51 protein-coding genes (2 of these 51 cut by a window edge) are annotated in these 57,671 nt (G+C 44.3%); 21 read left to right on the top strand and 30 right to left on the bottom strand.

Annotation, left to right across the window (positions count from 1 at the left end; genetic code table 11):
* Positions 1 to 548 carry the final stretch of a S41 family peptidase gene (locus ACX0G7_RS06090; protein WP_458922543.1) on the top strand. The gene continues 2,710 nt to the left of window position 1, outside the view, so 548 of the gene's 3,258 nt are visible here — the last part of the coding sequence; its start codon lies off the left edge, out of view; the stop codon is at positions 546 to 548.
* Between the two features lie 69 nt (positions 549 to 617).
* Positions 618 to 791, top strand: coding sequence for a hypothetical protein (locus ACX0G7_RS06095; RefSeq protein WP_458922544.1), 174 nt, complete (start codon positions 618 to 620; stop codon positions 789 to 791).
* A gap of 51 nt (positions 792 to 842) precedes the next feature.
* Here ACX0G7_RS06095 and ACX0G7_RS06100 read toward each other — a convergent pair whose 3' ends face one another.
* A complete protein-coding gene (locus ACX0G7_RS06100) occupies positions 843 to 1,334 on the bottom strand; it encodes a hypothetical protein (protein WP_458922545.1) in 492 nt (163 codons plus the stop codon).
* A gap of 139 nt (positions 1,335 to 1,473) precedes the next feature.
* Between ACX0G7_RS06100 and ACX0G7_RS06105 the strand changes: the two genes are divergently transcribed.
* Positions 1,474 to 2,571 carry a hypothetical protein gene (locus tag ACX0G7_RS06105; protein ID WP_458922546.1) on the top strand — a complete coding sequence of 366 codons (1,098 nt, stop codon included), beginning with the start codon at positions 1,474 to 1,476 and terminating at the stop codon, positions 2,569 to 2,571.
* A 12-nt stretch (positions 2,572 to 2,583) separates the two neighbouring features.
* Here the strand turns inward: ACX0G7_RS06105 and ACX0G7_RS06110 are convergent, their stop codons facing one another.
* Positions 2,584 to 5,469, bottom strand: a complete 2,886-nt coding sequence (locus tag ACX0G7_RS06110; protein WP_458922547.1) for a leucine--tRNA ligase — start codon at positions 5,467 to 5,469, stop codon at positions 2,584 to 2,586.
* Positions 5,470 to 5,634: 165 nt separating this feature from the next.
* Here ACX0G7_RS06110 and ACX0G7_RS06115 point away from each other — a divergent pair, with 165 nt between their 5' ends.
* From ACX0G7_RS06115 to ACX0G7_RS06135, 5 genes are all read left to right on the top strand, one after another.
* On the top strand, positions 5,635 to 6,519 hold the full coding sequence (locus ACX0G7_RS06115) for a cell division protein FtsX (protein ID WP_458922548.1): 885 nt from the start codon (positions 5,635 to 5,637) through the stop codon (positions 6,517 to 6,519).
* 53 nt (positions 6,520 to 6,572) lie between these two features.
* A complete protein-coding gene (locus tag ACX0G7_RS06120; protein WP_458922549.1) occupies positions 6,573 to 6,827 on the top strand; it encodes a DUF3098 domain-containing protein in 255 nt (84 codons plus the stop codon).
* A 107-nt stretch (positions 6,828 to 6,934) separates the two neighbouring features.
* Positions 6,935 to 7,720, top strand: a complete 786-nt coding sequence (locus ACX0G7_RS06125; protein WP_458922550.1) for an undecaprenyl-diphosphate phosphatase — start codon at positions 6,935 to 6,937, stop codon at positions 7,718 to 7,720.
* Between the two features lie 106 nt (positions 7,721 to 7,826).
* The gene (locus ACX0G7_RS06130; protein ID WP_458922551.1) at positions 7,827 to 9,143 is read left to right on the top strand and encodes an MFS transporter; all 1,317 of its coding nucleotides are present in this window, start codon (positions 7,827 to 7,829) and stop codon (positions 9,141 to 9,143) included.
* A gap of 6 nt (positions 9,144 to 9,149) precedes the next feature.
* Positions 9,150 to 10,061: an MBL fold metallo-hydrolase gene (locus ACX0G7_RS06135; protein WP_458922552.1), complete on the top strand. Its 912-nt coding sequence runs from the start codon at positions 9,150 to 9,152 to the stop codon at positions 10,059 to 10,061.
* A 70-nt stretch (positions 10,062 to 10,131) separates the two neighbouring features.
* On the opposite strand, the gene ACX0G7_RS06140 is transcribed toward ACX0G7_RS06135, so the two are convergent.
* Together ACX0G7_RS06140 and ACX0G7_RS06145 are read right to left on the bottom strand one after the other, a co-directional pair.
* Entirely contained in the window at positions 10,132 to 10,929 is a 798-nt protein-coding gene (locus ACX0G7_RS06140; RefSeq protein WP_458922553.1) for a DUF3108 domain-containing protein, read from the bottom strand.
* A gap of 59 nt (positions 10,930 to 10,988) precedes the next feature.
* A complete protein-coding gene (locus tag ACX0G7_RS06145) occupies positions 10,989 to 12,038 on the bottom strand; it encodes a lysylphosphatidylglycerol synthase domain-containing protein (protein WP_458922554.1) in 1,050 nt (349 codons plus the stop codon).
* A gap of 38 nt (positions 12,039 to 12,076) precedes the next feature.
* Here ACX0G7_RS06145 and ruvC point away from each other — a divergent pair, with 38 nt between their 5' ends.
* A complete protein-coding gene (gene ruvC / locus ACX0G7_RS06150) occupies positions 12,077 to 12,643 on the top strand; it encodes a crossover junction endodeoxyribonuclease RuvC (protein WP_458922555.1) in 567 nt (188 codons plus the stop codon).
* A gap of 59 nt (positions 12,644 to 12,702) precedes the next feature.
* On the opposite strand, the gene ACX0G7_RS06155 is transcribed toward ruvC, so the two are convergent.
* From ACX0G7_RS06155 to rsmA, 4 genes are all read right to left on the bottom strand, one after another.
* A complete protein-coding gene (locus ACX0G7_RS06155) occupies positions 12,703 to 13,110 on the bottom strand; it encodes an HIT family protein (protein ID WP_458922556.1) in 408 nt (135 codons plus the stop codon).
* A gap of 54 nt (positions 13,111 to 13,164) precedes the next feature.
* A complete protein-coding gene (gene greA / locus ACX0G7_RS06160) occupies positions 13,165 to 13,638 on the bottom strand; it encodes a transcription elongation factor GreA (RefSeq protein ID WP_458922557.1) in 474 nt (157 codons plus the stop codon).
* A 228-nt stretch (positions 13,639 to 13,866) separates the two neighbouring features.
* A complete protein-coding gene (locus ACX0G7_RS06165) occupies positions 13,867 to 14,793 on the bottom strand; it encodes an NAD(P)-dependent oxidoreductase (RefSeq protein WP_458922558.1) in 927 nt (308 codons plus the stop codon).
* A 3-nt stretch (positions 14,794 to 14,796) separates the two neighbouring features.
* Positions 14,797 to 15,549, bottom strand: a complete 753-nt coding sequence (rsmA, locus tag ACX0G7_RS06170; RefSeq protein WP_458922559.1) for a 16S rRNA (adenine(1518)-N(6)/adenine(1519)-N(6))-dimethyltransferase RsmA — start codon at positions 15,547 to 15,549, stop codon at positions 14,797 to 14,799.
* A gap of 98 nt (positions 15,550 to 15,647) precedes the next feature.
* Between rsmA and pdxA the strand changes: the two genes are divergently transcribed.
* Positions 15,648 to 16,745: a 4-hydroxythreonine-4-phosphate dehydrogenase PdxA gene (pdxA, locus tag ACX0G7_RS06175; RefSeq protein WP_458922560.1), complete on the top strand. Its 1,098-nt coding sequence runs from the start codon at positions 15,648 to 15,650 to the stop codon at positions 16,743 to 16,745.
* Between the two features lie 23 nt (positions 16,746 to 16,768).
* On the opposite strand, the gene ACX0G7_RS06180 is transcribed toward pdxA, so the two are convergent.
* Entirely contained in the window at positions 16,769 to 17,491 is a 723-nt protein-coding gene (locus ACX0G7_RS06180; protein WP_458922561.1) for a LolA family protein, read from the bottom strand.
* Positions 17,492 to 17,672: 181 nt separating this feature from the next.
* Positions 17,673 to 18,635, bottom strand: coding sequence for a hydroxypyruvate isomerase family protein (locus tag ACX0G7_RS06185; protein WP_458922562.1), 963 nt, complete (start codon positions 18,633 to 18,635; stop codon positions 17,673 to 17,675).
* Between the two features lie 133 nt (positions 18,636 to 18,768).
* Here ACX0G7_RS06185 and ACX0G7_RS06190 point away from each other — a divergent pair, with 133 nt between their 5' ends.
* Both ACX0G7_RS06190 and ACX0G7_RS06195 read left to right on the top strand, forming a co-directional pair.
* The gene (locus ACX0G7_RS06190) at positions 18,769 to 19,728 is read left to right on the top strand and encodes a formylglycine-generating enzyme family protein (RefSeq protein ID WP_458922563.1); all 960 of its coding nucleotides are present in this window, start codon (positions 18,769 to 18,771) and stop codon (positions 19,726 to 19,728) included.
* Positions 19,729 to 19,774: 46 nt separating this feature from the next.
* Positions 19,775 to 21,109, top strand: a complete 1,335-nt coding sequence (locus tag ACX0G7_RS06195) for a Gfo/Idh/MocA family protein (RefSeq protein ID WP_458922564.1) — start codon at positions 19,775 to 19,777, stop codon at positions 21,107 to 21,109.
* A gap of 110 nt (positions 21,110 to 21,219) precedes the next feature.
* Here ACX0G7_RS06195 and ACX0G7_RS06200 read toward each other — a convergent pair whose 3' ends face one another.
* Both ACX0G7_RS06200 and ACX0G7_RS06205 read right to left on the bottom strand, forming a co-directional pair.
* Complete coding sequence (locus ACX0G7_RS06200; RefSeq protein ID WP_458922565.1) at positions 21,220 to 22,059, bottom strand: ABC transporter permease; 840 nt, start codon at positions 22,057 to 22,059, stop codon at positions 21,220 to 21,222.
* The gene (locus tag ACX0G7_RS06205; RefSeq protein WP_458922566.1) at positions 22,037 to 22,972 is read right to left on the bottom strand and encodes an ABC transporter ATP-binding protein; all 936 of its coding nucleotides are present in this window, start codon (positions 22,970 to 22,972) and stop codon (positions 22,037 to 22,039) included. The genes ACX0G7_RS06200 and ACX0G7_RS06205 overlap by 23 nt, the downstream gene beginning before the upstream one ends.
* Before the next feature lie 427 nt (positions 22,973 to 23,399).
* Between ACX0G7_RS06205 and ACX0G7_RS06210 the strand changes: the two genes are divergently transcribed.
* Positions 23,400 to 24,863 (top strand): Ig-like domain-containing protein, encoded by a 1,464-nt coding sequence (locus tag ACX0G7_RS06210; protein WP_458922567.1) that lies wholly within the window; start codon positions 23,400 to 23,402, stop codon positions 24,861 to 24,863.
* A gap of 80 nt (positions 24,864 to 24,943) precedes the next feature.
* On the opposite strand, the gene ACX0G7_RS06215 is transcribed toward ACX0G7_RS06210, so the two are convergent.
* From ACX0G7_RS06215 to ACX0G7_RS06240, 6 genes are all read right to left on the bottom strand, one after another.
* On the bottom strand, positions 24,944 to 25,237 hold the full coding sequence (locus ACX0G7_RS06215) for a winged helix-turn-helix domain-containing protein (RefSeq protein WP_458922568.1): 294 nt from the start codon (positions 25,235 to 25,237) through the stop codon (positions 24,944 to 24,946).
* A 10-nt stretch (positions 25,238 to 25,247) separates the two neighbouring features.
* Entirely contained in the window at positions 25,248 to 25,847 is a 600-nt protein-coding gene (locus tag ACX0G7_RS06220; RefSeq protein WP_458922569.1) for a hypothetical protein, read from the bottom strand.
* Positions 25,848 to 25,858: 11 nt separating this feature from the next.
* Positions 25,859 to 26,461 carry a hypothetical protein gene (locus tag ACX0G7_RS06225; RefSeq protein ID WP_458922570.1) on the bottom strand — a complete coding sequence of 201 codons (603 nt, stop codon included), beginning with the start codon at positions 26,459 to 26,461 and terminating at the stop codon, positions 25,859 to 25,861.
* Positions 26,462 to 26,559: 98 nt separating this feature from the next.
* A complete protein-coding gene (locus ACX0G7_RS06230) occupies positions 26,560 to 27,204 on the bottom strand; it encodes a hypothetical protein (RefSeq protein WP_458922571.1) in 645 nt (214 codons plus the stop codon).
* Between the two features lie 43 nt (positions 27,205 to 27,247).
* A complete protein-coding gene (locus ACX0G7_RS06235; RefSeq protein WP_458922572.1) occupies positions 27,248 to 27,538 on the bottom strand; it encodes a 2TM domain-containing protein in 291 nt (96 codons plus the stop codon).
* Positions 27,539 to 27,583: 45 nt separating this feature from the next.
* Positions 27,584 to 29,845, bottom strand: coding sequence for a TonB-dependent receptor (locus tag ACX0G7_RS06240; RefSeq protein ID WP_458922573.1), 2,262 nt, complete (start codon positions 29,843 to 29,845; stop codon positions 27,584 to 27,586).
* Positions 29,846 to 30,220: 375 nt separating this feature from the next.
* Here ACX0G7_RS06240 and ACX0G7_RS06245 point away from each other — a divergent pair, with 375 nt between their 5' ends.
* Together ACX0G7_RS06245 and ACX0G7_RS06250 are read left to right on the top strand one after the other, a co-directional pair.
* Positions 30,221 to 32,674: a M14 family zinc carboxypeptidase gene (locus tag ACX0G7_RS06245; protein ID WP_458922574.1), complete on the top strand. Its 2,454-nt coding sequence runs from the start codon at positions 30,221 to 30,223 to the stop codon at positions 32,672 to 32,674.
* Positions 32,675 to 32,723: 49 nt separating this feature from the next.
* Entirely contained in the window at positions 32,724 to 35,075 is a 2,352-nt protein-coding gene (locus ACX0G7_RS06250) for a T9SS type A sorting domain-containing protein (protein ID WP_458922575.1), read from the top strand.
* 310 nt (positions 35,076 to 35,385) lie between these two features.
* On the opposite strand, the gene ACX0G7_RS06255 is transcribed toward ACX0G7_RS06250, so the two are convergent.
* The 8 genes from ACX0G7_RS06255 to ACX0G7_RS06290 all read right to left on the bottom strand — a co-directional run bounded on the left by ACX0G7_RS06255 (position 35,386) and on the right by ACX0G7_RS06290 (position 44,919).
* A complete protein-coding gene (locus ACX0G7_RS06255) occupies positions 35,386 to 35,973 on the bottom strand; it encodes a hypothetical protein (RefSeq protein WP_458922576.1) in 588 nt (195 codons plus the stop codon).
* 333 nt (positions 35,974 to 36,306) lie between these two features.
* Entirely contained in the window at positions 36,307 to 37,887 is a 1,581-nt protein-coding gene (gene atpA / locus ACX0G7_RS06260) for a F0F1 ATP synthase subunit alpha (RefSeq protein ID WP_458922577.1), read from the bottom strand.
* Between the two features lie 53 nt (positions 37,888 to 37,940).
* Positions 37,941 to 38,504 carry an ATP synthase F1 subunit delta gene (atpH, locus tag ACX0G7_RS06265; protein ID WP_458922578.1) on the bottom strand — a complete coding sequence of 188 codons (564 nt, stop codon included), beginning with the start codon at positions 38,502 to 38,504 and terminating at the stop codon, positions 37,941 to 37,943.
* 134 nt (positions 38,505 to 38,638) lie between these two features.
* A complete protein-coding gene (gene atpF, locus ACX0G7_RS06270; protein WP_458922579.1) occupies positions 38,639 to 39,133 on the bottom strand; it encodes a F0F1 ATP synthase subunit B in 495 nt (164 codons plus the stop codon).
* 120 nt (positions 39,134 to 39,253) lie between these two features.
* Positions 39,254 to 39,502: an ATP synthase F0 subunit C gene (gene atpE / locus ACX0G7_RS06275; protein ID WP_458922580.1), complete on the bottom strand. Its 249-nt coding sequence runs from the start codon at positions 39,500 to 39,502 to the stop codon at positions 39,254 to 39,256.
* A gap of 70 nt (positions 39,503 to 39,572) precedes the next feature.
* Complete coding sequence (gene atpB, locus ACX0G7_RS06280) at positions 39,573 to 40,739, bottom strand: F0F1 ATP synthase subunit A (protein ID WP_458922581.1); 1,167 nt, start codon at positions 40,737 to 40,739, stop codon at positions 39,573 to 39,575.
* Between the two features lie 79 nt (positions 40,740 to 40,818).
* Positions 40,819 to 42,615 (bottom strand): ABC transporter ATP-binding protein, encoded by a 1,797-nt coding sequence (locus ACX0G7_RS06285; protein WP_458922582.1) that lies wholly within the window; start codon positions 42,613 to 42,615, stop codon positions 40,819 to 40,821.
* A 57-nt stretch (positions 42,616 to 42,672) separates the two neighbouring features.
* Positions 42,673 to 44,919: a hypothetical protein gene (locus tag ACX0G7_RS06290; protein WP_458922583.1), complete on the bottom strand. Its 2,247-nt coding sequence runs from the start codon at positions 44,917 to 44,919 to the stop codon at positions 42,673 to 42,675.
* A 201-nt stretch (positions 44,920 to 45,120) separates the two neighbouring features.
* On the opposite strand from ACX0G7_RS06290, the gene ACX0G7_RS06295 reads away from it, so the two are divergent.
* The 3 genes from ACX0G7_RS06295 to ACX0G7_RS06305 all read left to right on the top strand — a co-directional run bounded on the left by ACX0G7_RS06295 (position 45,121) and on the right by ACX0G7_RS06305 (position 48,162).
* Positions 45,121 to 45,801: a response regulator gene (locus ACX0G7_RS06295; RefSeq protein ID WP_458922584.1), complete on the top strand. Its 681-nt coding sequence runs from the start codon at positions 45,121 to 45,123 to the stop codon at positions 45,799 to 45,801.
* 15 nt (positions 45,802 to 45,816) lie between these two features.
* Positions 45,817 to 46,887, top strand: coding sequence for a sensor histidine kinase (locus ACX0G7_RS06300; RefSeq protein ID WP_458922585.1), 1,071 nt, complete (start codon positions 45,817 to 45,819; stop codon positions 46,885 to 46,887).
* Positions 46,888 to 46,989: 102 nt separating this feature from the next.
* A complete protein-coding gene (locus tag ACX0G7_RS06305) occupies positions 46,990 to 48,162 on the top strand; it encodes a choice-of-anchor E domain-containing protein (protein WP_458922586.1) in 1,173 nt (390 codons plus the stop codon).
* 52 nt (positions 48,163 to 48,214) lie between these two features.
* Here ACX0G7_RS06305 and ACX0G7_RS06310 read toward each other — a convergent pair whose 3' ends face one another.
* From ACX0G7_RS06310 to ACX0G7_RS06325, 4 genes are all read right to left on the bottom strand, one after another.
* Positions 48,215 to 49,537 carry a DUF5690 family protein gene (locus ACX0G7_RS06310; protein WP_458922719.1) on the bottom strand — a complete coding sequence of 441 codons (1,323 nt, stop codon included), beginning with the start codon at positions 49,535 to 49,537 and terminating at the stop codon, positions 48,215 to 48,217.
* A complete protein-coding gene (locus ACX0G7_RS06315; protein WP_458922587.1) occupies positions 49,534 to 50,100 on the bottom strand; it encodes a phosphohydrolase in 567 nt (188 codons plus the stop codon). Before ACX0G7_RS06315 ends, ACX0G7_RS06310 begins: the two co-directional genes overlap by 4 nt.
* 410 nt (positions 50,101 to 50,510) lie before the next feature.
* Positions 50,511 to 51,878 carry a hypothetical protein gene (locus ACX0G7_RS06320; protein ID WP_458922588.1) on the bottom strand — a complete coding sequence of 456 codons (1,368 nt, stop codon included), beginning with the start codon at positions 51,876 to 51,878 and terminating at the stop codon, positions 50,511 to 50,513.
* Between the two features lie 110 nt (positions 51,879 to 51,988).
* On the bottom strand, positions 51,989 to 54,790 hold the full coding sequence (locus ACX0G7_RS06325) for a TonB-dependent receptor domain-containing protein (protein ID WP_458922589.1): 2,802 nt from the start codon (positions 54,788 to 54,790) through the stop codon (positions 51,989 to 51,991).
* A 225-nt stretch (positions 54,791 to 55,015) separates the two neighbouring features.
* On the opposite strand from ACX0G7_RS06325, the gene ACX0G7_RS06330 reads away from it, so the two are divergent.
* From ACX0G7_RS06330 to rfbA, 3 genes are all read left to right on the top strand, one after another.
* Positions 55,016 to 55,663, top strand: coding sequence for a DUF47 domain-containing protein (locus ACX0G7_RS06330; protein WP_458922590.1), 648 nt, complete (start codon positions 55,016 to 55,018; stop codon positions 55,661 to 55,663).
* A gap of 48 nt (positions 55,664 to 55,711) precedes the next feature.
* A complete protein-coding gene (locus ACX0G7_RS06335) occupies positions 55,712 to 56,731 on the top strand; it encodes an inorganic phosphate transporter (protein WP_458922591.1) in 1,020 nt (339 codons plus the stop codon).
* Between the two features lie 84 nt (positions 56,732 to 56,815).
* Positions 56,816 to 57,671 carry the 5' portion of a glucose-1-phosphate thymidylyltransferase RfbA gene (gene rfbA / locus ACX0G7_RS06340; RefSeq protein ID WP_458922592.1) on the top strand. It continues 2 nt past the right edge of the window, so 856 of the gene's 858 nt are visible here — the first part of the coding sequence; it begins with the start codon at positions 56,816 to 56,818; its stop codon straddles the right edge of the window (only 1 of its three bases is visible, at position 57,671).

Genomic DNA, 57,671 nt, shown 5'->3' on the forward strand with positions numbered 1-57,671 from the left:
ATGATGGAAGTTTCAGAACGGTTTATGAAGATGTGCTTGGTAAAAATGCTGACAAGGAAGCGCTGATAGTTGACACCAGGTTTAATGGTGGGGGCTGGCTGCATGATGACCTGGTTACTTTCCTGGGTGGTAAACCCTATCTTGATTTTTCACCTCAGGGTGCAAAACCTACTTCAGGTGAACCAAGAAATAAATGGGCCAAACCTTCTTCCGTGGTAATGAGCGAAAGCAATTATTCGGATGCATTTCTTTTCCCTTATGCATACAAAAGTCTGGGTCTGGGCAAACTGATCGGTATGCCGGTGCCCGGCACTGGTACCGCAGTTTGGTGGGAAACCCAGATAGATCCGACATTGGTATTCGGTATACCAATGGTGGCAACAATCGGTAAAGAGAACAGGCCAACTGAAAATCTGCAACTGGAACCAGATATCAGAGTGCCGAATGATTATAAGGCGATCTTATCCGGCAAGGACCAGCAATTAGAGAGAGCTGTGCAGGAGATGCTGAATGAAATCAAAAACAAACCTGTCAAGAAAGCATTCTAGTGCCAGGGCAATCGTTATGGGCATCGATATACGCAAAATCACAGTGATCTCTAATAAAAAAGTACAATCATGATTGGCACGGATGAAAGAACAAACATCATGGTCACTGGTAAAAGTACAATCATGATTGGCACGGATGAAAGAACAAACATCATGGTCACTGATAAAAGTACAATCATGATTGGCACTCATAAAAGAACAAACATCATGGTCACAGGTAAAAGAGCAATCACCCTGATCTGAAAAGTTGAACCTTAAAAAGAAAAGCCGGTATCTGATTGCCGGCTTTTCTTTTTAAACCACCGCGGATGGTATCATTTCGAAAGACGGTATTTCAATCTCATCAATCATTTTTTCCTCCAGCATGTTCGCATAGGTTTCGAAATAAATGATCACATCCTCCCTTTGATTTCGTTTTAGCCATCGAAATCCACCGGGAAGATTATTAAGCACAGCACGGTCCTCCAGGTATTCAAGATTATGTATATCAGTATTAGTGAGTCCCAGGGAACGTAATTCCGTGATCAGCAGTCCAAGTGGAATACCGGTAACGCTGCAGGACTCTTCGACAATCTCTGTCCATTCCCCATAACCGGTATGGGCATAAGTCTGGATCTCTTCCTTGGTTAACCTTGTCACCACCTGCAAGAGGTGCCCACAATTACATGCACCGTGGTGACCCCATGCGTAAAAAGCCCCCTTCCGAAGATTGTCGGCAGCAGTTCTAAGGCCAGCGATGAGCAGGCCGGTATTTGATTCCTTGTTGGATGATAATTGATTTGTCATACTCGTAATTTGCTGAAAATATGAATGTACCTACCCGCTTTTCTTAACAAACAAACAGGCATATTGTTAAAAAGCGGGAACAATGTAATATTAATTTGCTGCGACCGTTTTTAAACGGTTGAACCTTAAAACATTTGATTTGAAATTATTCGCTTGCCTCGCAACTATTATTTTCAGCATATTATCTGTAAACATGGCTTTGGGGCAGACGATCACGGGTGCCTGGAAGGGGAAAATAGGTTCAATGAGGACAGAACTCAAGCTTATCAAAAAAGGCGACAGCCTGATGGGAACCTCGTATTATTATTCCAGCAGAAACAATTACAGGCGTTATTCGATCAAAGGTTATTTTGATCCGGAAACCAACAGCGTGATCTGGTGGGATGATGCCTTGCTCGAAGAAAAAGGCAGCGGCGCCGGATTCAGCCATAAGGAGCCTTTTTTGTCCGTAGCTGATTTCAACTGCCCCGGTGAAAACAAGATGTTGCTGGAAGGAACATCGAGCGATAAAGACGATATGGACGAACGCACCGGACCTGTGAATATGCAGAAAACAAGCACATCCGATTTCCCGGATGAGTGGGATTATGTATTGGAAAATTATTTCGTAGGGGCCAATCACCCCGATGTACTGGACAGTGTGGCGGGAATTGCGTTTGTGCAGCCACCCGTTCCTGAAGGTTTCGAGGCAACATTATCCGCACCGGTAGCCCGTTCCAATCCTTCTTTTAAGGCTGCCCGGGAACCTGAAACATCATCTGTTCAAAAAAACGCACCTGCCGTACAGGCGCCTAAATCTATTGAGCCTCCGGCAGAACCTGCGACTGGGCCGGCAAAAACCCCGGACGCGACTGCAAACAAAAAGCCGGTACAAACTATCGAACAAAAATTTGCCGGGAGAACAAACAAGTTACAAACTGTTATACCCGTAACCGCGGAACAAATCGAACTAAGGTTCTACGACAATGCACAGGTGGACGGTGATTCTATTGCTTTGTTTTTAAATGGCCGTATGTTATTTAAAAACATCAGGCTTACCGAACAGGCTTACACAATCAAACTGAGTGCGAGCGAGCTTGGTGATGATAACGAATTGGTGATGGTGGCAGAAAACCTCGGATCGATCCCACCGAATACTTCCTTTATGGTGGCCATTGTCGGTGACAAACGCTACGAAGCACGACTGTATGCAAACGAAAACAGCTCTGCACTGATACGTTTTGTAAAACAACAATAGCCGGTACCTCGTTTAGACGACCACGTTGATCATCTTGTTTTTAACGTAGATAATCTTTTTATGGCTCTTGCCTTCAAGCCACTTATTGACGATATCGTTTTTAAGAACAATTTCTTCAACATCATTTTGTGAGGCGTCAAGAGCAATATTGATATTTGTCCTGACCTTGCCATTGATCGACACCGGGTACTCTTTCGCCGACTCAACTACATGTTTCGGATCAAATACCGGGAATGATGCATCAAGTATATTCTTGTTTCCTAACAGCTGCCACAGCTCCTCGCTGATATGAGGTGCATAGGGCGTGAGCAGGATCAGGAGCTTTTCAAGTATCTCTTTTTTATGACTCTTGAGTTCGTGTAGTTCATTCACACAGACCATGAATGCACTAACAGCAGTATTGAAGGAAAATCGCTCTGTATCTTCTTCGATCTTCTTAATTGTACGGTGCAGGACCTTCAACTCCGCTGGTGTTGGCGCCTCATTCTTCCAGATCTGGCCTTTTGTTTCATCATAAAACAGTCGCCATAATTTTTTAAGAAAGCGGTGTACCCCTTCAATACCCTTCGTATCCCACGGTTTACTCATTTCGACCGGGCCAAGAAACATTTCATACATACGGAAAGTGTCCGCACCATACCTGGTTACCAGGTCGTCCGGGTTAACCGTGTTAAACTTCGACTTAGACATCTTCTCCACTTCTACGCCACAGATATATTTTCCATTTTCAAGGATGAAATAAGCATCTGCATAATTGTGCCGGGTTTTCCTGGCGGCGTTGATATTTAATTCTACTCCGTCAACTGCATTAACATCTACATGTATGGGGCTGATGGAAATAACATCTGTTTCCGAAACAGCAGATATATCTACATCCTGTCTTTTAAGTTCAGCCACCAGTTCTTCCACGGAAAGCTCTTCGCCGGTGAAACGGTCAGCAATGCCTTTGCTGAGATAGACTTCGCGATCCAGGACCGGAGTGTTGGTTTCATGAAGGGTAATGTTAAGTCTGTACAGGAAGCGGCTGCTGCCCTGTATCATTCCCTGGTTCACCAGCTTCTTAAATGGCTCATCATGACCGATATGACCCAGGTCATAGAGAACCTTCGTCCACATCCGGCTATAAAGCAGGTGGCCCACAGCATGTTCCGTACCTCCGATATAAATATCCACCTGGCCCCAGTAGTCCGTTGCCGAACGGCTTGCAAACGCTGATTCGTTATGGGGATCCATATACCTTAAGAAATACCAGGAAGATCCTGCATACCCCGGCATTGTATTGGTTTCGAGATTTTTAGCCGTCCATTCCGGTAAGTTTGCCAGCGGTCCCTCACCTTCCGGGCCGGCTGAGTATTTTTCAACTTTTGGCAACTCAAGCGGCAATTCTGATTCATCAAGCGGATATGCAATACCATTGATCCATTTAATGGGAAAAGGCTCACCCCAGTAACGCTGACGGCTAAACGCAGCGTCCCGCATCCTGTAATTGACTTTTCGCTGACCAATGCCTTTTTCTTCAATTTTTTCCAGCACTACGTTGATGGCATCGCGCATCACCATCCCATCCAGAAAATAACTGTTATGAAGAATCGCGTCCTTGGTAGGATTTGCTTCAAGCCCGTTGTATGCCTCACCGATAATGTTTGTGACGGGTATATCGTAATGATGAGCGAATTTATGATCGCGCTCATCCCCGCAGGGAACTGCCATTATCGCACCGGTACCATAACCGGCAAGTACATATTCAGAGATCCAGACAGGTATCGGCTGGTTATTAAACGGATTCAGAACATAAGCTCCAGTGAAGCAACCCGAGATCTTTTTCTCAGCCATCCTTTCCCTTTCGCTTCGGCTTTTTACATAATCAAGATATTCCTGGACTGCATCCAGTTGTTCCGGCATAGTGAGCATATCCACCATTTCGTGTTCAGGTGCAATCACCATAAAATCTACCCCGAAGATGGTATCTGGCCTCGTCGTATATACTTTCAAAAAGGCTCCCTGTAAACCCTGCACCTGGAAATCAATTTCAGCACCATAACTTTTGCCGATCCAGTTGGTCTGCATTTCCTTCATGGCATCGCTGAATTCGACCGTTTCAAGTCCCTGCAACAAACGGTCTGCATATTCAGTGATCCGGAGATACCATTGTCTCAGTTTTTTCTTGACCACCGGGTAGCCGCCGCGTTCACTGACTCCGTTTACAACTTCATCATTCGCAAGCACTGTGCCCAATGCTTCACACCAGTTTACTTCTCCATATCCGCAATAGGCAAGGCGGTAATTCATTAATATATCCTGCTGCTCTGATTCATCCAAACGCTTCCAATCGTCCTTCCCGAACCGGATGCTGCTATCACCCGGGCAGGGATGCGCAGCATTACCTTCCTGTGCGAAGGTCTCAATCAATGATTCTATTGATTCAGCTCTCCTGGTATTGCGGTTATAAAAAGACTTGAACAGTTGGAGGAAGATCCACTGCGTCCATTTATAATAGCCGGGTTCACTGGTATTGACCTGTCTCTCCCAATCAAACGAAAACCCCATCTTATCCAGCTGCCTGCGGAAATTTTCAATATTTTTTGCAGTACTTTCTGCCGGGTGCACACCATGCTCTATCGCATATTGCTCTGCCGGCAACCCGAATGCATCATAACCCATCGGGTGCAAAACATTAAAGCCCCTCGTTCTTTTGTACCTGGAGAAAATGTCGCTTGCGATATAACCCAGGGGATGCCCCACGTGCAGACCGGCCCCACTCGGATAGGGAAACATGTCAAGTACGTAAAACTTCGGTTTCGCCGGCTGTCCCGGCGATGGGTTGAGAACCCTGTAAGCATTATCAGTCTTCCACTTATCCTGCCATTTCTGTTCTATACTTCTGAAGTTATATTCCATGTATCAGTGCTGATGCGTTGTTAAAAAGTTAAAAACCTTTTTTTTGTTGAAATTTTTGTAGCCTTCCTGCCGTTAAGGAGGGGGCAAATTTATGCAAAGTGGCGTTAAAACCGTTAATTTTGCGCCAGCCCGAAATTACTAACCAATATTATTAAAGATTTCTCTATGGCTCAATTCGGAAAGGCATCCGCCAAGCGTTCCAAGCCGTCGTATTTTATGGCGATCCTGGGCGTTACTATTGTTTTGTTTTTTGTTGGCATATTTGGATGGTTATTTCTGAATGCTCAGATGTATGTAAAGAAACTTAAGGAAGACGTCACTCTCCAGGTTTATCTCCGCAAAACAGCCAGCCAGCCCGATATTGACTCGCTCAGGGCATATATCTCTGCCAAACCTTATACCAAAACCGTCGAATATATCGATAAAGAAAAAGCAAAGGAAAAATGGCTCGCTTCAAACGATGAAAAAAGTGAAAATTTTGATGCCCTGGTAACGGACAACCCGCTCCCCGCCTCTATCGACTTCAATCTCAACAATAACTACGTTCATAAGGACACGATTGCAAACATAAAGGCTGACCTCGAGCAAAAAACGCTGATCGTTGAAAGCGTTAATTATCCATCGGCCCTGGTAGAGAAGATGGGTCCGTCCATGCGATGGATCCTGATTGGCCTTGTGGTGCTTGCCTGCATTTTCTCGCTGTTCTCTATAATACTGATAGATAATACCATTAAGCTGGCGATGTACAGTAACCGGTTTTTGATAAAGACCATGCAGATGGTGGGCGCGACCCGCAGTTTTATCTCACGCCCGCTGAACACCAGGGCAGTGATCAACGGATCAATAGCTGCCCTGATAGCCATTGCCATGATTTATGGGTTGATCATTCTTTTTGAGAGTTTTGTACCGGATCTGAAGGATCTACGCAACAACAGCAGCCTCCTGCTTGTATTTTTGCTCCTTTTTATACTTGGCATCGGTATTACGATGTTCAGCACACACCGAAGCGTGGTGAAATACCTGAGGATGAAGCTGGATGACCTTTACTGATAGCGAAGGGTCGGGATCAATTTTTTGCTATATTGCAGCCTCAATTTCAGATTATGATCGAAAAAAAGCAGCCCGCAAATGTCACCAATGACAATTTGTTCGGCAGGGAGAATTACATCTGGATAATCGCCGGGATTGTTAGTATAGCATTGGGATTAGTCCTGATGGCCGGTGGAAAAAGTGAGGATCCGAATGTATTTGATCCTAAAGAAGTTTATAGTAAAACGAGGATTACCATTGCGCCCATACTTATCTTACTTGGTCTTGCACTGGAAATTTTCGCGATTTTCAGAAAACCCAAAAATTAAGCTTACATAGAACGATAGTTGCCGGTTACAAAATTTGACTAATATCAGATTTTTGAACCGGTTTTTTATTACCCCCCGTTTAGTTACCCAAAAGCAACTTTCATCACATGGATATTTTACAAGCTGTTATCATTGCCATCGTAGAAGGTCTCACAGAATTTTTACCTGTTTCTTCCACCGGTCATATGATCATCGCGAGCAGTCTTATGGGAATCGAGAAAGAGGAGTTTACCAAGCTCTTTACTGTTGCCATACAGTTGGGTGCGATCATGGCTGTAGTGCTGCTATACTGGCGTAAGTTTTTTGAATTCACAAAATGGAAATTTTATCTCAAACTTATTGTCGCTGTTATCCCTGCAATCATCCTGGGTCTGCTTTTTTCTGATAAGATCGATGCATTGCTCGAAAGTCCGACCACTGTTGGCATCACGCTGATCCTTGGCGGAATAGTGCTGCTGTTTATTGACAGATTTTTTCAGAAAGCCATTGTTGACGAGGAGTCGGAGATCACCTTCGGGAAATCGTTCATCATCGGCATGTGGCAATGTATTGCGATGGTGCCTGGTGTCAGCCGGAGTGCGGCAACCATTATCGGGGGGATGCAGCAGGGACTGACCCGTAAGCTTGCCGCCGAGTTTTCCTTTTTTGTTGCTGTTCCAACGATGGCTGCGGCTACCGGTTACAAACTTTTGAAGGGTTATGAATCGTTTACCAGTGAACATGTCAAACTTCTTGCTATTGGCAACGTGGTGGCGTTCATAGTGGCCATCATTGCCATCCGGTTTTTTATCGGCTTTCTTCAAAAATATGGCTTCCGGATGTTTGGCTGGTACCGCATTGTTGCCGGTATCATTTTGCTTATACTGATCTGGAGAGGTATAATCGTTGAGTAGCTGTAGCATTACTTCGCGAAAGGCGGTTGCACATCCAGCTGAATACTGCAGCTAAACGCTGTTCGATGAATAAGGAAATACCCGATATTTGGCTTTAATCACATACATGCAAACTGCTTCCAAGAAAGTTATCAATGGCTGGGCAATGTACGATTGGGCTAACTCAGTCTACAACCTGGTAATTACCACCACCTTTTTCCCGATATACTTTGCTGCTGCAACCAGGGATCATTTCGGAACTGAAAAGATTCCCTTTATGAATCGCCAGTATGTAAACTCGGCTTTATATGATTACGCGCTTGCAGGCGCCTATCTTATCATTGCACTATTGTATCCGATACTGACCTCCATCAGCGATACAAGGGGGAACAAAAAGCAATTCATGCAGTTTTTCTGCTACCTGGGTGCTATCTCGTGTTGCTGTTTATATTTTTTCGATGGCTCGAACGTAGAATTCGGGGTGCTGATCTTCATACTTGCTGCCATAGGCTATTCGGGCAGCCTGGTTTTTTATAACTCTTACCTGCCGGAAATCGCAGCAGAAGAGGATCGTGACCGCATCAGTGCCCGCGGTTATTCACTTGGCTATGTGGGCAGTGTCTTATTGCAGATCGTTGGATTTGCGCTGGTACTAAGTTTGCCTTCGGCGGCACTTGCAACGCGGATTACATTCCTGCTGGTAGGAGTCTGGTGGATAGGTTTTGCACAGTTTGCTTTCCGGGTGCTGCCGGTTCAACAGATATACAACGACAAGGTCAAAGGAAACATATTCAAGGACGGCTTCAAAGAGATAAGGAAAGTGTATCTGCAGGTAAAACAAATGCCTGTGTTGAAGCGGTTTCTCAGGGGTTTTTTTTTCTACAGTATGGGTGTGCAAACAGTTATGCTCGCGGCCACGCTGTTCGGCAGCAAAGTGCTCGGCCTTAGTGATACAAAACTCATCGTCACGGTTGTGATTATTCAGCTCGTTGCAATTCTCGGGGCCTGGAGCATGTCGCGATTGTCGGGCATTTACGGAAATTTCCGGGTGCTCATCGGGGTTATATTCTTCTGGATTTTTGTTTGCCTCGCTGCCTACTATGCCGCTTCTCTCAAAGAACAGGGCCAGGATCCTGAATATTATTTTTATGGGCTTGCTATTTGTGTTGGGCTGGTTATGGGAGGCATTCAGTCACTCAGCAGATCAACTTTCGCAAAACTGATGCCTGAGACAAAGGACACCGCTTCATTCTTTTGTTATTACGATTTTACTGAAAAGCTTGCGATCGCTGTCGGCATTCTCAGCTTCGGATTAATCGAAGAACTTACCCATGCAAATGGGGGGATGAAAAATTCGATTTTATCCCTGATCGTATTTTTTGTGATAGGACTTATTTTCCTTTATTCTGCACTGAGGAAGCAAAACCAATTAAAGTTATCCTGACTTCACATGCAACTATATACCATCGATACCGGGTATTTCAAGCTTGATGGAGGTGCCATGTTTGGAGTGGTACCCAAATCCATCTGGAACCGTCTTCAGCCGGCAGATGAAAAAAATCTTTGCACCTGGGCGATGCGATGCCTGTTGATTGAGGATAATAACCGGCTGATCCTGGTCGACACCGGTATCGGGAATAAGCAGGATGAAAAGTTTTTTTCTCATTATTATCTCCATGGTGAAGCCACACTCGAAAAAAGCCTGGCCAGACATGGCTTTCACCCGGGAGACATTACTGATGTGTTCCTGACCCACATGCATTTTGACCATGTCGGCGGAAGTATTGTAAGGATAGGAGATAAACTCCTCCCTGCTTTTCCAAACGCGGTTTACTGGAGCAACCAGAAACATTGGGACCATGCCATCAAACCCAATGCACGCGAAAAGGCAAGTTTCCTGGCAGAGAACATCATACCTATACAGCAAAGTGGGCAACTGAAGTTCATCGATTATCCAGCTGTAAATAGCGGGACCGCCAGGGGCGGCCAGGCGGAGAGCGGTGCACACCCCGCAGGAACATATCAAACGGAATTATTGAAGTTTACGGAAAACATTTCGATCAGAACGGTCTATGGACATACAGAAAGCATGATGTTGCCACAAATTAATTATGATAACCGGACCGTAGTTTATATGGCCGACCTACTGCCCGGGATGTGTCACCTGCCGTTACCGTATATTATGGCCTATGACATCGAACCCCTGAAAACCCTCAGTGAAAAAGAACTTTTCCTTAAGGAGGCGGCAGAAAAGAATTATGTCCTGTTCTTTGAACACGATACAAAGTTTGAATGCTGCACGGTACATCAAACTGAAAAGGGAATCAGGGAAAAAGAAATTTTCCGCCTGGAAGATCTTTGAGAATTGCAATTGAGTAATGCAGGTTCCTGGTTGACTGATGACGGCTTATGCTGAGAACGGCTACTCACCTCTAACGTACACTGATAAGCGAACTGAGCGGATGGCGACGGCCATTGAATCCAATCATGTCTACCTTAACGCTTCCGACTGAGATCGGACTCTCTATCCTTACAGGTACGTGGTTCGGATCATCACTAACCCAGACCGTCATTTTTTCGCCGCCTTCGAAGATGGTCCCTTTAACCAGGAGAGGCTTAAATTTTATAGCCCGAAACTTTCCATATTTGGTCTTAACTGTTTCTTTCCCCATGTAGCGGATATACATGTTGAATATTTCCTTATCAAGAAACATCTGGAATGGGATCTTATCCCCGGGCTTATATTTATTGAAATCTATATTTCTTGCATACATAATTGAACTCAGTACGTCCTGGATACATGCCGGTATCTTGAAAACACCGGAATTGGTTATAGCCGTGTTAGTGCTTTTGTTAAACGTTACTTCTTCATATTTTTTATAGCCGCCTTCATCAATATTGCGGATAAATTTATAAGGCTGAAGCGTTGCAGTGTCTATATAGGTTTCATAGCGGTCCCTCACCCGGAAAAATTTATCGTAGAAGGGATAGGTCTTTCCTTCACCCACAACATGGTAAACTGGTTTCCTGTTTAAGATCTCAACAGTGGTTTTGAAAGTTGCTTCGCCAGCACCAATATTGGCGGCTGATAAGCTATAAAATACCTTGAATGTTATTGTTTCACCGACACCAAATGCTGTGTTCCGAAGTTCACAAAAACCATTTTGCGCCGCGAGCGGAAAAGTGAGTATTGAAAGAAAAACAAAAGAAACCGTTTTTAATAAATTCATTAACGACAATATTCTGTAAAAAAATTGAAAGTTCGTATACAAATAGGATGAACTGATTATTATGGGTTTGTATTGTTTTGGCCAGACTGATAATTAGTGATTTTGATCCCTAAAATTAACAAACTACCTATCAGTGCCGGGATAACCAGGTTAATCAGCCAGATAGTCAGGGAGGTTGCCAGTATCCCGACCACATTACTGCTAAAAAACTGTACCAATTCTATGCTTGCCTTTGCACGAATACCCAGATCAGTAAGAAAGGCGACAGTTGGCGCGATTGCGAGTACGATAAACATCACACTGATAACCCAGAGACACTCCCACCAGTTAACGTTTACTTCAAATACATCAAACAACAGATAATACTGCATAACAAAAACAATATACCGCAAGAATGATAATAACAGTATACGTGCAAGCATTGTAGTATTAAACTCATCTAAAACTTTAACATATCGCACATACTTTTCAATAAACGAAATCCTTTCAAGTCCCCTCACCAGCCACTCCAGCCTGAAATAAAATACGGTCAGCATTATCCCGCATGCTATCGAAACATATAGTACGAGTTGTAACCAGAACAATACAGAACCGGGATCAGGTAATTGGTCACGAATATGTTCTTTCAGAAATATCAAACCGCCAACCCCGGCAACTATCGTTATGAGCAGTTGTGCCATACTGCAAACGATGGTCAGCGAGATGGCCTGGAGCCGTCTGCCCTCCGGGATATATAATATCCTTCCGAAATATTCCCCGATACGGTTTGGAGTAAAGAATGCCATGGTGGTGCCCGTGAACACGGCTTTGAATGAACGGACAAAAGAGATATGGCTGAGACTCCGCAGCGACAGTTGCCATTTCCTGGCTTCTATGCCCCAATTGAAAAACATCAGCATAACTACCAGGCACATTTTAACGAGCCCATCACTTCTCAATGATGCTAAAATCTGTTCAAACGATTGCTGCCAGCTTGGTTGATTCTGAACCTGGTGATATATGGAGACTGCCAGAATGCAAAAGACCACCGGTCCCAGAACATACTTGATTATTAATTTGATATTTTTGCTCAGTTCAGCCAATTGTGCCGCAAAATAAAGCAAGTTCATTCAAGGCCACAACAGGCATAAAAATAACAAGTACTATTTTGGAGAAACCTGCTAAAGTTATATTAGGTGTTGATCCGGGCACTGTGGTAATGGGTTACGGCGTGATTTCAGTGACTAATAACAAACCGCTGCTGCTTGAGATGAGCATTTTAAAATTAAGTGCAAAGCTTGATCAGTATCAGCGGTTGGAGGCAATCCATCACAAAATTTCAGAATTGATAAACCATTTCCATCCGGACTGCTTCGCCATCGAAGCTCCTTTTTTTGGAAAGAATGTACAAAGTATGCTGAAGCTTGGTCGTGCCCAGGGCGTAGCAATCGCTGCAGCAATTGCAGCAGGGCTGGAAGTATCTGAATATTCTCCAAAAAAAGTAAAACAATCTGTAACGGGCAATGGAAATGCAGATAAGGACCAGGTCTGGAAGATGCTGCAACATATTTTGCAGATACAACACTTTGATCTCAAATACCTCGATTCTTCAGATGCCCTTGCCGTTGCCGTTTGCCATCATTTCCAGGATAATCCATTAATGAAGAAGAATTCAGCGAAAGTTAAAAGCTGGGAAGATTTCGCGTTAAAAAATCCGGATAAAATAAGAAAATAATGATAGGTTATGAATTATGAAAGCATATAAGAGTTGCCCTATAATTCATAACCCATCTTTTATAATTTATCTGCACTATTTAAATTCGACAGGATTGCCTCCTGCGCTTCCTTCATCTGCTCTTTGGTACGGCTGATCTTTGGGCGCGTGAAATTCAGATCATCGGCCGAATTGATAGGAACAAGATGAAGATGTGCATGTGGCACCTCGAGCCCGATCACGGCTATACCACAACGTTTACAATCAAACGATTTCTCGATCGCAGCGGCAATAGGTTTAGCAAAAACCAGCAGCTGGGAGAGATATTCATCAGAAAGGTCAAACAACTTATCTGTTTCGGTTTTGGGCACTACTAATGTGTGTCCGGGCACCAATGGTGAAATATCAAGAAATGCAAAGAAAAGGTCGTTTTCTGCAATCTTATATGATGGAATCTCGCCTGAAATTATTTTTGAAAAAAGACTCATGATTGGGGCCCGTTACAGGGGTCAGATCAGGATTTGCCCCTGCCTTTTGAAGTATTAAACAAAAATGTCTTCTATCTTGAACTTCAGCATCCCAGCCGGAACCTCCACATCTACCACGTCCCCGGCTTCTTTACCGAGCAGACCCTGCCCTATAGGGGAGGTGATCGAAATCTTTGATTGCTTCAGATCTGCCTCCATCTCCGAAACAATCTGGTAAGTGACCTGTTTTTTGGTCTTCAGGTTGGTGATTTTCACCTTGGTCATAATGGAAACCTTGCTTGTATCAACATTCTCTGCAACCAGCACCCTCGCACTGGCTACATCACCCTCCAGTTTCTTGATCCGGGCTTCGAGCAAACCCTGCGATTCCTTTGCTGCATCATATTCAGCATTTTCCTTAAGGTCACCTTTTTCACGGGCCTCCGCGATGGCGGCAGCAGCCGCGGGACGAGCTACTGTTCTCATCCTGGTGAGCTCCTCCTTCATTTGTTCAAGTGTTTCTTTTGAGACGTACAAAACACTGCTCATGTTAACCTCCTTGGTTTTACGGGAGAGTTACCAGTAGATTTATGGCAAGCTCTTCCGGTATTAAAAAAAAAGAACAACGCCCCAGTTTAGCTGAAGCGTTGCATTATTTATGATGTAAAAGTACCTGACTTATGTTGTAAAGGTAGCTTTTTTTTCAATTCGCAACTTCGTAAAATATTAAAAAACCTAATACTATTGGTTCAAAATTCGTACCCAGTTCCCTCAAAATCAATAAATACCCAATTTCTTAAGAACCACCTCTGCCATCTTGTAAAAGGCCTCGTTCGAATAACCTGCTATATGCGGAGTGATGACTACGGAAGGGAGAGCAAGGAGCGAGTTGAGCTGCTCTTTCTCGGCTTCTGTATAGGTCTCAAACTTCTCATTTTCAAGGACATCCAGCCCAGCGCCAGAAATATTGCCTGCTTCCAGCGCCCTTAGCATTGCCGCCGTATCATGCACTTTCCCCCTGCAGGTATTGAGGAATACTGGTTTTTTCTGGAGACTGCCGAAAAACTCATCGTTGGCATAATGGAAGGTTTCATCGGTAAGGGGCAGATGAAGGCTGACAACATCCGCATACCGGCAGACCTGTTCCAGGTTGGCCTCTCTTACGTAATCACGGGCAAAGCCAAATTTGTATTTATCGTGAGCCAGCACCGTAACCCTGAAGGGCGCCAGCAGGCTTGCAAAAGCGCTGCCGGTATGGCCATACCCGATTATTCCCACTGTTTTTCCGGTAAGTTCTGTCCCCCGGTTTGCTGCCCGGATCCATTTGCCCTGCCGCACTTCCTGGTAACTGCTGTTTATCCTGTTCAGTATATTAAGCAATAAACCCAGTGCGTGTTCGCCGACCGCCAGGCAGTTACCTTCCGGGCTGCTCACACAGACGATTCCTTTTTTCGCTGCATAATCAGTATCGATCAGTTCCATCCCGCTCCCAAGGCGACCGATCCATTTCAGTCCCGGCGCCTTATCGATCAGATTTTTATCTATCCTCAGCCTGGTTGTAACAATCAGGCCAGTAACATCTTTTATCTCATTTTCAAGTTCGCTGTAGGTGATATTATTATTAACAATAACCGTATACCCTTTTTCTGTTAGCGTATTTTCAAGGTATGGATGCGAACTGGCAGTGATGATTACTTTTTCCACCAATTATCTCATTTTAAAAGTTAAGGCTGCGAAATCAGCTACGCTGAGCTGTTCCGCCCGCAGGTTGAAAATTGGTTCAGCAATTATTTCAGCATCAAACAATGACTTCACCGCGTTCCTGAGCGTTTTCCGGCGTTGACTAAACGCAGTTTTAACCAGCACGAAAAATGCACCTTCGGATTTCATCGGCACCTGTTCGGCCAGGGGAACCAGCCGGATCACTGCGCTTTTCACTTTAGGAGGGGGCGTAAAACTGTTCTCATCTACTTCAAACAGGTATTCGACCGAATAGAACCCTTGCATAAGCACGCTGATAACGCCATAAACCTTTGACCCCGGTCCCGAGGCAATCCTTTGGGCCACCTCTTTCTGAAACATGCCTACAACACATTCAACGTTTTCTTTCCATTCAAGCACCTTGAAAAGGATCTGCGAGGAAATATTGTAGGGAAAATTCCCGATCACAGTGAACCGGTCTTCAAAAGGCTGAGCAGTGTCCAGGAAACTCTCATGAATAATTTTTCCTTTCAGCCGGGGATAGGTTTTCTCCAGCCACTGCACCTTTTCATCATCGATCTCAACACATTTCAGCTCAATAGCCGGGATTTCCAGGAGGTATTTTGTAAGCGCAGCTCCACCGGGGCCCACCTCGACCAGGCGCTGGAATGGTTTCTCGAGCAGCGTCTGCACAATTTTCCTGCTGATATTTTCATCTTTCAGAAAATGCTGGCCAAGTGATTTTTTAAGTGTGTACATAGATTGATGACGGCAAAAATACCGATTATCGACTGCCTTTCCTCAAATGTCATGTTTAACCTGAAGTGCCGTATCTTAGCAATCCGAAATAATAGTCAATGAATCCTCAACATCAACGGCCGGTAATAGGTATATCCATAGGTGATCTGAATGGCATAGGCCCTGAAATAGTCATAAAAGCTTTTTCGGACGCCCGGATGCTTGAGTTATGTACTCCGGTTATTTTTGCTTCCAATAAACTGATCAATTTTTATCGCAAGTCGGTACCCGAAGTAAACCTGAACTACCAGATAATAAAAGATTTCTCCAAGATCAGCCACAAACAGATTCATATTTTCCAGGTCTGGGAGGAGGAAATTGCCATAACACCAGGCCAGCTGACTGACATTGGGGGAAAATATGCGGTGAAGTCATTGGTAGCGGCGGTGCAGGCGCTGAAGGAAAACAAGATCCACGGATTGGTTACTGCACCCATCCATAAGAAAAATACGCAGTCGTCCGAATTTGATTTCACCGGCCACACTCCATACCTGAAAAGTATATATGGAGTAAATGATGTAGTGATGTTAATGACTTCACAGAATTTCAGGATCGCACTTTTAACCGAACATATACCTATTGCCGAGGTAGCCAGGTACGTTACCCGCGAAGCGATAATTTCCAAACTGAATCTTGTGAATCAATCATTGATCAGGGACTTTGGTATTGATAAGCCGAAGATTGCTGTCCTGGGACTTAACCCTCATGCCGGTGATGAAGGGCTGATAGGAAGAGAAGAAGAGGAAATTATCAAGCCTGCGATCAAAGAAGCAAAACACAATATGCTGGTGATGGGACCTTTTAGTGCAGACGCGTTTTTCGCGCGTGGACATCACGAAAAATTTGATGCAGTACTGGCTATGTATCATGACCAGGGCCTGATCCCTTTTAAATCATTTGCAATTGGTGAAGGTGTAAACTTTACTGCAGGAATCCAGGGGGTCAGAACTTCTCCAGACCACGGCACTGCTCATGATATTGCGGGCAAAAACAAAGCGGATGCTTCTTCATTCATCACGGCCATTTACGAGTGTATTGATATCATCAACCGGAGACAGGAATATTCTGATAACCGACGTAACCCGTTAAAGAAGATGACTTCGGTGATACTTGCCAACGCAGTTGATGAAGCGATCGCAGAAAATAATGAAAGTTGATTCAATCATAATTTTTCAGCGGCCTATTTGAAGGTATCATTCGCGACCCCTTTGTTGATCACGTAACTGGTATAACTTATCTCAACCTTTCCTTTCTGGTTTTCTGTCTTGTCATTGATAACTGGTTTCTCGCCCGTATCGTAATCGAAAGCAAGACCCTTAGGAAGTTTATAATTTGAAGTATTAAACAGGAAAACCACCTTGTCTGGCAGGCCCCAGCTTGTGAACTTTCCATAACTCATCTCAATTTCATAGGTCCCGGATTCTTTTGTAGTGGTGATTGCCTTTCTTACGAGGGCAGACTTCTCATCAACATACAAGGTAGACACTACTACATCTGACTTCTCATCAAGCGGAAGCAATTTGATCACTGATAATTCCTGGCCCTGGAACGTTGTTTTACCTGCTGATACTGAAGTAAACTGACCATTACCTGCAAAAAGGCTGTTGACATTGATGCTCATCCCACCCTTGGGGACTATCGAAATGCCATCCTGCTTTTTGATCTTGAACTTGTCCGGATTTTTGTAATAGACCGTGATTTCGGACCGCGGAACCTTCATGAAAGAAACATTTGTAATAAGGATTCCCTGGGCCTGGTAATCCTTTACCATATTCAGTTTATCCCGTACCCGCTGCACAAGCGCCTCCGCCTCCTGCGAGTAGGCCACAGGAGAACCGAATATTACGGACAATAGAATTATTAAAAATGAAACGCCGGTATTTAACCTGATTTTCGCCCCCATAGTCTAAACTTATTCAAATTCACCAGGCATAATCTTAATTCCACCATTCACCTGGTCACACTCACAACAACGATAATTGAGGTTGATGGTTCAAACAAAATGGTGAATTGTGAATATTATACCATTCACAATTCACCACTGTCAGTTTATCCATTCAAAAATTTTGACGTCCACCAGATGCTTACAGGAAACTATCTGATTCCCGGTATGCTTTGATCAGCGCAAGTTCACCTTCTTTTCCAGGTTTTGAATTTCCGTGCTCCATGCCCATCACCCCTTTGTAGCCCTTCGCATGGATGTGCTTGAAAATATTCTTGTAGTTCATTTCTCCCGTGGTCGGCTCCTTTCTTCCGGGATTGTCACCTACCTGGAAATAACCTATCTCGTCCCACGTCCGGTCTATGTTTCTGATGATGTCACCCTCGTTCCTTTGCATATGATACATGTCGAACAGGAATTTGCAGGAAGGACTGCCAACGGCCTTGCAGATCATGTAGGTCTGATCAGAATGACGAAGGAACAGATCAGGGTTGTCGCTCAGTGCCTCCAGGACCATAATGAGACCTGCGGGCTCAAGTATGTCACTACCTATTCTCAGCGCTTTTATCACGTTGGCAGTCTGGAAATCCATAGACAAACTCCTGTCAAAATTACCAGGCACGACCGTTACTTCCCTTGCGTTACATCTCTTCGCCACTTCAATGGCCAGCTTGCAGTCTTTGGACATCTTATCGATCCATTCCTGCTTGCCTGTTGCCAGCGTTGTTTTCCAGTGCCATTGATCGCTTGTAACAACAAAAACACCCATCTTCATACCCAGTTTGGCAAGCGTATCGCCAATCTTTTTCTGTTCTTCAACCGGCCTGCCCATCATTCCATTGTCCTCAATTGACCGGAACCCCATTTCATGGGCGAATTTAATCTGGTCAATAAAATCTTTACCGGCATGTGCTTCAAACATTCCCTGGTGAAAGCCATAATTGAGATTGAAGGGCTTTTCTGCAAGTGGTTTTTCGGCAGCTTCTTTATCGGTTGCATCGTGTGATGATGTATCCGAACGTTTGGTTTCAGCGAGCAGGCTGCCTGAACCAAGTATTCCTGCGCCGGCGAGCATCGTTTTTAGCATGAACTTTCTGCGTTCCATCGGAGAATTATTTTAGGCTTTAAATGTAGTGACAATCTGTTGTTGAACGCCAACAATTTTGTAGAGGGAGATTTCTTAAACTTTTCTCTTTCTGCAATTATTTCCTAACTTGTCGCTCTCCAAAAAGAATTCAGTGAAAAAGACAGGAATATTGCTTGCCCTCCTTGCCGGAATTAATATCGTAAACGCACAGGTCAAGCCAACCGAGTTTAAACCTTATGAACAATCAATCACAGGCACAGCTGTTAAATTCAACCTTGTTCCGATTCCCGCAGGAAGTTTCACCATGGGTAGCCCGGCTACCGAGAAGGGTCGCAAGCCTGATGAAGGTTCCCAGGTGGAAGTGACAGTAGATGCATTCTGGATGGGTACACACGAAGTTACGCACGATGAATTTCTCGTGTATTTTGACGATGATAATACAAGCCGGAACGATGATGTTGATGCGGTGACCCGGCCGACTGCACAGTATATTGACCTGAGTTGGGGAATGGGAAAACAGGGTGGATTTCCTGCCAATAGTATGTCACAGCATACAGCAATGATGTATTGCCATTGGCTTTACATGAAGACTGGGGTGTTTTATCGCCTTCCGACCGAAGCTGAATGGGAATATGCCTGCCGCGCAGGGACCAAAACCGCCTGGTATTTTGGGGATGATCCAAAGCAGATTGGTGACTATGCCTGGTTCGCGGGCAACAGCAACGAAAAATACCAGAAAGTCGGACAAAAGAAGCCAAATGCGTGGGGTTTGTTCGATATGATGGGAAATGTCAGCGAATGGACGCTCGATCAATACATGCCTGACTATTTTCAGAAAATAGCAGCTAACCCGGTGAATCCGCGCATCCCTCCAGCCACGAAATACCCTAAGACCGTAAGGGGTGGAGGGTATCTGGACCAACCAGTGGCTCTGCGCAGTGCGGCCAGGAATAAATCCGAGCCCGCCTGGAACAAACGTGATCCGCAGATACCTAAAAGCAAATGGTGGCTCACAGATGGTATGTCTGTAGGTTTCAGGGTGGTAAGCCCCTTAAAACAACCTACGGCTGAGGAGGCAAAAGCTTATTATAGTCAGTATATTTCTTTGTAACTTACTTCCGGTTTTATTTTATAATCAAAGATCAAAACACCAGATCATGCACAACGATAGCAAACCATCAAGAAGAGATTTTGTTAAACAATCTTCGCTGCTTGCGGGAGGTATAATAGCCGCTCCCCTCATGTCAGGAGCGAATTATTTTTCGGGTTCAGACGATGTTATTAAAGTTGCGGTTGTCGGCTGCGGTGGCCGCGGCACAGGGGCAGCAATGCAGGCCTTATTATCGAAACAAAATGTAAAGATCGTGGCGATGGCCGATGCTTTCCGCGATCGTCTTGATAACTGTTACAAAAGGCTAACGGCAGAGGACATGTCTGATTCGGGAGTCAAAGGCAATCTTAAAGCAAAGGTTGATGTTCCAGAAGAGAGAAAATTTGTTGGTTTTGATGGTTATGAAAAAGCAATTAAACTCGCTGATGTTGTGATCCTGGCTACGCCTCCGGGTTTCCGTCCAATTCATTTCGAAGAGGCGATCAAACAAAATAAACATGTCTTCATGGAAAAGCCGGTAGCTACTGACCCCGCCGGAGTCCAGAAGGTTTTGGAAATAGCAAAACTCGCAAAAGATAAAAAGCTCAACGTGGTTGTTGGTCTACAGCGCCACTACCAGAACTCATACCGTGAATTGTACAAACGTAAAGAAATGATCGGTGACATCACGTCTGCACAGGCATGGTGGAACAATGATGGAGTATGGGTAAGAAAACGTCAGCCACAGCAAACCGAAATGGAATACCAGATGAGAAACTGGTATTATTTCAACTGGCTTTGCGGTGATCATATCACTGAACAGCATATTCACAATATTGACGTGGTGAACTGGTTTAAAGGTTCATATCCGATCAAAGCACAGGGTATGGGTGGCCGTGAAGTCAGGAAAGGAAACGACTATGGTGAGATCTTTGATCATCACTATGTGGAATTCGAATATGCAGATGGTTCTATTCTGAACAGCCAATGCCGTCATATACCGGGAACCATGAGTAAGGTTGATGAATTGCTGATGGGTACCAAGGGTGTTATCAGGGCAGGAGAAGCCAATATAAAGGACCATAAAGGCAAGGTCTTATACCAGTTCGACAAGAAAGCAGAAAACGACGCATACCAGTCTGAACATGATGAACTTTTTGCAGCGATAGCTAAAGGCGAATACAAATTCGCTGATGCTGAAAATGGCGCAAAAAGTACAATGACATCTGTCCTGGGAAGAATGGCCACTTACAGCGGACGTGTAGTTGAATGGGATAAGGCAATCAATTCCGGCATCAACCTTCAGCCAGACAAATATGCATGGGATGCAATGCCAAAGACTGTTCCAAACAGTGAGGGTCAGTACCTGGTTGCCATACCGGGTAAAACCAAGTTTGCATAATAAACATGCCGGGTCTAAAGGCCTTGTGAACTGGATAAATAATTTGATCTTTCATTATAAACATCGGGTACGTCACCCGATGTTTTTTTTATTTTAAACCGAAGCCTAAGCTAGGAGAGAATGTCTTTTCGCTTAAAGATTACGATCGAAGCGCTGACAAACAGGACGATGTGAAACAAGAGTATGGCAGCCGACTTCATCACACTGGGATAATTTACGGGGTCATCAAAAAATCCTTTCCAGCCCAACATATGTGAAGTAAAAAGAAACGGCTTGAATGTATTAAAGAGCGGGAGATCCATTGTTGTGAGAATAGTAAATACAATGACGATGCTCATGGTGGTTACAATTGGTCCGATAGAATTTTCAGCAAACAGGGAGAGTAAAAATGAAAGTGCCGCAACGGTTGTCATAGCTATTGCCGCAAACCCAAACGCTGCAAAATAACGCCACATCACATCAGACTTATCGAGAATAAAAATCTGTGTACTCTTAAAGATCATCAGGTCGCTTGTTCCAAACACAAGTATTGAAAAAACAAGGGAAAGCAGTGCCATCCACAAAAGTAACATGAGGGTATAGATCATGGTGGCGAAAAACTTGCTCATGATTATTCCTTCCCGGCTGATCGGTTTGCTTAATAAAAGCCTCAATGTACCAAGGTTCGCTTCCCCGGCTATCATATCTCCTCCTATCAATGCGATCAACAGCGGTACATGGATCAGCAGAGTTTGCAAAATCACAAAACAGATCAGGTAACCATTAAGGATTTGTCCATCAATATCAAACGTATTATTGAGACCCTGCAGCATAAACTGGACATAGGTTTCTCCGTCCGCGTAGAACGCAAGCTGGATCAGTAATACTATTGCCGCTATTGCCCCGAATGAAATATAGGTCCTGGGTCTTTTGAAGATCTTGAATAACTCAATTTGCAAAAGCGTCCACATGCTGGTTTGCTGTTGTTAATGATAAAAAATAATCCTCCAATGAATGTTTTGCCTGGAGCGAAATGATGTCTACGTTAATGCTGACCAGGTAGTTCGCCAGCTTTGGTATCTGTGTTTTTTCGACCTGGAACTTTATTGTTGATCCCGAATACGATTTAAGATTCGGTGCATAAGGACCTGACTTCAACAAAGTGACCGCATGGGAGACATCGTTGGTTTCAAGTTCAACGAGCGTCTTTGAAGGGTCAAACAGCTCAGCAACACTTCCTTCCGCTTTACTGGTTCCCTTATCTATGATCAGCATCCGGCTGGCAACCATTTCAATTTCAGTCAGCAGGTGTGACGATACAACTATCGTTTTTCCAAGATTCCGGCTGAGATGGAGTATCAGGTTCCTGACATCTGCAATCCCCTGGGGATCCAGACCATTGGTTGGCTCATCAAGGATGATCAACTCCGGATCATGAACAAGTGCTACGGCAATGCCAAGCCGCTGCTTCATGCCCTGCGAGAAGGTTTTTACTTTGGAATCTGCGCGGTCCCGGATACCTACCAGTTCCAGCTGTTCCATCAGCTGAAGTTTCGAAGGCTTAACCCCACTCATTTTTGCAAACAGCGCGAGATTCTCGAAGGCGGTAAGGTATTTGTACAGATCCGGCCTTTCAATCACCGCGCCGGTCTTTTGCAAAATGTGCCGGCGATTTCCTGCCAGTTCTTTTCCGAATATACGGATGGTTCCGGCGGTCGGGCGGATCAGCGTCAGCAACATCCGTATAGTTGTTGATTTGCCGGCTCCGTTCTGACCCAAAAACCCATAAACGTCGCCCCGTTCTACTGTGAATGACAGATCATCCACCGCCCGGATGTCCCTGAAATGTTTACTTAAGTGATTTACTTCTATGATTGCAGACATAATATATAGACCCTCATAACGATATCCTTGAATAGCTGGCCTTTGCAGTTCAGCAGCCTCATTACTTCTACCCTGAAAATAGCCACCTTTTGTTAAAATAGCCGCCGGCCAGGATAAAAGTTGGATGTGGTACTTGCATAAGCCAGAACCGCGGATTATATTTGTTTCATTCTCCCCCGATCCTTAGACAATACCATCAGCCATCATCTTTTCGAAAGCCTCCCCCGATCCGGAACACGTTTGATTAACAGATTATGATTCTTTTGGTTTAGATATATTTATTATTCTCCAATAACTATGTAAGTTCCAGGGTTATGTTGAAACCCCTGATCGTTCCTCACAAAGACAGTATCTGCTCCTTTGAATGCCCCGCCGGTATACCCGGCCATGCTTAACTCATATTGTCTAACTCTGAAACTTACATTTAATGAAAAGAACATCTCTTCATTCGCTGCTGGCGGTAGCCTGCACCTTTTTAACGGTTGGGGTAAATGCCGGAACGCAGGAAAATTTTAACTCAAGGAACTCAGCGTCACTTCAACGTGTGAAAGCTTATTTGCAGGACCAATGCTGGTTATTCCGTGACTTCGAAATCAATCGCGCCGGATGGACACCGGGCATAGATGGTGATGGCGCCATGGTTTCTGGCACTGCTGCTGATGATTCAAAATTCACAGCCATATTTACTCCGTTGGTAAAAATCAATGGGAAAATGAAATTGTCTTTTGAGTACAAATTCAATACAACCTTAAGTGAAGGTGCAGAAAGATTGCTGACAATAGCCATTACAGACTACAACAACAATGTTGTAAAGGAACTTGACAATATTACATTCTCAGCCGTTGATGCTGGCACAGTCCTCAATTACAAAAACGAGTTTTCTGGTATTGAATCCGGCGCTTACAAATTAATGATTAAGTATGCGGGGCATGAAGGTGCAACACGTATTGCCATCGACAATGTTAACCTGGATGCAGAACCGGTATTTACGACTGGCTGCAAAACCGCACCAGTTGCTGCTTCGGACCTTGTTGTCGGAGAACCGAACCGCAGCGCAAAAGGCAACCTGCTTGATAACGATCTGATCGTGGATAAAAAACTCTCGGTGAGCTATACCGTAACGGATTCAAAAGATGGTGAAGTAAAAATTGACAGGGAAGGCAACTTTGAATTTACACCTTCGGCGGGTTTTAGAGGGACAGCAACATCATTTACCTACAAAGTATGCGACCTCGGATATACACCACTTTGTTCAGAAGATGCCAGGGTGTCGATTAAGTTCCCGGCAGGTGGTGTTTCGGTAAAAGAAGAAATACTATCTCAAAGCCTGAATGACTTCAAGGGCTTTTACCAGGAAGATGGCAAGGTTGAGATCAAATGGGTTACCAACTTTGAACAGAACTCAGAAAGGTTTGAAGTAGAAAGAAGCTTCGACGGTGCACATTGGATAACTGCCGGTACTTTGAAGGCCCAGGGGGTATCAACAAACAAGCTTGCTTATAACTTTGTGGACAAAGTTGGCCGCAACGTAGTGCACAAAAAGGATTTGTATTACCGGTTGAAGCAGGTAAACATGGATCAGAAAACATCTTTCAGCAAGATCCTGGTTGTAAGGGTGTTCAATAAGAAATCGCTCAGGATGGTTAGTGTTACACCTAACCCTGTCAAAAATGACATCTCGGTGAACGTACAGTTAAATGAGAATTCATTTGTGGTGATGAAGATAGTTAATATGCAAGGGAACGAAATGATGAGGAAATCTCAACGTGTTGATGAAGGCCAGAGTAGTTTTGTGATGGATGGTTCCAATAAACTCACACCGGGCATGTATTTGCTGGAAGTGACAGTGAATAGCAAAGACAGGATGATTGCAAAGTTGTTAAAAGAGTAATTACTTGTAACCAGGAATAACCGCGTATAAAGAAAAGCTTCGGACAAGTTCCGGGGCTTTTTGTTTTGTTACCACAAATTTTATTTTCCGGCGGAGAGATACGATTGAAGGTTGTGCACATATTGCTCAAAAGCAGCAACACCTGCAGGCAGGATCCTGCAAATAGTTTGCGGGTAGTTGTCTTTGAATTGTTTGATTACTTCTATATATCCAGCTTCTTTAAGTTTGTTCACCTGGACGCTCAGATTACCAGCAGTGGCATTTGTCTTCTCCTTGATAAATGTAAATTCAGCCTCCTTTACGCTGATAAGGAGGGAGACAACGGCAAGACGCAATTGCGAATGTAATATGGGATCTAAGTCTTTGAAGTCCATCTTCGGATTTTCACTTTACCAACAATCTTTTCCTGTAAGCCGCCTTCAACATATAGCCCGGTACCAGGTAACCAAAAAAAATCGCAACTGCTGAAATCATCATATCATAACGAAAGGGATCGATTGCAAACATCAGTATAGCAGCCACCCAGTTTATATAAGCGCCAATAATTAATGGTTTGAAACGCAACGCGCTTCCATGTATGTACATCCAGAATGCATACAATAAATAATAGTATCCAAACACATGACCACCATCCCCGGAAAAAAAACCACTTGTTATAATTACGATCAGGCTTATATAAAATCCGACCTGTATTTTATGAAGCAGGCTCTGCACATAGGTACGCACTGCATGAACTTTCTCCTTCCGGGCATAGATCACAATAAAAATGAGTGGACCTATAATAAGTGCACTGTTCCAGACATACCCGATATAGCGTTGAAGTGCCAGGTAAGAAAGCACCACAGAACTTACTGAAGCGATAAAAAGCAACCAGCCCCAGATCAGCCATCCATCGCCTTTTTCATGATGCTCATCCCGGGCCGCACCGATCATCTCCCTGATGATGCGAAAGCTTTCTGCTCCTGATAATTCTTTTTCTTCCATGTGTAAATCGTTTAAGCTAATTTTTGTTTGTTAAACCTCGATCTCATCATATATCCGGGAATGATCCATGCAATGACCACTCCGGCAGCAAGGAACAACAAATGAAAATCCGGTGCTGAAAGGGCGGCAAAAATGGAAAGTATCCAGCAACAGATTCCGCCTGCAATAAGTGGACGAAACTTCAGGATCACACCGGAAAGAAAAGTCGGCATGCCATATAATGCCAGGAAGCCGGGATTGATAAGCAGGTAATAGGTTGGTCCCATGATTACGCCAAACATTACTCCAAATAACAACATCAGTATCACAAAAACCAGCCACACGCTTCCTAAGATCTCGTCTGTATACGTTTTGACACGTTGCTGTTTTTTCCGCCTGTACAGGTAAACGAACTGGTAGCCGACAGCTACCCAGGTTAATAGCCAGACGAGGTTATGATAAGGCGTATAGAAAAAATTGATGATCACAAACTGCGAAACACTGCAAAATAGAACCACCCATCCCCAGAGAAGATATAGGTGACCATTGTCGCTAAACTGGTGTTTGGCCCTGTTGATCATAGCGTGGATGATCGCCAGGCTTTCTTCGCCACTTGTTAATTTGTCATTTTCCATAACGTTTCAGTTAATGCCTGAAGGTCAGCTTTAATATTGTTCGCAAAATAGAGATTGTCCGTGGTGATATCTCCACGGACAATTCACATTATATGCACCTATTTCGCCTGGGCAACAAAATACTTTGCCTGTGATAAACCCCACTGCGGATGAATCGGTGACTCAGGCTTTACTTCCCCGAACTTTGCCACGGATGCCTCAAATAATTTTTTTGCTTCGGCCTTGCTTCCACCAAATTCTTCAGGCGTGTAGAACTTGTCCTGGCCTTCCAGCAAAAAGATTCTCGGACTGTTTGGATCAATTGATTTCGCTTTCGCCAGGGCTTCAGCGCCAACAGGTCCATAGGTCTGCCACCGCGTCATTGGATCTGCCTGCATCCTCAGGTTACTTATCATTTTTTTTACGATCCATATTTCGGCATTGTCTTTCTTAAGCTCATCTGCCTTATTGATCAAAGCTTCGGCTTTGTCAGCCAGCGGATCAGTTTTGTCTCCCTGGTTTCCTCCTGTCATCAGCCCGCTCATCACATTGCTGAGGGCTGCATAATAGTAGGGAAGCCACTCCGTTTTCTCAGCATCCGCAATCCGCTGAAACTGGTTCGCAGCAGCTGTCCAACCCTCAACGGTGCGGATAGAGTCCAATGCGGTCACAGGTCCGGTCATGGCTTTGATCATCTTGTCGTTTTGCGCAGAAAGATTTATTACAATTGCAAAGGTGGTGATCAGGGAAAATATTTTTTTCATGTTTCTGATTTTTGAAAGTGTTATAAGATTGGGTTGTTATAGATTATCTTTTGCTACGGATCAGTTTTTCATATTCCCTCTCTACATTGTTTGAACGAGGAAAAACATAGGCACCGAGAAAATGGAAGGTTAGTCCGATACCCCATCCTAAAGTTGGCCAGACCGGCCATACATATGAGTTGTCGCTATCTGCATTGAACATCCAGAATAACCACATAGCTCCGATTACCACGATGTAGGAAATGAGATGATATTTAAAGCTCGCCCGTCTCCGGGCCAGTTCCCAGATATAGGGATCTTTACCCTGGGGTGTGTTCTCGTAATGATCTGACATACTTAAAGGTTTATAGATTAATAGATGATTGACAATTGATTCTATTTATAAAGTATTGTTGATAACATCCTGTGTTCTGTCCACTCCCATACTGATAAAACACCCCAGGAAAACAAACCGTCTCGCTGTCGGTAAAATGGGGGACTTACGGGAACCATTAGCCGAATAATTATATCCGAACACCTGGTTACTTCCCAGGACATTATTCAGAGAAAACACCCAGACTATAAAAGTCCTGGACGTGGGCTTACCGATGTTTGGGAGATAGTTTACGCTCACACTCATACTGTGATAGTCTATCGTTTTACCCTGGTCGGCTATAGTGAATTTCCCCTCGTTGCCATTGTACCTGAGGTTATAGTAAGGACGGCCGGTAGCATAAGTGTATGATCCATTAAACTGAGTTTTCCATTTGGTGATAAATTTCTTTACCACAAGATTTGCCGTATGTTTTGCCGCAAAATTCGGCTGCATGGAATTCGGGAAATTAAGGTAGTCGCGTTTTGTATCAAGATATGAGTATGAGATCCAGTAATCAACATTTTTGAAAGTCTTCTTATCTCTCCAGAACACTTCAATGCCTTGTGCGTAACCATACCCACCGTTTCCTATGCTATCAGCAACAGGACCTCCTTTGGTAGAATAAGTCTTAACCAGGTCATTGTATTTTTTATAGAACACCTCAACCCGAAAAGTGTGATCGCGGGTAACTCTCTGGTAGTTTACTATATAATGAGCAGCCTTTGTATACAGCAGATCATCATAGGCCATGTTTCTGAGAAAATAGTCTTTCTCTGGTTTCTGATAAAAAATGCCATAAGCCAGCGATGCCTGCCCCTTGTTTCCGACTTTGTAGGCAAGAGATGCACGGGGAACGATATTGGTCTTATCAAGTAAAGATGAATGTTCGATACGACCTCCCAACTTCGCAGCCAGTGCGTTGGTGAGGTAAAAATCAACTTCTGCAAATCCGGCTTTGAGATGATCATCAACAGAGGTAATAATATTTGACACGTATTGATTACTGAAATCGATTTTATCCTGGTAGAATAAGTATTCGCTACCGAATCTCAACGCACTCAATCCATAAAGCTTCCTTTCAAATACGGTCTTTATTTGTGCAAGGCTGCCGTTCCCTGTCATCGCGTAAGACTTTGTATTATAAGGTGCGGCTTGGGGATAAAGATTTGTATTGAATTCGTTTTGTAAATCGTTGTTTATCTTGTCTGTGTTTGCTGAATAAGAAGCTGCCAGGTTTAACTTCCACCTGGTTCCCAACTTTTCTTTCCAGGAAAGATTAGTATAAACATTCGCATTCCTGAGGCCAAATGCATTTTTGAGACCAGCGGAATCGATGTCAGGCTGACGCAGGCCAAGATTTGTTGTATTGAAATAAGCAAAAAACTTAATAATACCGGTTTTGGAAGTTTTTACCCGGAAATTTACTTCTCCATTGTGCAGTTCAGGCACTTTGAAGTTATCTATACGTTGTTTTACAACGGCAAAGTATGCGGCCAGGTTGGTATAATTATAATTGATCCCCCAGCTGGACTTTTTGTTTTTTGAAAGGTGCTGGTAACCGGCATTTGCACCAACGGTTGATATACCAAAGTCGGCTGAACTCTGGTCAGCAAGATCAACTGATTCCAGGATAAGGGCCGAAGACAATGCCTGGCCATACAATGCTGAATATCCGCCCGAACTAAAAACGGTTCCCTTGAAGATGAACGGTGAAAACCGGCCACGCTGAGCAATATCCGGCACACTGCTGTAAAAGAAATTATTGACAACAGTCCCGTCGATGAATACTTTAGTTTCTTCCGCAGTACCCCCACGTACAAACAGGCCTCCATTCTCTCCGACCTGCTGAGCCCCGGGCAAGGTCCGGATTGCGCTTGTTATATCGGCGTTCGCACTGGCTGTGGTTACAATGTCTATCGGGTTCAATACTGTCGTTCTTTTTGTATCACTTGCTTCAAAGGTTCCGGCTGTGATCACAACCGCTGTAAGTTCGTTAGGCTCTTCTTTGAGGATCGCATCTACTATGGCCGACTTGCTATTTATATTTACCCGGATCTCGCTAAGCTTATACCCTATTGATGTAACAAGAATCACTTTGGTGCCTGTCTCCGAAGTTTTGAAGGCATAAGCCCCGGTGCTGTCGGAAGTAGCCCCATCATATGAGTCCTTTATTGCGATGCTTGCGCCGTTGATCGCCCTACCCTTCGCATCCTTCACTTTCCCCGAAATCATGGTTTGCGCAGTTGCAAGCAGGCAGGTTAGCAGTAAGATTATGAGTAGTGGCATAAAACGCATGTTCTGTAAATTTGATCCAAATGTAAACTAGTTTATAATATAAACCAAATGGAATTTTGAGATTTTTTAGGTTAAATCTTGTCGATTTAGGGGGAAACCTGCTCGTCAACGGCAGTCCTGGGTATAGGGGAAACAGTATTTATCGGGATCCGGACAGGGATTGCAGCAAATGATATAGAAGTACTTTATATTTGTTAAGTATTCGTAATCAATCGGATATCTACCGAGAATTTTAGATAATAGGGGATTTTACGAGGGGTTATTACGAAGTTCACCGCCCGAACAGTGATGTCAAAACTACTTTTGCGGATCCAATTTATCGCCGTACCTAACATCAGATTAGAACCCTAACCAGATCCGACCCCTATGTTATCGAGAACCTTTAGAGCATGTCTTCCGCTTGTGATGATCCTTACCTCACAGGTGTTGAACAGCCAAACGAGGTATTCACGCGTAAAAATTGCTATCCCGCCCGGAGGCATGCAAACGCTGATTAAACTCGACCTTGATCTTGACCACGGAGACTTCAACAAACTGGCCGGAACATTTACTTCTACATTACATGAAAACGATATACTAAAGCTCCAACAGGCCGGTATTGCTTATGATGTTATTGTGAATGATGAAATAGCGCTTTTTCAGCAAAACAACCAAATCACTGAAGGTGATCCCGAGATGCTGATGCAAAAAGGAAAGCTCCATTTTGAAAACTCATGCGCTACACACCTGGCAGGTATATCCAAACCAGTTGGTTTCATTTCGGGCACCTACGGAGGCTATTATAGGTTTAGTGAGATGCAGGCAAGGATTGATTCACTGGTGAATCATTATCCCACGCTTGTGCAGAAGATTATATTACCGCAAACAACAGCAGGTGGAAGACCGTTAATAGTAGTTAAGATCTCTGATAACGTAACAGTAAACGAAAACGAAGCTGAAGTTTTATATACGGGCCTCCATCATGCAAGGGAAGGCATGAGTATGATGAACCTGTTTTTCTTTATGCAATACCTGGCGGAAAATTATGTGACTGACCCGGACATTGCAGCGCTTGTTGATAACCGGGAGTTGTTCTTTATCCCTTGCGTGAATCCCGATGGCTATGTTTATAATGAAACAAATACGCCGGGGGGTGGTGGAATGTGGCGGAAGAACAGGCGCAACAACGGATCGGGCAGATACGGTGTTGATCTGAACAGAAATTATAATGTGGACTGGGGAGTATCAGGCCCCAACATTAACATCTCAACAGATCCATCCAGTGATTCTTATATAGGACCGTCATCTTTTTCAGAACCGGAAACGCAGGCCATCCGGCAGTTTGCGCAGGCCCGTCATCTAAAGCTTGTAATTGACCATCATGCATACGGCAACTATTATGTCACGCCTTATGGTGTTCCGGCGAACCATCCTTTCACCACAGCTGACAGCAGGTTTTACAAATATGCATCGGCGCTGATGGGAAAATACAATGGCTATTTTGCCGGGGATGGTATGGAGACTGTCAATTATTATGCAGTTGGTAACTCGCGCGATTACCACATGGCTGGTGACATAGGCATTGGCAACAAACAAAAAACTTACGGCTATACGGTAGAAGTAGGACCGTCCTCACTGGGATTCTGGCCTTCCGCCAGCAATATCCTGCCCATTGCCAGGTCAATGTTTTTCGCCAATCTCCAGATGGCCTATATGGCAGGCGCGTATTACGAGATCCAGGATCGTGATAAAATAGCGGTTAACGCAACCACCGGCAACTTTAATTTTAGCTTGTTAAGAATCGGCATAAGTACCGGGCCTGTTACTGTCAACATTATTCCCATTCAGAATATTCAGGCTGCCGGGCCTGCTTATGTTAACGGTGGGCTATCCAACTACGGTGACACTGTACATGGGCAGATAAATTATACGCTTTCAGCAGGAATCAGCGCTGGCGACAAGATCAGGTTTGTATACCAGGTCAATACAGGTGGAATATTGTTGAAGGATACCATCGAAAAAATCTATCAACCGGCCATCCTGCTCAACGAAGATGTTGAAGGTTCACTATCAAACTGGACGTTCACCGGCTCATGGGGAGCATCCTCAATGTCAGCGTTCCAGGGTAGCAGGTCACTTAGTGAATCTCCTGCATCAAATTATGGCTCTTCTGTAAGTTCCACTGCTACTTACAACCAGGTTTTGGATCTTACTGGTGCCACTGCTGCATACTTGTCGTTCTGGGTAAAACATCGTGCACAAAACGGAGAGGACAAACTCCAGGTACAGATTTCACCGAATGGCATTGGAGCGGGTGCTTCGTACGCAGCTGTGTGTGGTCGCCATACCATTGCAGAAACCAATCCACCTGTTCTTACTGGTATACGTGAAAACTGGACCAGGGAAACAATTGATCTTAGTGATTATGTCGGACTCTCAACCATAGGATTGAGGTTCGCATTTACATCAGACGCAAGTGACAACGATGACGGGTTCTATATTGACAATATCGAGGTGGTGAAGTCACCTGCTATTGTGCTCGATACAAAGTCGCCTGTCGAGGTAAAAGACAATCACCAAAACATCGCGGGCAAAGCGAGGCTATATCCGAACCCGGCCCATGAACAACTCACACTGCAACTGCACTCATCTGCTCCTGTCAACTACCTGATCACCATTTCATCGATTACCGGTGTGAAAGTCAGGGTAATAAACACGTTGGTAACAGGGCGATTTGAAAAATCAATTGACATATCTGACCTAAAGAACCAACTATATATAATCACCATCAGCTCCGATGAAACCGGGGAACGATTGGTATTTAAAATATTGAAACAATAACAGTTGTTTCACCACAAAATATCTATGAACACATTTTTATCCAACGCCTATGAAACCAAATTTTACCTCAACATTACTTACAGTTCTTTTGCTGGTAATGGCAGAGATCGTCGGGGCACAAACCCTTGATCTGAGTAAGACGGTTGACAACATTACCACCGGAACCACAGGCACTCTGGCTGCCCAGACGCACATCCTGGAATATACTATTAATGTCAGGAATCTTTCGACCCAGAACCTTACTGCTTCGAAGATGATGGATAACATCCCTGCAGGATCAGTATATGTTCTCAATAGCACTACGCTCAATGGAGTTGCAGTTGCAGACAGAACAGGTCTCATGCCTTTTACCGGTGCTGGCAGCGCCATCCAATCACCGGGCGCTTCATCTGGAATATTAAGACCGAATATCACTGCAGTTATTAAATTCAGGGTAAGAGTTACCGCGAATGGCGGAAATATCAGGAACTCTGCGGTAGTTGAATCACTGTACCAATCAAGTGCAGTTGTCCAGAACACCAATACCGTTTTTACAAATCTAAGTCCCGATCCCACCTGTTCTATGGTCTACCAGTCAACTTCGAGTACAGTTGATGGATTCCCGCAGTCACCATCTAACAGACCATACCGTTATATCAAATTGCTGAATACATCAAACGGAACCGCCAGTTCCACAATTTATAACGGCGCAACCGGTTTGTGTTTCGATGCAGTCAGCGGGGCATCGCTCACTGCCGGCTCCGTGTTACTATATGCTTCTGCTATCGCTTATGATAAAGCAACCAACAGGATATATTTTGTGAACAACAACAGTACAGCACCACAGGACCTTTCTTATGTGGATCTTAATTCAACACCTGTTGTAGCAAAGCGATTTACCGGTTATCCTGTAGAGACTACAACGGGTGCAGGTTATAATGTGAATCGTATGTCATTTGCTTCTGATGGTTTTGGTTATGCGATCACCGAAAATGGTATGGACATTATCCGGTTTTCAATGAATGGTGCCGGGCTGCCTGTAATCACAAGGTTAGGTGCATTGCTCAATGCACCTTCCAACGGAACGATGGATATTCTCAACGAAAAAGGTGGAGACATTTTCGGTGACGGATCAGGCAATCTATACCTTGTAGCAAACTCAAGTAATTTGTATAAGATCAATCCGAATACCAAAGTGTCTACGTTCCTGGGTTCGGTTAATCCTTTCCCCGGAACATCCAATTCAATTGCAGTTGATGCTTCGGGAAGTGTGTATATCGGCGGTGCATATCAGAATGTATATACGGTGAACCTGGCAACCATGGCTGCTTCATCGATTACAGGAGGAAGCACTATAAACGTGTGGACGAACGGAGATTATACCAGTTGTGCATTTCCGGTGCTCGCCCCTGCCCTCACGGCAAACAAAACTTACAGTAATATTAACGGCAACCCCTTTGTTGTTGGAGGTGATACTGTCGAATACAGGATCGAGGTCTCCAATACAGGCAACATAAACGCTGCAGGCGTTAAGTTATATGATGGCATTCCGGCTTCTACTAATTATATAGCAGGAAGCACCACGATCAATGGAGTAACCGTACCTGATGTTTCGGGGGCAATGCCTTATTCAATACCTGGTGGACGGTTGATCAGTTCAACCGGCGAACAACCTGGTATCATAAAACCCGGGGCAGCGAACAAAGTTGTTATGACATTCCGCGCCCGGATTGATCCACTAAACTACGTCTGCAATCAATCGCGGATCACTTTGCTGGATGACAACGGCAATACGATGTTTATTAATTCCGATGATCCGGGTCAAAACGGTGGTCAGAATCCAACTTGTTTTTATTCTGATGGGGTACTACCCGCATCCCACATCTCACTGAAAGGGACCATATACCATGAACAGAGTAATCTCGCGTGGACAGTCACTACAGACCAGGAAGTAAGTCGTTATGAAGTTGAGTTCTCGGCGGACGGCAGCAATTTTGTTCATGCAGGTACAGTCTCTGCAAGAAAGGATGGCTCATATGAAAACCGGTATGCCTGGACTGATAACAGCAACAAAACTGCGACCCGGTTCTATCGCCTGAAGCTGATCGGCATAAATGGTCTTTACACACACTCACAGGTGATCAGGCTATCCGCTGGTAACAAGCCAATGGTGACCGTGCTTCCGAATCCGTTTGTGAAAGAACTGAAGATTGATTTCCAATTAAGAAATAATGAGCATGTAACAATCAGGATCGTGGACTTCCAGGGCAGAACGATAGTTGACAATAAGCAATCATTAAGCAAGGGTAATCATACCGTAAAGCTGGATATACCAGCAAACGCGGGGAATGGCATTTTTGTGATCGAAGTATTCAGTGGAAATGAAAAGATCCTGGTTAACAAACTCATCAGGCAAAACTAAAAAATTAAGGCCCGGCTTAGAAAAGCCAGGCCGTTGTTGATCGTACCCTTTAAAATAAAACGTTTACTATATAACGATAGACAATATGATACCTGGTACGAGTGTTTTATGATCTGAACTACTGATCAACATTTATCTGGTTGCTTCCTTTCGTTTATGCTTGTTTGAATCAGAGAGGAAAATAAGGCCCAGCTTAGAAAAACCGGGCCGTTGTTGATCGTACCCTTTAAAATAAAACGTTTAATATCATTTGTTGAAAAACTTAAGAGCTTGCGTTATTAGTGACTTGAGTATAAATTGATTCGATAGATTAATTTTTAAGTGACACAAATAAATTCTCGTAAGTTTTATTTGAAGAAGCAAGTTGAACCGGCGTGTATACAGGCTGTTCGTTCGCATCAAGGATTTTAATCCTGTAATAAATTGCACCTTTTATGTCGGCACTGAGATTATCAAAATACTGGTAGTCAAATTTCGCCGTTGAATCAGGGGAAGTAAAAACCTTGGCAACTTCCCTGAAAGGTTGACCATTTACACTTCTTTCTATAACATAAAAGTTTGTGTTCACATCCTGGTAAGAGGTCCAGTTGATGACTGCCCTTCGGTTATGCAGGCAAACCTTGAATGAACTATCAACGATTTCCATATTCTTTTCCATCGTTACCTTCTGCCCGGAACCGTTGTTGCGGGAAAGATTCATCCAGTTCGCTGCTCCGCCTTCATTTGTTTTTATCGTTTCGCTCCATGATGCTACAGCAGCGATATGCTGATAACCCGACTTAACGATTGCCAGCTCCTGCGAAAATGCGGGCAACGAGATAATGATTATGAATACTGAAAGTGTGATTTTTTTGAGATATAATCCTGACAGATTATAAGAGCCTGGGTACGTTTTCATACATTTTTATTTTAGGGATCGGGAATACGTGTCGTGGGCTCACAGAAGATTGGAGAACAGCGGTTATTTCCGAAGGAAAATGGAAAACGTAAGTCAGCGGATATTCAGAGTACGGTCTTAAGAGGGATTGGAGATCAGTAGCGATCAGCGTTTGATCGTGATACAAATAAAGAGACAAAATTCTGATATTGCAATAGAGGGTGGAAAATTTCTTCAAAAAACATTTAGGTCATAATATAGCACTCTAGGTATCAGCTGAATAAGCTTGCAAAATGGCATAAAAAAAACCTCCCGGGGGAGGTTTCATTATTATAGTGCTTTATGCTGACCGGATTAAGCTTTGTATTGAGGAATGATGCCATTGGCAAGTTCCACCATTTTCTTAAGTCCGTCTTCAGGAAGATTACCTTTTTTAAATTCTGCAAGAATTTCAGGATACTTGTTTTCCATCTCAAGCAGGAAATGCTCTTCGAATTGCTTAACCTTACGAACTGCTACTTCACGCAGCAATCCCTGGGTACCCAGATAGATTATGGCAACTTGTTTCTCAACCGCAACCGGAGAGTACTGAAGTTGCTTTAACACTTCCACATTACGTGCACCTTTGTCGAGTACCACTTTTGTGGCGGCATCAAGATCACCTCCGAACTTCGAGAAGGCTTCCATTTCCCGGTACAAAGCCTGGTCGAGCTTAAGTGTACCAGATACTTTTTTCATTGATTTGATCTGGGCATTACCACCCACACGGCTAACCGAAATACCTACGTTGATAGCAGGACGGATACCAGCGTTGAAAAGGTTTGACTCAAGGAAGATCTGGCCATCGGTGATGGATATCACGTTTGTCGGGATATAAGCAGATACGTCACCAGCCTGTGTTTCGATGATCGGTAAAGCGGTGAGTGATCCTCCGCCCTTAACAAGATGACGGATCGATTCAGGAAGATCGTTCATGTCTTTGGCAACACTATCATCACTGATCACCTTTGCAGCACGCTCAAGTAAGCGACTGTGCAGGTAGAATACGTCACCAGGATATGCTTCACGGCCCGGTGGACGGCGCAACAATAAAGATACCTCGCGGTAGGCCACAGCCTGTTTTGACAGATCGTCATAAATGATCAGTGCAGGACGACCGGTATCGCGGAAAAATTCTCCGATGGCTGCACCTGCAAAAGGAGCATAGAACTGCAATGGAGCTGGTTCAGAAGCTGAAGCGGCAACAATCGTAGTGAATGCCATTGCGCCGTTGTCTTCCAACGTTTTCATTACCCCTGCTATGGTAGATGCTTTCTGACCGATCGCAACATATATACAATACACTGGTTTGCCGGCAGTGTAAAACTCTTTCTGGTTGATGATGGTATCTACAGCGATCGCTGTTTTACCTGTCTGACGGTCGCCGATGATCAACTCACGCTGACCACGACCGATAGGAATCATGGCATCAATAGCCTTCAACCCGGTTTGTAGTGGCTCCTTTACCGGTTCGCGGTAGATAACACCCGGAGCTTTACGCTCGAGTGGCATTTCATATAATTCACCTGTAAGTGGTCCTTTTCCATCGATCGGCGCTCCCAGCGTGTTTACAACCCTGCCAAGCATTCCCTCTCCCACCTTAATGGAAGCAATCTTGCCAGTTCTTTTAACCTGTGCACCCTCTTTAACCGCACTTGGATCTCCCATCAATACCACACCTACATTATCTTCTTCAAGATTCAAGGCAATTGCCCGAACACCGTTTTCAAATTCCACCAGTTCACCGCTACTTACGTTGTTCAATCCGTAAACACGGGCTATACCATCACCCACCTGCAATACAGTACCTACTTCTTCCAGGTCCGCTGAAGCGTTAAAGTTGCTCAGCTGCTGACGCAGGATAGCCGAAATTTCATCGGGTTTAATTTCTACCATGTTTTATTATTTAGTTTTATTCTTTCAATGTACAGGCAGCCTCTGATTTGATCCTACCTGATGTTATAGATAAAGTCGTTATTCAAGAATTGCTGTTTGATGGCATTCAAATCATAGCTGATACTTGCATCCACCAGCGTATCACCCATTTGCAATACAAAACCACCAATCAGATCCTCTTTAACTTCAGTCTTCAATTCTATGTTTTGTAAAGAAGTTGTGGACCTGACCTTCTCAATGATCATTTGCTTTAATCCTTCGCTCGCCGGCGTCGCAGTAATAAGCTTCACCACAAAGATGTTTTTCAACACCTTGTATTGATTAATATAAGCAGTGATGATCTCTGGTAGAAATGCTTCGCGCCCTTTCTGAATCAACAGCCTATTGAATCCGGCAACAATCTCGCTTACCTTGCCTTCAGTTACGGTTTGAAGAATGGCTTGTTTTTTATCCGGTGTGATAACCGGGCTGCGAAGTATAACCAGGAAATCCCTGCTCTGTTTTAGTACCGACTGCAGATACAACATGTCGTTGTACACGCGGTCAAGCTCGTTCCTTTCTATCGCTAACCCAATCAGGCTCTTTGCGTATCTGCCTGCTAACCGGGGATTTTGCATAATATATTTTTACTGATTGAACACAGAAGCTTTGAAACTTCCATGTAAAATGTTTTGATTCGGTAAAGAAAATTGGTCCCTTTATATAGATCAGATTTCCTCGTTGATCACAGCAGTTCCGACTGCCGGTGTTCCTAGTTCAATTTTACGTCTGAAGCCAGTTGACGAATAAAGGTTTCCTGTTCTTCTTTGCTGTTCAATTCACGACGCAGTACTTTTTCTGCTACATCAATCACAAGAAGTCCAACCTGGTTTTTCACATCGGTAAGTGCAGCCATCTTTTGTGTCTGGATAGCAGCGTTAGCTTCCGAGATGATCTTATTCGCTTCCACCTTAGCTTGTTCCTTCGCATCTGTCAGGATTTTCTCCTTGATGTCCCTTGCTTCCTTCAGAATCTGTGCTCTTTCTTCACGGGCCTTGGCAAGCAAAGCTTCGTTTTCGCTTTTTAACTGAGCCATTTCTGCTTTAACTCTTTCAGCGGTTGCGATAGACTCCGCAATTCCCAGCTCTCTTTCTTTCAAAGACGCCAGGATTGGTTTCCATGCAAACTTCTTAAGAATGAAAAATACGATACCAAAGGCCAACAGGGTCCAAAGTAATAATCCAAACGAGGGGGTAAGTAAATCCATATTAAATAATATTTTTAGCTGTTTTAATCTCGCTTCTAAAACCAGTTTAATACTGCTTCTTTAATCAGAAAAAGATTACTGCATTCTCCGCCCTTTGCTTTGAATGCAGTAATAAGTTGACTAAACGAACATAGCCAGGATACCTGCGATAACTGCGAAAAGGGCAACACCCTCAATAAACGCAGCAGTCAGGATCATGTTAGCGCGGATGTCGTTACTGGCTTCGGGTTGACGGGCAATAGCTTCAACAGCTCCTTTACCGATCTGACCGATACCAATACCAGCACCGATTGCAGCTAAACCTGCGCCGAGTGCACCACCTGCATTCGCCCAGGGTACTTCGCTTAACAAAATTGTCAAAAGATCCATAATTGTGTTTTTATATACTGATTAAAAAAAGACTTGACACTAATGCTCTTAAACCACATTCAACTTATTCTTACGCTATCACCGGATCATCATAACCTTCCTTCTTCGGATGGTGTTTATCATCGTGATGCGTATCCTCATGATGATGTGTATCTTCTATCGCCTGACCAATAAAAACCGCGGTAAGATTAGTAAAGATGAATGCCTGGATAAATGCTACCAATACCTCAATCACATAAATGAACACAGCAAACGCGATCGAAATGGGTGAAAAGCCCCAACCGATAGCTGCATTCAGGCCGCCAAAAATAAATATCAGGGAGATAAGACAAATAATGATGATGTGACCAGCGAGCATGTTCGCAAAAAGACGAATGATAAGTGCAAACGGTTTTGTGAATATGCCGAGTATTTCAACCGGAACAAGGATAAACTTGATACCGCCTGGTACCGGGGGATTGAAGATATGGCTCCAGAAATGTTTGTTTGCACTCAGCATGATAACCACAAACGAGATCACTCCCAGTACGGCGGTAAAGGCGATGTTGCCGGTTACATTTGCCGATCCCGGAATCAATCCGAAAATATTATTGATAAGAATGAAAAAGAAGACAGTCAGGAGATAAGGCAGATATTTTTCATATTTTAATCCCAGGTTCGGCTTGGCTACCTCATCCCTTACAAAAGTGATTACCGGTTCTACTGCATTCTGCAAACCCGTTGGTGCCTTCGTTACTCCCACTCCTGTCTTATATTTTCGAGCAACATTAGTCATGATGACCACCAGCAGGATCAGTGCGATAAACATCTGGACCACATTACGGGTAAGAGAAAGATCATAAACCTTAACTGTCTCATCAATTTTGCCATCCGCAGTGACCGCATGGATCTTACCATGTTCTAACTTATAGCCATTATAGATCTCGTGCCCGTGATGAAATTTTGAAGACATAAAAACATCCGTACCACGTTGAGGAGAATAGAGTATCACCGGCAGTGGTATAGAAACATGATGTTGCTCGCCATCTTTGCCTTTGTAAGAGAGAAAGTGAAACTGATGAGCATCAAGTACGTGCTCAAAAATCACCTCGTTTGCGTTAAAACCTTCCTTCTTGGTATGTTCTTCCTCCTGTGTGTCGCCGTTGTCATGATGCTGCGCAAACGCACCCTGTGAAAACAGGACTAAACTCAGGCTAAAAACCGCCACCAATAAGGATTTAACACGTTTAACTGGCATACCTTTCTCTAAATTTGGCGCAAAGATAAGAAGGGATAGATTAATATGAAGTGTTTTGACAGGAAAAGGGGAAAGAAATTTAAGATTTCACTGTCGCCTTTACCGCTGTTTTTGAAAACTGCATCTCGTACAGTTTGGCGTAAAAACCCCCTTTTGCCAGTAATTCATCATGCGTTCCGGTTTCCTTGATTTCACCCTTATCGAGCACAATGATCTTGTCTGCCTTCCTGATGGTCGACAACCGGTGAGCAATAATTATCGAGGTTCGTCCCTGGATCAGCGTTTCGGTGGCGTTTTGTATAAGCAGCTCACTTTCAGTATCTATAGACGAAGTGGCTTCATCCAGGATCAGAATTGACGGGTTATAAAGCAAAGCCCGGATGAAAGACAAAAGCTGCCTTTGCCCGAGACTGAGTGAACTACCCCGTTCCATAACTTTATAATCGTATCCTCCGGGCAGTCGCATTATGTAATCATGCATGTCAATCATTTTCGCGGCATTGATCACTTGCTCCCTGCTAATAGCCGGGTTGCGGAGCGTGAGATTGTCCATGATCGACCCTGAAAACAGGAAAACGTCCTGCAACACAACACCAATGTTCTTACGCAGAATATCAAGCTTGAAATCGTTGACGTTTACATCATCAATCTTTATGGAGCCCTTCTGGATATGATACAGCCTGTTAATAAGGCTGATAATCGATGTTTTACCGCTCCCTGTATGTCCAACCAATGCTGCGGTTTGTCCTGGCTCAAGAGTGAAATCAATATCCTTCAGCACATAGTGGTCATCGTTGTAACCAAACCACACATGGTCAAACCTGAGTTTTCCTTTTACGGTTTCCGGCGCATAGTCACCTTGAGCGCTGATGACATCATCATTATCCATTACCTTAAATACCCTTTCACTGGCAACCATCCCCATCTGCAACACGTTGAATTTATCTGCGATCACCCGCAGGGGCCTGAAAAGGAGGTTCAGGCACAAATAAAAGGAGACCATCTTTCCCAATAACTCTCCTGCCTGTGCAGGAGGCATTTGCACCGCATTGGTGGCGGCCCACCAGACCATAAGACCCGTTCCGACAGCAAGTACAATCTCCACGATAGGAAAAAATACAGAATATGCGAAAATGGCATTGATGTTTGCGTTTCTATGCTCGGTGTTGATTTTGCGGAACTTAGCAGATTCGCGGCTTTCGGCAGCAAATGACTGCACGATCTGCATACCCGTGATATGCTCCTGGACAAAAGCGTTGAGTTGCGCCACAGCATTACGGACCCGGATAAACGATTTATTGACGCTTTCTTTGAAAATATAGGTTGCTACAATCAGTATCGGGAAAGCAGCAAGAGAAATAAGGGTCAGCCGCCAGTCTACGTAAAACATATAACCCAGGATGGCGACGATCGACAACATATCCGCGATGATAGGTATCAGGCCATCTGCGAAAATATCATTGATAGATTCTATATCGTTAATTGTCCTGGTAGTAAGGGTACCGATCGGCGTTTTATCGAACTGGGAGAGATTGAGGGATAAGACCTTCTCATAAACAGCCACCCGGAGATCTTTTACAACTGTCTGACCAAGCCATGCGGTAAGAAAAGTAAAGTAAAATCTCATCCCGGTCTCCAGGAATAGCAGGGCAATCTGTATAACAGTGATCCATACTATCCAGTCAATCTTGTTTTGCCGGATAAAATCATTGATGGTCAGCTGTATCAGGTAGGGCCTCACAGGCGACATTACCGCAAGGACGATCGCAAGTGCAAGTGAAAGGTAAAACTTTGATTTGTATGGTTTCGCGTAGAGAAACACTCTTCGCAGCAGGCTCAGATCCAGAACTTTCTTTCCTATCGTCTTTTCAGGCATAACGGCTGCAAATATACAACTTCAGGGTTGCCCCCTGTTGCCGGAATATCCAGAACGTTATTCCTCCATTTGTTTACGATAAGCTTTGATAAATATCGCCCCGAGGTTTTTATAAGGCGGGATATAATCATCAAACTTTTCCTTTGCCGCGGCATCATTCCGGAATCGGCCACCAAGATCTTTCCACATAGAGATCCAGTCAATATTGCGGCCCGCTACCAGGGAAGAATTGATTGCCTGGATTATCGGCTCATTCACAGTTTTAGTGCCCACTTGTTTGGAAGATATGATATGTGCGTCAGCACTCACATTCAGCACCTCATTGAGGTTGTTGTATCCGCCGCAGGATCCCAGCACCACGATATGTGCAGAGGAAGGCAGGTTTTTGAGGGTCGAAGCCAGGTGGTAACTGTGCCCACGATGGATCACTACCGTAGGATGAAGATTTTTTTCATTAAGGTATTCGATCAAAGCCTGCTGCGCCGCTGCATCGGGATCATTTTCGCCGTATAATGGCTTATTCGCAAAAATGGCAACGGGTTTGCCTCGGGTAGACGTGATCGCTACCCACTGGCGGGATGGGTTCTCGGTGATCTTCCATTCCGGTTTTCCCTGGAACATCGCCATAAAGTTGACATAGGAATTCTGACCGTCTTTGTCATCATCCCCGTAAAAAAACACCTGCTGAACAACTTTTCCCGCTGAATCTGTCAGCGATTTATAGTCAACAGTATAAACCGGGGGAATGCCCAGTTTTGAAGACAGGTCCACCTTCCGGGTCGTGTCAGCCGATTCAAACAATACCTGGAGCAGGTTATAGATGACCATGCCCTTTTTATTGTTATGTCTCACGTTATTTGCATAACTCGTCCTTACCTCATCCAGGATATACCGGGCTATTGCGGGATTTTTGTCCATGATACTGCTATAGGAGTCTGCCACATCCACAGCATCTTCAAGGTTACCCTTGTCTTTCGTACGCTCAAGGCCAATAACAAAGGCTTTGATAAGTGTGCTATCGTTGCCTTTGCCCATCCTGGACATAAAATCGTTAAGTGTATTATAACCGGCCGCCATCTTGATAAACTTGCGGAAATAATCGCCGTTCACGCTCATCAGCAGGCTATCGGCCCTGGGCACAGCCATTCTCTGGAATATTCGTTTGTATACATTCAGATAACTCGAAGTGTAAATTTCATCTTCTCCCAGGACAATCAGGTAGTACAATTCCTGGGGCGTGAGTCCCTCGAGCCGTTTAAACCGGATGTTCTCGTTTTCGTTCGCATGGAGCGCGTTGATTTCCCGGATAAAATAGTCCTTTGCTTTCCGCGCCATCATATCGGTAAGGGAGCGCATTTCGAAGGCTGTATCACGGGTTGGTGGCAGAAGTCGCCTTGCATAATCAATCCGGGTATTAACCATCAGTCGATAGTACTGGACGTCGTTTTCCTTTACTTTATCAATATCGGCAAGGGTTATGCGGCCCTTGAGTACGTTGTCAAGGAAGGGAAAATAAAGCTGGCCGCTTTTGCTGTTCGCCATCTGTGCCACCGTCCTCACCAGTTCATCAGGATGGTTACGTATCCTTGTACCGAGTGCGTTTCTTGAAGCTGCGTAATCGTAAAGTTTCCTGATGTCACGGTCAGCTGCGATCTTGATCAGGGAATCCGCATATGGGAGATATGGTATCTTTCTGAGCTCTGGCAGGATCTCGTCGGGATAACGAAAAAGATATTTGAGCAGAACCGTCACCTGCGAAGGCCTGAGGCCGGGATTTTCAGGAGGATATATAAAGGTTTCTGTCAGGATCTTTGCGACCCCGTATTCGTTTGCCTGCACAACTGGTTCAATGCTTTTGCCTTTCTTGTCGAGCTCCATACACTCTTCAAACGCATCCACCAACGCGGGCGAGATAGCGTAAGTGTAGTCTGTCTTATTGTATTTATCAGCATAACTTTTTACCATAAGTTCCAGCGAACGCAGGTATTTGGTCTTTAACTGACCGGTAAGGGTAGAATCAAACTCGATCTTCTGTTGGATCTTGTCGACTCCCTTGATCAATGAAGCGGAGATCAGGCCTTTATTTGATTCGGAGATTGCAAATTTGACGGAACCGTCTGGATTCAGGAGCCTTTTCTGTTGTTTATCAACGTTTTCGTGCCATAGCATCCTGTCGAACGATACCTTGAACGGGTAAGACGTTTGTCCAAACCCTGTTTTTCCCATAACCACCAGCAAGCTTACTGTAAAAAACACTTTATACATATAGTCAACACTCTGATAATAGATCAAATTTACGTTCAATTAGTTGTATGGAAGTTTGGTAATTTGGTCTCGCTACTTGTTACTGCTTATTCAAATCCCGTACCTAATGATGCAAAAACCCTTATTTTCTGATGTCCGATGTCAAGCGAGTGTGATCTCTGTATTAACAAATTGTGAAGTCAGGTTGTTATAAGGGGGCAAAGCAGTCATTTCGATTACGTTTGCGTAAATTTTGAGTTAATGGAGTTAAAAGGCAAAAAAATCCTGATTGCTGACGATGAGCCGGACATTCTTGAAATCATTCAATACAATCTCCGGAAAGAAGGATACGAAGTTGAAACCGCAAAAGACGGAGATGACGCGCTCACGAAGATCAAAACCTTCAAACCCGACCTTGTAATCCTTGACATCATGATGCCGAAGAAAACGGGGATCCAGGTCTGTGAGATTCTCCGGGCACAACCCGCTTACCGCGACACCCTGATCATCTTTCTAACGGCCCTGAGTGATGAAGGATCCCAGATCCGTGGGCTGGAAACGGGCGCGGACGATTTTATCAGCAAACCCATCAGTCCCAAAGTATTGAACAGCAGGGTTCATGCTATATTCAGACGCATGGGTAATGAACCCGAAGAGAAAATGATCAGGATCGGGAACATCGGGATCGATCCGGTCAGATTCGAGGCAACAATTGACGAAAAGCCGGTAGTGTTGGCAAAAAAAGAGTTTGAACTACTGTATCTCCTGGCTTCCAGGCCGGGCCGTGTATTTCTCAGGAATGAGATCCTCAACCAGATCTGGGGTAACGATGTGATTGTTGGTGACCGGACGATTGATGTACACATCAGGAAAGTACGTCAGAAACTTGGCATAGATTGCATAACCACCGTTAAAGGCGTGGGTTACAAGTTTGATGTTTAGGAAAAGCAGCTGATCATGACAACCAGGAATCTATCACCCCGGCAGCTGGCGGCACTAACCGCCCTTTTGCTTTCTGCGCCGATTGCGCTGGGGATTTTGCTGTTGGTGCAAAACTGGAAAGTCGGCCTCATATCATTTGTTATCATCTTTGCAGGAAGTTACGGACTGGTGCTTTTTACGCTGGAAAAATTCATCTATAGGAAGATCAAGCTCATTTACAAGTTGATCTACCAGAAAAAAGCAACCCTGAAAGAGGAGACCTATTCAAGATACCTGCTTCCAAAAAAGAGTATCGATGAGGTCAGGAAAGATGTTGAAGACTGGGCTAAAACCCAAACCCAGGAAATTGAATTGCTCAGAAAAAATGAGGTTTATCGCCGCGATTTCCTCCAGAACCTCGCGCACGAGTTCAAAACACCGGTTTTTGCAATACAGGGTTATGTAGATACTTTGCTGGATGGGGCTATGGAGGACGAGGCTATCCGGAAACGATTTCTTGAAAACACAGCAAGAAATGCCGACCGCCTGGTGAACCTGGTCAATGACCTCGATGAAATTTCCCAACTCGAGACAGGCGAACAGCATTTATACCTGAAAAACTTCGTGATCCAGGATCTTATCCGCGAAACATTTGAATCACTGTCCATCAAAACTTCTCAAAAAAATATCCGTGCCCAGATAAAAAAAGGTTGTGAAACCCCGGTTGTGGTGCATGCGGATAAGGAAAAAATCAAGCAGGTGCTGATCAACCTGATAGAAAATGCAACCAAATATGGAAAACAGAACGGGAATATCATCGCGAGTATTGACAAGACCGATGATCAACATGTTTTGATCGAGATCAGTGACGACGGTGCGGGGATCGAAGGAGAGCATCTTCCCCGGATATTCGAGCGCTTCTACCGGACCGATGCAGCACGTAGCCGCGATAAGGGCGGCACCGGGCTGGGACTCGCAATCTGCAAACATATTATTGAGGCTCATGGTCACCATATCCATGTAAGAAGCAGGATAGATATCGGGACCACGATTGGTTTCACTCTCGAGGGCAAAAAAAATGAATCGTCCGGATATATTCTACCATAACATCGGATCCCCCAGCAGCAGGTTCCCGCCATAGGGACTAACACTTACCGATATACTAAATCACCCTTTACCGGAGTTATTTAGGGTACAAATCCCTAACTAATGAAAACAAGCAGATGCCTGCTTATTGGCATACTTTTATCCGTTGTGCCTGCGGCCTCAATCAAAGCACAGTGCAGCGGCGCTATTACCCCTACAGTGATCACTTATGACTCAACCGTTGTGGGCGTCGGACGAGCTCCCTATCAGTTTACTTTCCCTAAATTTAATCCCGCACTTGGCACCCTGACCTCGGTAAGGGTTCAGTCAGTAGTGTCCATACAATACAATTTTACGCTGGAAAACCTCGATTACTCACCGAAAACACTTCGCCACAGATTCTATCGTTATGATGATATAACAAGCGCTGCCGCTTCGTTTTCGCACAGCGGGGAGTTTGAGAGTCCAAATTACAGCTTTTCAATGGTGCCTTCACATGATGGAATTGTGGGTTCAGGGCCCGATGTTGTTTCGTCCGGCCCGCTTGCGGTGATCTCCGGAGACACGCTGGTTAACCGCGTCGTGTTCAACACTGCGGCATTTATGGGACCCGGGGATATTGCATTTAATTATGCCACCGATGGTGATGTAAACCTTACCTCTTCAACGGGATACTTTGGATCAACAACTGACGTTGTCACATTCAATATCTCATACGTGTATTGTCCGGCTACGGCCCTTATACCAAACACCATTAACCTCAATGTGCAAAATGCAGGTCCGCTTTCTGCATTGATTAAATGGGAACCGTCAAATGAATCGCAGGCACAATATTATGAAGTGATGGTAAGTGAAGATGGCGAGCAATTTAGTACCACCACTATAGTTCAGTCGAAGGGCAATGCCGGAGAGAAACAAAGCACTTACCAATACAAGTATAAGTTGAGGTCGCCTGCCCAATTACTGTATTTCAGGATCAAGCAGGTCAATAAAGACAATCGCCTGGAACTCTCAGCAATTAAAAAAGTCAACTGGCGGTCCCGCGAAGACGCTGTTTATTTTATAGCCGATCCATCAGGCTCATCAATTAACGCTTATCTGCCGGGATTGGGTGGAGGGTCATGGAGTGTTGATCTGTTTGCAGCAAATGGTCAATTGCTGCAAAGAAACCAGGTACAACCAAATACTAATGGAACGATCGCGATAAAACAAAAATTACAACATGGCGTTTATATCATACGCGCAGTAAATAACTCAAAAAAAGAACTGATCACGCGGAAACTTTTTATACGCTAGTAGCGCTTACCACTGATTACCACAACCAGCCTCAGGGCTGGTTTTTTTATACTTATTTAGGAGCAACGCTGGTATCCATATTGAAATTATCATGTGAATGTAACACAGTTTGACGCCGGTATTTTCGTATAAAATAATACATCGCAAAACCGGTTCCAATGATGCCTATCACTGACAATAACATCACGCTGTTACTGTAGAATACAGTCCAGCGCAGATTCAGTTTAAATATCCCTTTAGTTATAATCACACCGACACTACCGATGTATCCGACTGAGTCAGCAAGATAGATCAGGAACCCAACGTTGGCGGGTATGCGAAATGTAGCAATAAGTCGTTCAAATAAAACACAATTGTAGGGGATATATCCCATATACAAACCCATGCCCACCATGGTCACCCAGGTTACGGGGTTAAGATGGTGGTAGACGAACAGATATGTTGAAACTCCGGCGACTGCAAAACCTGCCATGACAAAAACCAGGGACACAATAAATGCCTTGTAATTGTTCCTGATTACAATCATGCTGCCTATCAGTATAAGAATGGAAAGGGTAATAGGCAGTTCTGTCTGCATAAAAAGTTCCGGCTGATTTCTGTAACCCATTTCCTGCCACATATTGGCTATAAAGTTGTCCCGTATCTCGCGGAATATGGTCAGAAAAGCATACAGCAAAACAAGCATCACAATGCCCGGGAGGAAAGTCCGGAGAAATGCCACCCTTTGTACTTTGGTCATCGGTACCCGTATAGTCCGGACGGCCACATCTTCGGGCATCGGAGGTGGGATTCTTTCCATCAGGTAAACGAAGAGAATGAGAAAGGGGACAAATACAGCACCTGCTACAAATGGCATCCATTTTTCAGCCACTCCCTGGATGACCATGAGGTAGTTCCCGACAGATTTTACAAAACCCGATGAAAATATAAAACTCACGGCCAGGGCAGCCCCTATAAAATCAGTAGCCCGCCTACCTTCGATATATGAAAAAATCACTCCCCACAACAGGCCGAGTGGAAAGCCATTCATGAAAAGAAATATGATATTGTAAGGCGCCGGTGTTATCGCGAAAAGCAACCATGCAATCCAGGAAATGCCGACCAGCAAAAAAATGGTCTTCCATCTGCCGGAGCGGCTGAGACCGCCAATAAAAGCAATGCCGTAAAACTTACTCGACAGATAGCCAAGGGCCTGGACGATTACCAGCAGCTCTTTATAGCCGATTCCGCCAACGGACATACCATCGAACGTAGCAACCGAATAAGTTTTACGAAAACCGAAAATAGTAGCGTAAGCAAGAAAGCTGACAACAGCCGCGTATAACGCTACCAGCCATTGTTTGCCGGAAACACCACTGTTTGCGGAAGGTGTCAGAAGCTACCCTTTACCAGGTGGCGTATGATGCTGTTCCGGAAATGTTCAACATCAGGCGGAAGCAACTGATGATTTTTGACGGCCTGATCAAGTTTCCTAATGGCAATAAGTGTGTCGAACAAAGGGTATTTTTCAAATGCTTCGGCCTCCTCAGCATACATCTTACCACCTTGTTTTTCAAGAAGCGCCTTTGCTTCCGGAGACATCTCGTTATAGTAGGATTCATCTTTGAAAGCGAGGTATCTCTTCGATTCCAGTGTTGACTCAACGAGCCGCACAAGTTTTTTTGCAAACCCTTTCTCACGCAGGTAATCTGCTCCGGCCTCTGCATAGTCTTCTTCGGACTGCCCTGCACCGTTTGCGGCTACGGCAACCTGGCCAATATCCTGCAACAGGGCGGCAAGAATCACGTCTTCTTCATATCCCATTATCTCCGCCGTCTGTGCAAGTTGCATGAGGTGTTCAAAATGAGAAACCTGGCCACCTTCCTGCGCTGCATCAGCGTGGTTTTGATAGAGCTCAATAATTTCATTTGCAATCAACCTTGCTTTCCCTGAAACCATAACTATTTTGTATTAGAATTTTTATTGACTCCGCCTTACCTTCCCGATTTTGATTCTTGCGGAAGGGCGGCAAAATACAGTAAAATATGCTCCTTCACAACAGAAAATAAAAAAAGACCATCAGGATTTTCCATTCCCGGGATTTCCCCTGGTAATAATCAATTATACACTGCGCGGTTTGCCGGTTTTATCCCTAAAATCCGGACCTCGACATTTTTTCCGTTCCGGCTGATCCGTGTCGGGAACCTGGTCTATCCTTGAATTGCTCTGCAAAATCCCGACCAACGCACAAAAAATATGCAGGTCCCTGCCGGACCTGCACATTATTAAAAGTTCAATATTATCTTCCTCAATGGATAAAAAAATATATAAGGAACAGGGAAATATTCAGCTTCAGGCTGTATGACGGATCAGTAGTTATTTGATTTTGGTGTGAAGCTTGCCCAACCCTGGAGCCAGTTTGCTGTGCCAAAAGCACCGCGATAAGTGGTAGATGTGAAATATGAATCCATTCCGCTGAAATCAAATCCAGTCAAGGCCGGGGATCCAGGTTTAGGCAGGAAGTTCGGATTGGTGAAGTTGAAAGGATCCGTTAACTGAACTGCATCGCGGGAAGCCAGTGTCAGATTGCCTTCACTTTCTGCTTTTGTTTTGATATCAGCGTCAGAGAGTACACCTAAAGCCCCCGCATCGCCGGCTACATAAGGCTTGCCGTAGACGGCAACAATGTTATTTTTAAATTGAGATTCACCGTTTTTGTACTCAGTTGCGGTGCCGGCTGATTCAAGAGAAAAACCTCCTCTACGATGACCAATCAGTAATGAGTTACGGAGTATAAAGCGTGTTGATCTTCTCCACCTGTTTGATACACCATGTAATGCGCTGGAGCCAGTGGTATCATAAGGGCCAATAAAAGTAAAGTTAGACAGATATGGCTTGGTGAATGGCGTTGCCCCGGTGCCTGTGCCATCGTTATCACACTCTATACCGTTTGCCTGGTCGGTATCTGATGGTTTATCCCTTAATGAAACGCCAAACTGGATTTTACCGGTATAACCGAAATCAAAATCAAAGTCATCATCATAGGTCGCATACGAAACAAGGTTTTTAGCATTTACTGTTCCCCCGAAAAATTCGTAACCATCATCTGCACCATAGGAAACCTGTATGTTTTCCAAAATAGTTCCTGAGCCAACACCACCACAGGTTAATCCATTGATCTCGGAATTTGGTTCCGCAGCAATACCCGAAAACTCTATGCGAACATAACGAAGTATACCCGAGTTGTCGCCTGGTTCAGTGCCACCATATGGCCGGTTAACACCGCCTTCAATGATAGGTGCCGGCGACGTAGGCCTGTTAGTTGTTGCTTTACCGAGAAGAATGATTCCACCCCAGTCGCCGGGAGCTCTTTCAGCTGGTGATTTACCTGATGTGAAAACGATCGGCTGGTCAGCTTTGCCATCTGCTATAAGTTTCGACCCTCTTTCAATGATCAGTGCACCTTTTTCGGTGACGTCACTTTTTATAATACTACCTGCTTCGATAGTGAGTGTAGCACCGTTATTGACATAAACATAACCCCGCAATGTGTATGTCCCTTTCAGCAGGGTGGTGCTTTTATCTATAGTTCCTGTCAATACCTTAGAAACATTTGGATCATCAGTGTTACCTCCCCCAGTCCCAGTTCCGGCGCCATCATTAATATCAACCTTGATGCAGGCCGACAGTGTTAAAGCCGATAGGGTTATTGCTAAAGCGTGCTTCATCCATTTCATATCAGAACGTTTTATTGTTATTTGTTTTAGGGATCAATACGGACTGAATGTCCGCCGTATACTTGTTATAATTATAAGAGAGGTATAATCATCCTGACAACAATCAGATGTTACAGATCGAAGTCGTAAGTAAACCCAACCGTAACGGTAGATCCATATTTGAATGAACTGAATACACGGTCAGTACCACCCTTATAGGACCTGGGCCCGTCAACATTTTCATAGTACATGAATGGCTGGTTGAACATATCGCTCAGGGTGAGTTTTACTTCACCTCTTTTGTTGAACACTTTCTTTGATACCTGGATATCAAATACGTCGCGCGGATTTTCGTAGATATCAGGGAAACCTAATGACTGGTATCCAACCAGGGCAAGTCGGTTGCCAATCCGGTTATATAATAAAGTTGCATTCCAGCCGGACTCCTTCGAGGTGTATTGCAAACCACCGTTGATAAGATAAGGTGACTGACCTTGTACCGGCCTGTCTGCTGATACCACTTTACCAAGTAACTCATCATTGAACGTTACCTGGGAGAATATATAAGTAAGATTTGCGAAGATGGAAAAGTTGCTAAGGATGTCTGTATTACCACCCAGGAAACGGAGATTTTTTCTCACTTCTAACTCCAGGCCATAAGTGTTTGCATCTTTCGCATTTTGATAGAAGTAGTTTCTCCTCGTCAACACACTGCCCGGATCCAGACGAAACTCGATAGGATTTAAAAATCTTTTATAAAACCCACCGAAGGTAATAGCTTCTCCTGCGGCAGGATAGAGTTCATAACGCAGATCGATGTTATAAATATCAGTTGTCTTCAGATCAGGATTTCCACGAACTCCGAATGTTGACTCATAGTCAAAAAACTGGAAGGGGGCAATTTCCCTGAACTCAGGTCTTGATACGGTTTGTGAGCCGGAAAAACGAAGGATATTTTTATCATTCAGCTGGTAAGTAAGATTTACCGATGGCAGTACTTTCCAGTCTTCCGTGTTAATAACAATTAATTGCGCAGAGCGGTCCTTTGTCTCAAGGAATTGTTCAAAAAACTCAACCCGTGCTCCCCAGATTAATCTCAGCTTATCTGACAATTTATTATCAAACATCGCATAACCCGCACTCAGTGCTGAGATTGCAAAGTACTTGTCTTCATTATTAGTAAACTCATCCATCACAAAACCATTCGGTGCAATGTTTGCGGGAGCGAAGATCTGATCGTAAGGCAGGGTCCTGTAGCTGTTATTGAATGAACCTGATGCCTCTACATACCTGAATATCCGGGAATCAAAATCACGGAAGCGAACAAGGGTAGAGCCGCCGACCTTAAGATTTTGCTTCTGACCAAACATATTAAACGGCACCGTGATAGCGAGGTTACCGCTGACTCCGTGGTCCTGAAGGTTTGAATAAAAGCGGCGCGTATCATCCTGGTCCCACTCATAAGCATTTGCTGAACCAACTCCGCCTTTGAAGTAAGCCGAGGTTCTCAGATCCGGTTGTGATTTGTTGTTAAGTGAATAACCGGCATTCCAATATACCTTGATGTTATTAAGGTTCAACTGATGATTGCCTTCAAATATTCCTGTATAAAAACTTCTTTGATTTAATACTGACGAACTAAGCCTCACATCTCCACCCCTGTCATAATTTGGCCCGGTTCTTACATAGAAGTTGTCTTCGTAATACTGGTTGAACAAATTCTTGAACGAGATTTTATGTTTGCCTTTTACATAAGTGAAGTTAGCCATGGCGCCAACGCTCACATTGTATTTATTCTGCTCGTCATTGAAACTTTGAATGGGTTCCCCATCTACCTGGTACAAAGAACGGTCAACATTAAATGTCAACTTACTTTTGCGGTAGATCATTGATACTACGGATCCGAATGAGCCGCCGTTTTTTAATTTCCTGCCGATACCCCATCCAATGTTATAAGTCTGTATGGGTCCTGCAGTGGAAGTTGTAGTAGCATACACACCATTCGGGAACAGTTTAGTTAACTCCAGTTTCTGAGAAAGACCGTCTGATTTGGAAGAGAGAGAATTATACTCCTGGCGCGTAGCCGGAAACCCAGCAGGCAAATCTCTTTGCCCATCATCGAAGCCTGCCCAGTCAGTAGAACTTCTGCCATTGCTGATGAAATCGTTGAATGTAGAGTTTGTGTTATAACCGAGTGATACGCCGATATTCAGAAAATCTTTTGTCGGAACATCTTTAGTTGTTACCTGGATCAGCCCACCCGCAAATTCCCCGGTCATATCCGGAGTTGCCGTTTTGTTAACTACAATATTATCTACAACAGAAGAAGGAATCACATCAAACGAAAATGCTTTTTTGTCCGGCTCTGAACTTGGTAGCTGAGCTCCGTTTAAAAAAGCAGTATTGTACCGGTCCCCAAGACCGCGCACTACAACAAATTTATTATCCTGTATACTTGTACCACTGACCCGCTTCAGGATCTCACCGGTGTTTTTATCAGGTGTTCTTTTAATAAAGTCTGCAGCAAGTCCACTTGAAAGCGCGGTATTATTACGCTGAAAGTTTATTAAGGCACTTGTACTCTCTTTCCTGGCCGATGATCTGACCACGACCTCGTCAAGTGTCTTATTTTCAAGAACGATGTTTATGCTGTTGTCTGCCCCTGCCTTTACCTGGACGTCTTCTATGATTTTCGAATTGTATCCCGCGCTTGAAACATTGATAAGATATTTTTTACCAGCTTCCAGGTTGAACGAAAACCGGCCTTCTATATCTGCCGCAATTGACTTATTAATTAAAGGAATTTCAATGGTGGCGTTTGCAATGGCTTCATTTTTGGAGTTAATCACTTTACCATCAAGGCGGATGGTCTGAGCTGAGATTAACACAGAGAAGAACATAAGAGGAAGAAAAAAGACGCTTTTGCAGCTCACAACAGTTGATTTTAATGTGCCGCAAAAGTATTATCCGCATGTTATCGGAATGTTACGCCGATGTTAAGGAATTATTACCTGCCCCTGTTACCCCTTGATTTATGCCATTATTATATACAAAAAAATCCCCGTGCTCCGGACCGGGGCCATGTTATGAAATCATTACCAATCAAGTCATATTTTTACTATAGTCTTTAAAGTCTATTTTTGCCCAAATTTTTAGATATGGGCTTTAATTCGATCATGAAGATTTTTATGCCGAAAGACAGGATCTTCTACTCACTCTTCGAGCAGGTAGCGGAAACGGTGGCGAAGATGGGCCAGGTTATGAAGCAGGTGGTAACAGAACCGGATTACGATAAAAGAGCGGCCCTGATCTCCCAGATTGAAGACCTTGAGCACGTAAATGACGATCTCACCCATAAAATCTTCACCGAACTGGGCCGCAACTTCATTACGCCGTTCGACAGGGAAGACATCCACTACCTCGCCTCAGCACTTGATGATATCTGTGATTACATATTTGCATCCGCCAAAAAGATCAACTTTTATAAGGTCAATCCAAATGACCAGGGTATCCAGAAGATGGCGGACCTCATCGAACAGGGTTGCGAGCAGATTAAAAATGCCGTACACGAATTGCGGAACATGAAGAATATGCGGCAGATAACTGACGCACTCGTAAAGGTGAACAGCATTGAGAACCAGGCAGATGATATATTTGACATGAGTATTGAACGACTCTTTGAAACTGAACCCGACGCAAAAGAAGTGATCAAAAAAAGAGAGATTTACCAGGTTATGGAGATTGTAACAGATAAATGTGAAGACGCGGGAAACGTGATAGAATCCATCATCATTAAGTACGCTTAACCGTTGCTATCAGGCAACAATCACCTTCCAACAGAATAATATCATCTTATGACTTTCCTGGTTATCATTATTATATTGGCGCTGGTCTTTGACTACATCAATGGCTTCCACGATGCTGCCAACTCAATAGCGACGGTGGTGTCGACAAAGGTCCTTACCCCTTTCCAGGCAGTATTATGGGCGGCGGTTTTCAACTTTGCCGCTTTTTTTATTGCCAAATACTGGATAGGCGAGTTTAAGATTGGGAACTCTTTTGCAAAGTCAATAAATGGAAGCTTCATCTCCCTTGAGGTCATTTTCTCTGCGCTGATCGCAGCCATCACCTGGAACCTGCTTACCTGGTGGTTCGGTATCCCTTCCTCATCATCCCATACACTGCTTGGTGGATTTATGGGCGCCGCACTTGCTTCCGTTGGTCATTTCAGGGAAGGTGGACTTGATGTTATCAACTACGCGGTGGTAATACCCATCTTTTTATTCATATTCGGGGCACCCCTGATCGGGATGTTCGTATCGCTGGTTATTACCCTGATTATAGTCAATATCTGCCGAAACGCAAACCCGTATAAGGCCGACAGCTGGTTCCGCCGGCTGCAGCTGGTTTCTTCGGCCTTGTTCAGCCTTGGTCACGGCAGTAACGATGCTCAGAAAGTACTGGGCCTGATTGGTGCGGCAATGGTTGCAAACGGCAACCTGGATGATGTGAAAAACGTGCCCGACTGGGTCCCACTAGCGTGTTTTACAGCAATAGCGCTTGGTACAATGAGTGGCGGATGGAAGATTGTAAAAACCATGGGTACCCGCATTACCAAGGTGACTCCACTTGAAGGCGTTGCAGCGGAAACTGCCGGAGCCTTCACACTTTTCCTTACGGAACACCTTGCAATACCTGTTAGTACCACCCATACAATAACAGGAGCCATCATGGGCGTCGGTGCCACCAAAAGGTTATCGGCCGTACGTTGGGGAGTTACCATAAACCTGCTTTGGGCCTGGATACTTACCATCCCCGTAAGTGCACTGCTTGCGGCAATTGTGTATTGGATAGTAAGGCTGGTGCTTCATTAAATCAATGTAGAATCTGCTTCCCCCTTAACAATTAACAATTACTAGTTCCCGATATATTTTGTTTATTTGTCGGAAAGAAAAAAAATGAAAGGCATTATTCTTGCCGGTGGATCCGGTACCCGCTTACATCCTATCACTTACGGTATCAGTAAACAGATCATGCCGGTTTACGATAAGCCGATGATCTATTACCCGCTTTCGACACTTATGCTGGCCGGAATCAAAGAAATTCTGATTATTTCCACTCCACATGATCTGCCACAGTTCAGCCGCTTGCTCGGAGATGGTTCCCGTATAGGCATTTCGATCTCTTATGCAGAACAACCTCTGCCAAATGGCCTGGCCCAGGCTTTTGTAATAGGAGCGGAATTTATTGGTAACGACAAAGTTGCCCTGGTACTTGGTGACAACATCTTTTACGGTGTTGGCCTGGGCGATCAGCTTGGAAAGAATACCAACCCAGATGGCGGAATTGTTTATGCCTATCAGGTAAGCGACCCGGAAAGATATGGTGTAGTGGAGTTCGACAAAGCGAACAATGTGATCTCCATCGAGGAGAAGCCGGCGAAACCAAAAAGCAATTTTGCGGTTCCGGGGCTGTATTTCTATGATAACAATGTGGTAGCCATAGCAAAGGACCTACCCGTGGGTCCCAGGGGAGAGTATGAGATCACTGACATTAATAAAGAATACCTTCGTAATGGAAAACTCCGGGTTTCCATCCTTGACCGCGGTACAGCCTGGCTGGACACCGGCACCTTCGATTCGTTGATGCAGGCCTCCCAGTTTGTACAGGTAATCGAACAGCGACAAGGTATCAAAATTGCCTGCATAGAAGAGATCGCTTACAAGAAAGGCTTTATCACCCGGGAACAGCTGGTCCAGGTTGCCCAGCCCCTGTTGAAAAGTGGTTATGGTCAGTACCTGATGAACATTATTT

Source organism: Flavitalea antarctica, assembly GCF_054461535.1.

Excerpts from the sequence above, each read along its gene's own strand:
- ACX0G7_RS06095 (WP_458922544.1), top strand. The coding sequence starts at position 618 with ATGATTGGCACGGATGAAAGAACAAACATCATGGTCACTGGTAAAAGT.
- ACX0G7_RS06100 (WP_458922545.1), bottom strand. The coding sequence starts at position 1,334 with ATGACAAATCAATTATCATCCAACAAGGAATCAAATACCGGCCTGCTC.
- ACX0G7_RS06110 (WP_458922547.1), bottom strand. The coding sequence starts at position 5,469 with ATGGAATATAACTTCAGAAGTATAGAACAGAAATGGCAGGATAAGTGG.
- ACX0G7_RS06115 (WP_458922548.1), top strand. The coding sequence starts at position 5,635 with ATGGCTCAATTCGGAAAGGCATCCGCCAAGCGTTCCAAGCCGTCGTAT.
- ACX0G7_RS06120 (WP_458922549.1), top strand. The coding sequence starts at position 6,573 with ATGATCGAAAAAAAGCAGCCCGCAAATGTCACCAATGACAATTTGTTC.
- ACX0G7_RS06125 (WP_458922550.1), top strand. The coding sequence starts at position 6,935 with ATGGATATTTTACAAGCTGTTATCATTGCCATCGTAGAAGGTCTCACA.
- ACX0G7_RS06130 (WP_458922551.1), top strand. The coding sequence starts at position 7,827 with ATGCAAACTGCTTCCAAGAAAGTTATCAATGGCTGGGCAATGTACGAT.
- ACX0G7_RS06135 (WP_458922552.1), top strand. The coding sequence starts at position 9,150 with ATGCAACTATATACCATCGATACCGGGTATTTCAAGCTTGATGGAGGT.
- ACX0G7_RS06140 (WP_458922553.1), bottom strand. The coding sequence starts at position 10,929 with ATGAATTTATTAAAAACGGTTTCTTTTGTTTTTCTTTCAATACTCACT.
- ACX0G7_RS06145 (WP_458922554.1), bottom strand. The coding sequence starts at position 12,038 with ATGAACTTGCTTTATTTTGCGGCACAATTGGCTGAACTGAGCAAAAAT.
- ACX0G7_RS06155 (WP_458922556.1), bottom strand. The coding sequence starts at position 13,110 with ATGAGTCTTTTTTCAAAAATAATTTCAGGCGAGATTCCATCATATAAG.
- greA (WP_458922557.1), bottom strand. The coding sequence starts at position 13,638 with ATGAGCAGTGTTTTGTACGTCTCAAAAGAAACACTTGAACAAATGAAG.
- rsmA (WP_458922559.1), bottom strand. The coding sequence starts at position 15,549 with ATGTACACACTTAAAAAATCACTTGGCCAGCATTTTCTGAAAGATGAA.
- pdxA (WP_458922560.1), top strand. The coding sequence starts at position 15,648 with ATGAATCCTCAACATCAACGGCCGGTAATAGGTATATCCATAGGTGAT.
- ACX0G7_RS06180 (WP_458922561.1), bottom strand. The coding sequence starts at position 17,491 with ATGGGGGCGAAAATCAGGTTAAATACCGGCGTTTCATTTTTAATAATT.
- ACX0G7_RS06185 (WP_458922562.1), bottom strand. The coding sequence starts at position 18,635 with ATGGAACGCAGAAAGTTCATGCTAAAAACGATGCTCGCCGGCGCAGGA.
- ACX0G7_RS06195 (WP_458922564.1), top strand. The coding sequence starts at position 19,775 with ATGCACAACGATAGCAAACCATCAAGAAGAGATTTTGTTAAACAATCT.
- ACX0G7_RS06200 (WP_458922565.1), bottom strand. The coding sequence starts at position 22,059 with ATGTGGACGCTTTTGCAAATTGAGTTATTCAAGATCTTCAAAAGACCC.
- ACX0G7_RS06205 (WP_458922566.1), bottom strand. The coding sequence starts at position 22,972 with ATGTCTGCAATCATAGAAGTAAATCACTTAAGTAAACATTTCAGGGAC.
- ACX0G7_RS06210 (WP_458922567.1), top strand. The coding sequence starts at position 23,400 with ATGAAAAGAACATCTCTTCATTCGCTGCTGGCGGTAGCCTGCACCTTT.
- ACX0G7_RS06215 (WP_458922568.1), bottom strand. The coding sequence starts at position 25,237 with ATGGACTTCAAAGACTTAGATCCCATATTACATTCGCAATTGCGTCTT.
- ACX0G7_RS06220 (WP_458922569.1), bottom strand. The coding sequence starts at position 25,847 with ATGGAAGAAAAAGAATTATCAGGAGCAGAAAGCTTTCGCATCATCAGG.
- ACX0G7_RS06225 (WP_458922570.1), bottom strand. The coding sequence starts at position 26,461 with ATGGAAAATGACAAATTAACAAGTGGCGAAGAAAGCCTGGCGATCATC.
- ACX0G7_RS06230 (WP_458922571.1), bottom strand. The coding sequence starts at position 27,204 with ATGAAAAAAATATTTTCCCTGATCACCACCTTTGCAATTGTAATAAAT.
- ACX0G7_RS06235 (WP_458922572.1), bottom strand. The coding sequence starts at position 27,538 with ATGTCAGATCATTACGAGAACACACCCCAGGGTAAAGATCCCTATATC.
- ACX0G7_RS06240 (WP_458922573.1), bottom strand. The coding sequence starts at position 29,845 with ATGCCACTACTCATAATCTTACTGCTAACCTGCCTGCTTGCAACTGCG.
- ACX0G7_RS06245 (WP_458922574.1), top strand. The coding sequence starts at position 30,221 with ATGTTATCGAGAACCTTTAGAGCATGTCTTCCGCTTGTGATGATCCTT.
- ACX0G7_RS06250 (WP_458922575.1), top strand. The coding sequence starts at position 32,724 with ATGAAACCAAATTTTACCTCAACATTACTTACAGTTCTTTTGCTGGTA.
- ACX0G7_RS06255 (WP_458922576.1), bottom strand. The coding sequence starts at position 35,973 with ATGAAAACGTACCCAGGCTCTTATAATCTGTCAGGATTATATCTCAAA.
- atpA (WP_458922577.1), bottom strand. The coding sequence starts at position 37,887 with ATGGTAGAAATTAAACCCGATGAAATTTCGGCTATCCTGCGTCAGCAG.
- atpH (WP_458922578.1), bottom strand. The coding sequence starts at position 38,504 with ATGCAAAATCCCCGGTTAGCAGGCAGATACGCAAAGAGCCTGATTGGG.
- atpF (WP_458922579.1), bottom strand. The coding sequence starts at position 39,133 with ATGGATTTACTTACCCCCTCGTTTGGATTATTACTTTGGACCCTGTTG.
- atpE (WP_458922580.1), bottom strand. The coding sequence starts at position 39,502 with ATGGATCTTTTGACAATTTTGTTAAGCGAAGTACCCTGGGCGAATGCA.
- atpB (WP_458922581.1), bottom strand. The coding sequence starts at position 40,739 with ATGCCAGTTAAACGTGTTAAATCCTTATTGGTGGCGGTTTTTAGCCTG.
- ACX0G7_RS06285 (WP_458922582.1), bottom strand. The coding sequence starts at position 42,615 with ATGCCTGAAAAGACGATAGGAAAGAAAGTTCTGGATCTGAGCCTGCTG.
- ACX0G7_RS06295 (WP_458922584.1), top strand. The coding sequence starts at position 45,121 with ATGGAGTTAAAAGGCAAAAAAATCCTGATTGCTGACGATGAGCCGGAC.
- ACX0G7_RS06300 (WP_458922585.1), top strand. The coding sequence starts at position 45,817 with ATGACAACCAGGAATCTATCACCCCGGCAGCTGGCGGCACTAACCGCC.
- ACX0G7_RS06305 (WP_458922586.1), top strand. The coding sequence starts at position 46,990 with ATGAAAACAAGCAGATGCCTGCTTATTGGCATACTTTTATCCGTTGTG.
- ACX0G7_RS06315 (WP_458922587.1), bottom strand. The coding sequence starts at position 50,100 with ATGGTTTCAGGGAAAGCAAGGTTGATTGCAAATGAAATTATTGAGCTC.
- ACX0G7_RS06320 (WP_458922588.1), bottom strand. The coding sequence starts at position 51,878 with ATGAAATGGATGAAGCACGCTTTAGCAATAACCCTATCGGCTTTAACA.
- ACX0G7_RS06330 (WP_458922590.1), top strand. The coding sequence starts at position 55,016 with ATGGGCTTTAATTCGATCATGAAGATTTTTATGCCGAAAGACAGGATC.
- ACX0G7_RS06335 (WP_458922591.1), top strand. The coding sequence starts at position 55,712 with ATGACTTTCCTGGTTATCATTATTATATTGGCGCTGGTCTTTGACTAC.